Origin of the sequence: Mariniflexile sp. AS56, from assembly GCF_030552475.1 — a bacterium.
GTDB lineage: Bacteria > Bacteroidota > Bacteroidia > Flavobacteriales > Flavobacteriaceae > Mariniflexile.
In genome coordinates, this window is record NZ_JAUPED010000006.1 from 173,014 (window position 1) to 230,684 (window position 57,671).

The window sequence follows — 57,671 nt, forward strand, 5'->3', positions numbered from 1 at the left end:
TACTAATCAAGTGAAAAGAAATGATTTTAAGAAAGGGTATGAGTAATAATAATCGTGAGTTGTATACATGTATGATGTCTTGTTGTTAAGAGCCTAGTGGTCATTTAGAGCATGTTTTTGATGAAATAGAGGAAGTCAATATTATTATTTGAAGTTAATTTTATCAAAAAAATAACAAAGCATAATTTGCATGTATAATTTAAAACATTTTGTAACTGGTTTATTGTTCGCTTCAACTCTAATTACTTTAGGTCAAAATGAACAAAAATTTAAAGAAGTGAAAAAGATAGCGCCCAATTGGGAATCAATGGCTGCAAATTATGAAGTGCCTGAGTGGTTTGAAGATGGTAAAATCGGGATTTGGGTGCACTGGGGCGTGTCGTCTGCAATTGATGAAAATAGGCCGCATGATGGTTCGCATTATGGAAGACGCATGTATGGCGAAGCAGGCTATTTAGGGGCTAGTGAAGGTGATTTTAGGACGACTAAAGAGTTAACGGAATGGCATACAGAACGCTATGGCAATCCATCACAATTTGGGTACGAAAAATTTATTCCAACTTTTAAAGCAGCGCATTTTAAACCAGAAGAACTCGTTGCTTTTTTCAAAGAATGTGGCGCTCGTTTTATTATGCCAGTAGCAACACATCATGATAACTTCGATTTGTACGACTCTTTCTTTTCTTATAATTCGGTTAAAATGGGGCCTAAAAGAGACCTTATTCAAGATTGGAAAGACGCTGCATATAATAACGGTATAAAATTTGGAGTCTCAACACATCTATACTGGTCGCCACGTTTTTTTAATACGGCGCGTCAATATCAAAAACCAGGCACGCCAGAGTGGGAATTATTTAATATGGATTATGATCCTAAAGGATTTGCATCGCAAGATAGCTGGAACGAGCATTGGTACAAACGTTGTTGGGATTTAATTGAAAAATACAATCCAGACATGTTTAATAACGATTCTCCTTATCCAGATGAAAAAAAAGGGAAGGGCTTAGGTGTTAAACTTTTTTCTGATTTCTTAAATCATGATTTAAAGCAAAACAATGGAAAACAAACCACCGTATTGTCATTTAAAAATCAAAAAGAGAATAAAGCGGCTTTTACCTATAATTTAGAACGGGGCATGTTTGCAGAAAAGCAAGAATACCCTTGGATGTGGGCTACAGATCTTTCTGGAAACTGGTTTTACAGAAAAGGAGCCAAAACTAAAATGAGTGTTCCAGTATTAATAGGTAATGCTGTTGATGCCATAAGTAAAAATGGTGTGGTAATGATGAATGTAGGGCTTAAAGGGGATGGTACATTACCAGAAGCTCAAGCGATTATCTTACGCGCTTTTAGAGATTGGATTAGCATTAATGGAGATGGCGTTTATGGCACAAGACCTTGGAAAGTGTATGGCGAAGGCCCTTTAGAGATTGTAACCAAAAGAACAGGTGAGAATTTAAAAGAATATTCGGATAAAGATATACGCTTTACAACTAAAAACGGAGATTTGTATGTTTTTGTATTGGCAGCTCCTACGGAAGGCGTTTTAATTAAAACATTAAAAAGTAAAGGTGTCTTAAACAAGGAAATAAAAGATATTAGCTTATTAGGAAGCAACGAGAAAATAAATTGGTCACAAAACATAGGTGGTTTATCAATCAATCAACCAAAGGGATTACCAAAACAACCAGCAGTATGTTTTAAAATAACATTGAAATAGAGTGCTAATATTTAAAATAACCATAACCAATAATGAATTATAACAACGTTTATTTAGTACTACTAGCCATACTATCTGTGGGCTGCAGTGCTGCTCAAATTCAAGACACTGGAAAACTTCCAGAATTTTCTTGGGACACGATGCCCTTATACATGCATGTGCGTAAAGACGATGCTTTTACTAAGGATGAAATTAAATATATATCAAAATACCCTTTAGTAACTTTTGAGAAAACAACGGGTAGCAAAACATTTGGCTCTACCGAAAAAGGAACTATCGAAGCAGCAAAAGAGGTTAAGAAATTGAATCCTAAGACTAAAATTATTTATTACAAAAATGTAGTAATCAATTGGAGTACTTATGCAGAAGATGAAGCATTTTTGAAAAAGAATCCTGATGCCTTATTAGTAAATGATAAAGGGCAAAAAGTTTTTATGTCAAATGGAAAGACAGGTTATTTTGACCTTAGCAAAGATTACGTTCGTTCGTACTGGTTGAATCATGTGAAAAAAGAAACCGACAGTCCTTATATTGACGGAGTCTTTCTAGATGCCAATATCAAAGTATTAGTTCCTGGTTTTTTTAATAGTAAAGTAGGGGCTAAAAAACAAAAGGAATTAGAAGCGGGTTACTTTAAGATGATGGCAGATTTAAAAGCGGGTGTAGGTAAGGATAATATACTTTTGGCTAATATATTACGTGTTCGTCCAGAGTTTAAAGACGTAGGAAGAGAATACTTGAAATATTTTGATGGTACGTACCTTGAAGGATTTGAGCACGAAAGTTTTGGTATGACGTATGCAGAGTACGTTTCTAAGGGAATTGAAGCTTTTCAAAAATCAGCTAAAGAAGGGAATATAGTAGCTATGTCTATAGGACTTGGTGAGGGAGAAGATGGAGAAGTAAAAGGAATAGATGACAAAAGAAAAGCAGTTAAGTCAAACGAAAACTTTAAGGAGCGTTTGGATTACGTGTTAGCTATCTTTCTAGTTTGTGCCGAAAAACACAGTTATGTCTATCCTCACGACGGTTATAATAGTAAAACATCATCTGTTTGGTTAAAGTCATTTCCGCAGTATGAAAATAAATTAGGAGCACCTAAAGGCCCTGCAGTACGCACCGGCTATGTCTATAAAAGGTCATTTGAACATTTAGATGTCACCCTAGATATTGAAAATAAAACAGCAAAACTAAACTGGAAATAATTTAAATAACAATAAACATAATGAAAAACAGAACACTTTTTATTAATAAAATACTGGTAGTATCTAGCGTATTGCTATATTCTTATACAGCCACCGCGCAAAAAGCAAAAGCAGATATTAAACCCAATATCATTATTTTTTATGCAGATGATTTAGGGTGGCAGGATACTGAATTAAATAATTTGGATGAACCAAGTCCTTGGGAAACCCCGAATCTTACAAAATTGGCAAAAGAGGGTTTAAATTTTACTAACGCGTATTCTCCAGCACCTACTTGTGCACCATCTAGAAGTGCTTTATTAAGTGGGTTACATCCCGTTAAAACAGGAATAACACATGTAAGTGGTGGTGGTATGCCAGAATCTTCTGGAGGTTCAAGTTACGTGACTCCATTTTTTCCATCAGGATTAATGCCTGAAAACTTTACTATAGCAGAAGCTTTAAAAGCCAACGGCTATACAACAGGGCATGTTGGTAAATGGCATGCTGGAAATCTTAAAATTCAAAGTTCATCAAATCAAGGTTTCGATTTTTCTTTTGAATCTAGAGGCGCGCACCAGGGTCCGAAAAAACCAGACAACCGTTTAACTAATTTCGCAACACACGACAAAAATGATGCCTATCGTTTGAGTGATGAAAAATACCCGCCTTTTACGAAAGCATCTCCAAACGGCATTTCGTATCCAACAGATGAGGTTACTGAAAAAGCACTGGAGTTTATAACCAAAAGTAAAAACAAACCTTTCTTTTTATATCTAGCACAGTGGTTAGTGCATGCACCAATTCACACAAAAAACAAAGAATTATTACAATATTATAGCGATAAATTGGGCATAGACTTTCCAACCAAAGATATTCCTATTACGACAGAAGGGCAAACCAATCCATTTTATGGTTCTATGGTAACCTCTTTAGATTGGAGTTTAGGGCGCGTGGTAGATTTGTTAAAGGAAACAGACGACCCTAGAAACCCTGGTAAAAAATTATATGAGACTACTTATATTATATTTACTTCAGATAACGGTGGTACAGAAAGAGCCAATGGAGATTTAGTAACAGATAATTACCCTTTAGATGAAGGTAAAAAACACGCTCAAGAAGGAGGTATTAGAGTGCCTATGGTGGTTGTTGGACCCAATATTCCAAAAGGTAAAACATATGATGGTTTGGTAAATCAGTTAGATTACTTTCCAACACTTTTAAGCCTTACACACAGTAAAATACCAACGCAATACGGGACTAATTTGGACGGATTAGATATTACAGGTGTTTTGTTAGATAATGAAAAGACTATCAAAAATAACGATGGTACACCAAGAGAAGATTTATGGTGGCATTTTCCTCATAATCAAGATGAGACTATGCAGTCGGCTATTAGAAGTGGCGATTATAAACTGTATAAGAATCTTATCAAAGGTGATTATGAGTTATATCGTTTGTATAAAGATGGAAAAAGAGCCGATTTAGAAGAAAAGTTCGATATTGCTAAAAAAGAGCCGGAAGTAGTTCAAGATTTGGCAGCAAGATTGGAAAAACATTTAAAAGACTACGATGCTAAATATCCTTATAAAAATCCTGTAAAATTCAAAAAAGAAGGCGATGTAGTTTCTATACCTGTTGTTGTTGGTGATACTTTTGATGCAAAATCTGGTAAAGTGTCTATTACATTGGAAAAAGGGAAATCTAAAATTATCGAAACCTATGCACTTGTAAAAATTACTGATGTTGTTGAAGTAAAAAATAATGGGAAGAAAACAAAGCTAGGAAAGCATTCATCAACTTATATAAAAGTACCAGTTAATACGGTTAAAGACAATTTAGAGTACACGTTTAATGTGCCTAAAGATGCAGCTGAATATGGTGTCATTTTAATTGACGAAAATAGATTTATGGTAAAAAGTGAATTTCATAAAGTAAAATAAAATAAAACTTTGAATGTGATACTGTTTATGAAGCTATAACAGTATCATATTTGTTTAAAAAACAGAGATAATGAAAAACAACAATTTATTTTTAGGTTTAGTCTTAATGGCATTTTTTTTCTCTAACGATGGGAATAGTCAGAAGAAAGATCATTTAATAAAACCGAATATCATCATTTTTTATGCGGATGATTTGGGTTGGCAAGACGTACAATTAAATGATCTTGACGCCCCATGCGTTTGGGAAACTCCCAATATTGTAAAATTGGCAAAAGAGTCTTTAAATTTTAGTAATGCTTATTCTGCAGCACCTACTTGTGCTCCGTCAAGATGTTCCATCTTAACGGGGTTACATCCTGCAAAAACAGGGGTTACAAATGTTGCTGGAGGAGATATTCCTAAACCTAGTAGAGGTTCAGCAAGTATTAGTCCATTTTTCCCAGAAGGATTAACTCCTGAGCATTTTACTATCGCAGAAGCGTTGAAAATGAATGGATATAGAACGGGACATATAGGAAAATGGCATGCAGGGGCTCTTGAAATTCAGAGTTCAACGAATCAAGGTTTTGATTTTGCACACGAATCTAGAGGAGCGCATCAAGGACCTAAAGGAGATAAGAATCGTGTGAATGATTTTGCAACGCATGATAAAAAAGATCCATACCGTTTAAGTGATGAAAAATACTATCCGTTCACAAAGGAATCTCCAAATGGGATTTCCTACCCAAAGGACGAGGTAACTGAAAACGCACTTGAATTTATAACTAATAATAAAAAGGAACCGTTCTTTTTGTACTTAGCACATTGGATGGTGCATTACCCAATTCATACTAAAAACAAAGAATTATTACAATATTACTGTGATAAATTAGGATTGGATTTTCCTGAAAAAGATATTCCAATGACGGCAGGGGGCCAAAACAACCCTTATTTTGGCGCCATGGTTACTACTTTAGATTGGAGTTTAGGACGTGTAGTAGATTTGTTAAAGAAAACAGACGATCCTAGAAATCCAGGCAAAAAATTATACGAGACTACCTATGTCATATTTTCTTCAGACAATGGAGGTGCTGAAAGTCGTAGAGATGAGATAATGTCTGATAATGCACCTTTAGATAAAGGTAAAAAATATACGGAAGAAGGTGGTATTAGAGTGCCAATGCTTTTTTCGGGGCCAAATATTCCAAAGGAAAAAACACGAGATCTTTTGATTAATCAGTTAGATTTATATCCAACTATTTTAAATCTTACTAATAGTAAAATTCCAACGAATTACACCGCGGATTTGGATGGTTTAGATATTTCTAAAGTCTTATTCAACAATGAAAATGTTGTAAAAAATAAGGATGGAAAATCAAGAGAAGATTTATGGTGGCACTATCCTTATGGTAACGATTCTAAAAATCAGTCTGCTATAAGAGCAGGAGACTATAAATTGTATAAAAACTTTGATACGGGTGATTATGTGTTGCATCGTTTGTATAAAGATGGTAAACGATTTGATCTAGAAGAAAAGCATGATATAGCAAAACAAGAGCCAAAAGTCGTTAAAGATTTATCTGACAGATTAGAAAAATATTTAAAAGACTATAATGCACCATTACCTTATAAAAGTATAGAGAATACAAAAGATGCTTCAGAAAAAGAAAATATAGCAGCTGTTCCAACTATTATAACGGATTCATTCGATGCGAAATCTCGAAAAGTTTCTGTTGAATTGGAAAAAGGAAAATCTAAAGTGGTTGAAAGCTATGCGCTTGTAAAAGTAGGAGATCCAGCAGTGGATAAGAATGGGAAGAAAACTAGAGGAAAACTGTCTACAACTTATATTAAAGTGCCTGTAGTTGCTGCTAATAACGAATTAGACTTCACCTTCAATGTCCCTAAAGAAGCACAAGAATATATTTTTATTTTAATTGATGAAAACAGATTTATGGTTAAAGGAAAACTTCATAAAATCAATTAAAAATTAGTCATGAAAAAAATCTTTCATACCAGTTTTAGTTTTATGTCTATTTTGTTTTTTACACAAATAGCAGATGCACAATTAAGTTCAGGAAAACTAAAAAACAGCCGTCCAAACATTATTTTTGTCATGACGGACGATCAAGGTATGGGCGATTTGTCTTGCATGGGAAATCAAGTGGTGAAAACACCCCATATGGATGCTTTTTATGAAAAATCTACGCGTTTTACAGAATATCATGTAAGTCCCACTTGTGCTCCTACACGAGCATCTTTAATGAGTGGTCGTCATGAATTTAGAGTAGGGGTAACACACACCATTTTGGAACGTGAGCGTATGGCGTTGGATGTCTATACATTCCCGCAAGCTTTACAATCTGCGGGCTATCAAACAGGGTTGTTTGGAAAATGGCATTTGGGAGATGGAGACGAATACCTGCCTCAAAACAGAGGTTTTAACGAAGTGTTAATGCATGGTTCAGGTGGTATTGGACAAGTGAAGTTAGGCGATTTTCCAGCAAATGAAGAAAACGTATATTTTGACAATGTGCTGTTACATAATGATACTATTGTGAAAACTAAAGGTTTTTGTACAGATGTTTTTTTTAATGCCGCATTGGCTTGGACAAAAGAACAAATTGAGGCTAAAAATTCGTATTTCACTTACATCTCATTAAACGCACCTCATGCGCCCTTAGTGGCTCCAGAAGCCTATAAAAAACGTTTTTTAGATTTAGGGTATGATGAAGGTACTGCCGGAAGATATGGCATGATAGAAAATATTGACGATAACTTTGGGGTTTTGATGCGTAAACTTACCGAATGGCATGCTTTAGAAAATACGCTTGTTATTTTCACGACAGATAATGGGGCAACTCATTTAAGAGGAACTTTAAATGGGGAAAGCGTTAAACATTTTAATGCCAATCTTAAAGGAGGGAAAAACTCGCCAAATGAAGGCGGAAACCATGTGCCCTTTTTCTGGCATTGGAAAGGTGTTCTTTCCGAAGGACGAGATATTAATGAACTTACAGCACATGTAGATATGTATAAAACATTTGTTGAATTAGCAGGCGCTGAACTTCCCAATGAAATACAAAATTTAGAAGGTCGTTCCTTATTGCCATTATTAGAAGGTACCACGAGAGAGTGGACTGATAGAATGCTGTTTACACATTGTGGAAGATGGGCGACAGGTAAAGTAGATGACGCGAAATTTGAAAAAATGGCTATTAGAAGTCAAAAATGGCGTTTTGTAAATAATACAGAGTTATATGATATAACGAAAGATCCTGGGGAAACAACCAATGTTATAGAAGCCCATCCTGATGTTGCAGCAAGCTTTAAAGTGCCTTATAGCAAGTGGTGGGAAACATCCATTCCGTTGATGATAAATGAAAACCGACAAAAAGTAAAAGAGCAACCCTTACATGCACGCTATTACAAACAATTAAAAGAAGTGGGAATCCCTAATTGGAGTCCGCCAACTTTTTAAATTTAAAAAAAACAGACTATACAGTTCATAACAATCTTGCCAATTAATTTAATTATGATAAAAACTAAAACACATGCCTTTTATGTTTGCTTTTGTTTTTTAGTGGGCTTAAGCGCCTGTAAAAATAATTCTGAAACCATACAAGCTGAACCTGTTAAAAAAGCATTTGACCAAACAAGTACTTGGGTGTTGCTAAATAAAACAGACGCTATAAAAGATGGTAATACATATTCTTGGGATTTTGAAGTTGAGCATCCCATAATTTATAATATTCAAGCGCTTTTTGAAAACGAATTTCCAGAAAGCACAACTTCAGCAAAAGTACATGTCGATGATCAAGAGATAGAAGAACCTTTTCAAGAAAGTTATGTAACCTATAATGATCAAATGGTTTCAGAATTTAATGAAACAATTAAATTCAGCAAAACAGGAAAGCATGTTTTAACCATTGAAACCGATGCAGATTTTAAACAAATTAGAATCATTCCCAATTTTAGAAATCCACTAGGTTCAGGAGAACACCAAGAAGCATGGTTAAAAATGCACGAATCACCAGAAAAACAAGCGGCTTTAGATTGGTTTAAAGAAGCAAAGTTCGGCATGTTTATTCACTGGGGATTATATTCTCAAGCTGGGGGTATGTGGAAAGGAACCAAAATAAATAATTCGCCAATTGCCGGTCCTAAAGTTGCAGAATGGTTGATGCATGCTTTTCAAATTCCTAGAGAAGATTATGCTGAATTAGCAAAAACCTTCAATCCAGATAAGTCGTTTGCTCAAAATATAGCAAAACTAGCTAAAGAGGCAGGTATGAAATATGTGGTAATTACCTCAAAACATCATGATGGTTTCGCATTGTTCGATTCTAAAAGTTCGGAGTATGATATGGTGGATGCAACACCTTATAAAGCGGATGCCGTAAAAGAATTATATGAGGCTTGTTTAAATGAAGGTCTTGATTTTGGAGTGTATTATTCACATGGGAATGATTGGAATGAGGGCGGTGATGGTAATTACGGCAACGTTAAAAAAGTAAATGATTCTTTAGGCATTTTTACGCATCCATCAGGTAAAAACTTGTGGGATCCTAGTGAAAATACGCATGCAGCATATTATGAAACCAAGGCGTATCCACAAATTAAAGAACTACTGGCCTTATTGCCGAAATTGCGTTTAATTTGGTTTGATGGTGAAGGTTTTACAACGGAAGAACAAGCGTTTCGATTTTATAAAATGGTTTATGAAACCAATCCAAACGTGTTGGTAAATAGAAGAGTAGGTTGGGATTTTGGAGATTATTTAGATGCTGGAGATAATAAGATTCCTTCTGCTAATGAAACTATTGATAAATATTGGGAAACTTGTGGTACGACTAATAATTCTTGGGGGTATAAAGTGTATGATGAAGATTGGAAAAGCACAGAGGAACTGCTGTATTACTTCGTAGATATCATGTCTAAAGGCGGTAACTACCTTTTAAATATTGGTCCAGATGGGGTAGGGCATGTGCCAGAAGCAAGTGCCAAAGGGCTTCGTGACATGGGAGCTTGGATAAAAATTAATAGAGAGGCTGTGTATGGTACTTCCCGTTGGAAAATTCCAAATGAGGGACAAGAAGAAACCCTTTTAGATGGTACAGGACATAGAGCCTCTAAAGGTTTTAAAAAAACGTTTACCTCTAAAGATTTTTGGTTTACGGCTAAAGAAAATAATGTATATGCTATATCGCTTGTACCGGCATCAAATAAAATTTTAATTCGTTCTTTAAACAAAACACACGGCGAGGTTAAAAAAGTTAGAGTTCTTGGAAGTGATAAAGATGTAGAATGGAACCAAACAGATTTAGGACTTGAAGTTAATTTAAACGGCATAGAAAGTAGTGAAAATGGGTTTGTAATTGAAACAAGTTTATAACATTAAAAACAATGAATAATAGGTATCTAAAAATAATAGTATTTCTTTTAGTTTGTAACGTGTTTCATGCCCAAGAGCGTGTAAAGCCAAATATTATTTATATTCTAGCCGATGACTTAGGTATTGGTGATTTAAGTATTTATAACGAAAACAGTAAAATACAGACACCTCATTTAGATCAAATGGGTAAAGAAGGTATGATGTTTTCAGATGCGCACACTTCTTCTGCGGTTTGTACACCAACCCGATACGGCATCTTAACAGGAAGATACAATTGGCGTACTCCACTAAAGGAATTTGTGACTTGGGGAAACTCACCAAGCTTAATTCAGAAAGATAGATTAACGGTTGCGCAAATGCTAAAAGATAATGGCTATAAAACGGCAAATATTGGAAAATGGCATTTAGGTTTAAATTGGACCATGAAAAATAATAGCCCCGAGTTTGATCATTTTTCAAACAAATCAGATCGTTTAAATTTCAAGGATATGGATTATAGCCAACCTTTAAAGTTTGGACCTAATGATATGGGCTTTGATTATTCCTATATGATTGCAGCATCCTTAAATATGCCGCCTTATGTGTATTTGGAAAATGATAAAGCGACTATGATTCCAACGGCAATAACATCTCAAACAAAAAACAAAGAACCATATGCAACTTGGATAAGAGGTGACATTGCAGATGATTTTAAACACGAAGAAGTATTACCAAACATTGTAAATAAAACCATTTCATTTATAAATGAAAACGCCAACAAGGCAGAACCTTTTTTTATATACGTGCCCTTACCGTCGCCGCACAATCCGGTGTTACCAATTGCACCATGGAAAGGTCAAAGTGAGATTAAAAGTCCTTATGCCGATTTTGTAATTATGATTGATGATTTAATGGGTACCATTTTTGAAACCTTAAAATCACAAGGGATCGACGAAAATACTTTGGTTATTTTTGCGAGCGATAATGGTTTTGCTACCACTAATGATTTAGCTACTTTAAGAAAGAAAAAACACAGCCCAAGTTATATTTATAGTGGTTATAAAGGAAGCTATTTAGAAGGTGGCCATAGAGTTCCTTTTCTAGTGAAATGGCCAGAAAAAATAAAACCAAATTCGGTTTCAAATGCTACCATATGTACTACAGATTTTATGGCAACTTGTGCAGAAATCATCAATTATGATTTTAAGGATAATGAGGCAGAAGATAGTTTTAGCATGATGCCTTTGTTAACCCATATAGGAGATTATGTAAGAGAGTCAACTATTCATCATGATAAGTATGGTGTTTTTGCTATTAGAAAAGGAGACTGGAAGTTAATTGTGTCTCCTAACTCTGGCATAATGGCATCTGGCGAAACAAAGAAACATAAGGATATTTCAACAGAAGAGATTCTATACAATTTAAAAGAGGACATCGAGGAGAAAAATAATATAGCAGATAAATTTCCTGAAAAGGTTAAAGAGCTAAAAAACGTGTTAATCAAACAAATAAGAGAAGGTAGAAGTACACTAGGCAAAATTCAAGAAAACGATGCGATAACTGGAGAATGGCCACAAGCAGAATTTGCATTTAAAGAATAATTTCACCTACAACTATTAAATAAAATCATCAATGAACGCATTAGGATTTCTTTTCATATTAGTTTCAATAACCTCTTGTAAATCCAATATGGAATACAAACGCCACACATGGATAACATTCTAAAAGAAGGCGATCATTTTACAGAAGCACACACCAATTCTTCGGTATGTACACCTACTAGATATGGTATCATTACAGGGAGTTATGCTTGGAGAAGTCCATTAAAAAAAGGCGTGCTAAATGGTTGCAAACCAGCTTTAATAGAAGAAAGCAGACCAACCGTTGCTTCGTATCTTAAAAGCAATGGCTACACAACAGCCTGTATTGGAAAATGGCACATTGGTTTAGATATGCAACCAAAAGATGGAGACAAAGTTGTAATAGCAAAAGACGGCGTTAGTAATGTCGATTTTAGTAAACCAATAAAAGACCCAAGTGATTTAGGTTTTGACTATTCATACATCCTGCCAGCCTCTTTAGACATCCCTCCTTATGTGTATATAGAAAACGGAAAAACAGTAGAATTACCAACCGAATTTACAAAAGGAAAAAACGCAGGTCGAGGTGTTATGTGGAGACCAGGAGAAAAAGCACCTAATTTTGTATTTGAACAGGTATTAGATCATTTCACTAAAGAATCGGTTGCTTTCATCCATGATCAACAAGAAGTGGCTTCCCCTTTCTTTTTGTATTTCCCTTTAACGGCTCCTCATAAACCATGGCTGCCAGTTGGTGAATCCATAGGGAAATCTGAAGCAGGACTTTATGGGGATTACGTAACTATGGTAGATGATGCGGTAGGAGCTGTGGTTACTGCTTTAGAAAAATCAGGTCAGCTAAAAAACACCTTAATTATAGTTACTTCAGATAATGGGGCAAATTGGACAGAAAGAGATCAAGAATTATATCCACACCGTGCAAATTACATCTTCAAAGGTAGAAAAGCAGATATTTATGAAGGAGGTCATAGAGTGCCCTATATTGCACAATGGCCAGGTGTAATTCCTGCAGGACTACAATCGAATCAATTAATGTGTACCACAGATTTGTTTGCCACTTTATCTGGTATATTAAATCAATCAACTATAGAAAATGGCGCTGAAGACAGTTACAACATGTGGCCTGCTTATATAGCTAATATAAAGACGCCTATTAGAGAAGCTGTTGTGCATCATTCTCTTTACGGGATGTTTTCCATTAGAAAAGGCAAGTGGAAATTCACTCCAGAATTAGGTTCCGGTGGTTTTACAAAGCCAAAAAATATAGAACCAAAACCTAACGAAGCTCCAGGAACTTTATATGATATGATTAATGATCCTACGGAAAAAAACAATCTGTATAACGAACATCCAGAAATCGTTGAAGAATTAAATAACCTTTTAGATACCTATAAAAGTCAGAGCTTTAGTAATAAATAGGAGTACAGTAGAATTATGACAAGAAATAGAAAACTTAAGGTAAATACCTTATTAGTAATACTATGTATCACATTGCCATTTTTTAGAGGACTTGCGCAAGCAGAGGATCAATCCAACGGAGTGTATCGTGACATATACCTCCAAAAATCTTGGCAGAAATTAGATGAAAATAAGGATGGTCTATTTATTGAAAAAGAAAACAGTGGAAGTTGGAAACATTTAAATTACCTCGATGTTAATAAAGATAATGGGATTAGTAAAGAAGAGTTCTCTGAAACTAAAATCCCTTACTTAAATACCGAAGGAGAAAGAAAATTAAATGTACTGTATAAAGAAACGAAAGAAGAAAATCTATACCTCGATATTTATTATCCTAAAAACAGGACTGCAGGAGAGAAACTACCAGTTGTTATTTACACACATGGAGGTGGTTGGGCCGCAGGTAGTAGGCATGGAGCTTCCAATGCGTCTTTTAAAACCGTGCATACTGCACTTTTAGAACAGGGGTTTTGTGTCGTGTCTGTAAGTTATAGGCTTTGGAAAAAAAAGGGAACTACGGCAATGCGCGATTGTGTTATCGATAGTAAAGACGGGCTTCGCTATTTATCTAAAAACAGTGAGGAATTGGGAATAGATAAAAACCGTTTCTATTCTTTCGGAGATTCTGCGGGAGGTCAAATAGCTCAAATGTTATTATTGAGTTCGACAGACAGCCTAAAAGGAGATCCATCATTAGCAGCATACACCTATAACATGGTGGCTGGTGTGTCCTGGTATGGCCCATGTGATTTTGAGAAAACAAGTTTGTTTAATGATGATGATAGAGCTGGTTTTGGAGATCGATTTGGACCTCGAATTTTATTGCCTGATACCAAACCAAAAGATAAGTTAGTGTTGTATAGAGAAATGAGCCCTATTAATTATTTGACCAACAATAGTGCGCCATTGTTAATGATTCAAGGGGATAGAGACACAACAATTCCTGTAAAACACGCTTATTACATGGAAGAAAAAGCAAAAAAAATAAAAGCCCCCGTCACGATTATAATTGTTGAAAATGCAGGTCATAATTGGAGAAAAGTTGGGGAGGATATCAATCCAACCAGAACAGAGATTGAGAAAATTACAGTTGATTATTTTGTTTCACATAAAAATTTTTAAAGTAGCATGATTAAAAAAATAATACAAACAGGAATAGCATTCGTTTTAGGTTTTCTAAGTTTTTGCACAACAGCTCAAACAAAACAAGAACAACCCAATATAGTATTTATATTGTGTGATGATTTAGGGTATGGAGACGTACAAAGTTTAGCGCCAGAAACTAGCAAAATTAAAACACCACATATAGACCAATTAACCAGAGAGGGCATGGTATTTACAGATGCGCATTCTGGGTCTTCAGTATGTACACCAACACGTTATGGTATTATGACGGGGCGTTACAGTTGGAGAACTGAGTTACAGCGAGGTGTTGTTCAAGGGTTTGCTCCAGATTTAATTAAAGAAGATAGACCTACCATTGCTAATTTTCTTAAAAATCAAGAATATCATACCGCTATTATAGGGAAATGGCATTTAAATTTCCAGTATTTAGATCCCATTACAAAAACGGCCATTGAAAAAAAATCAAGAAAAAGTTTACCACCAATAGGTTCTCGTATTCCAGATGGGCCCGTAGATCGCGGGTTTGATTATTATCACGGGTTTCATCATGCTGGAGATATGAAAGCTGTTATTGAAAATGATGCCGTAATTCTTCATGAAGATGAAATTAATATGTTACCTAGATTGACTCAAAAATCTGTGGAATACATCAATAATCAAGCAAAAGCAAAGGAAGGAAAACCCTTTTTTCTATATGTTCCTTTAGGGTCGCCACACACGCCAATAGTACCATCAAAAGAATGGCAGGGTAAAAGCGGACTTGGAGATTATGCCGATTTTGTTATGCAAACAGATGCTACTGTTGGAGCTATTTCAAAAGCGATAGAAGCCAATGGTTTATCTAAAAATACCATAGTTATTTTTAGTAGTGACAATGGCTGTTCTAAAGCGGCTAATATTCCTAACTTAGAGAGACAAGGTCATATAGTTAGCGCTGGATATCGTGGTTCTAAAGCCGATTTGTGGGATGGTGGACATCGGGTGCCTTTTATTGTGAAATGGCCAAATAAAATAGCATCTGGTTCTACGAGTAAAGAACTTATTTGCTTAACAGATATTTTTGCATCTCTTTCAGATATTACGGGAGCGCCTATGCCTGCTAAAAGTGGTGAGGATAGCGTGAGTTTTCTACCAGCATTGTTCGGTAATCCCATTCATTCTACAAGAATGGGGGTAATACACCATTCAATCAGTGGGCATTTTGCATACAGAAAAGGTCCATGGAAATTGTTGTTAGCTCAAGGTTCAGGAGGTTGGTCATCACCTAGTGAAAAAGAATCAAAAGATATGCCTCATGTTCAATTATATGATATTGAAAATGACCCAGCAGAAACTACAAATTTATATGAAAAACATCCTGAAATTGTAAAAGAGCTTCTGTTGCAGTTAGAATCGGATGTGTTTAATGGACGTGCTACAAAAGGACAAGCGTCTAAAAATGACATAAATAAAATTGTTTTGTGGAAAAGCGGAAAAAAAAATAAATAAGTAAAACGTAAGAAAACAGTCTGATACTGTGATTGTTAATGTTTTATTTTATTATCTTCGTAACGAAGGTATACTAATCAAGCAGTCTAATTATTTCCCTCCTTATTATAGAATTAGACGCTTAGTACTGGTTTTTTGGTTGATTACAGTAAGTAATAGACTGATTAGAGAAAATCCAATAACAATAGAGCAAGTACCTTTGTTTAAAATTATTTAGTATAACACAACTAATAAAATCCTACTTACTTTGAAAATACTATTTGTTTTTTTAAAGAAATTTTAAACCTAGAATCATATAAACTAAGCCCCAATGAAAAAATTAAACTACTTAATAATCTTATTTTTATTTATCGGAATAGATGCAATGGAAGCACAATCTATTTGGTACGAAAATTCAAGTAACACCGCTAAAATTGTTTTTAATACCGCTGCAAAGGGAACTTTTTCAACGGATGAAACAAACCCTGTAACTAGCGGTTTAAATACAAATGCCACGGTTGCTAAATTTGTACGAGATGGACTAACAAGTCCAACAATCCTTTTTAATTTAACCAATCCAATAACCGATTTATCCACCTATACAATCTCATTAAAAGCCTATACATCAATAAAAACCGCTGAATTAAATAATCAAAGTAAAAGAGTTAGGCTTTATTTGAGAAATTCATCAATTGGGAATTCAAGTAATATGTTTGAAGGATTATCATTTTCTGAAGGGGAAACTTGGGAATCTTTTAATTTCATTTTTGATGGAATCGCGATTCCTGATGATGTTGCAGCAGAAGGTGGTTACGATCAAATAATGATTGGGTTAGCATCTGGAGATGACGGTATGTTAACATCAACGTATTATATCGATACTATTTCAGGGAGTTCAGATCAAACAGCTCCAACGCCAACCCTGGCAAATGCAGCATTTTTATCAGGTTCTTGGGGGGTAAGGTTTAATTTGCCAGGAGGTTATAATTTAGACGATGAAAGTAATTTTGATTGGGTTGCTGGCGCACAAGAAATCGCAGATAATTTACCAGCAGTCGGGCATGTTATTACAAATTTCACACATCCCGCACATGGCTATTACTATAGTTTAAGAGGGAATCCTTATGTAGATGTTGCCACTGAAATTCATCCAGCCATGGTGCCGTCCTTAGAAAATGAACAAATTATACTTGATATTATTAATGTTTTTAAATCTTCAGGGAAAAAAGTAATTCTGTACGTTAATGGAGGTGGCCCATCTAATATTCAAGGAGCTTCTGATGCCATAGAAACTGAAATTTCAGCAGCATGGGAAAGTTATTGCAACACAAAATTTGGTGGAGATCAAGCTTTGGGCTGGAGAACGTTAGCTAGAGGGTATTTTGAACGTTTTAAAGGCTTGGTAGATGGGTATTGGGTTGATAATTTATCTAGTTTAAGGGCTGTAGAGGTAGGTCCGTTTTTAAATATGATTAGAGACGTAGATCCAAATATTGCCATTGCTTCTAACCTAGATAAATCGTACATAGAAGATGAAAATGGCAACCGAATATTGGTAGATTCTGATGGAACAAACGATCAAGACCCTACAGATTATAAAGTATTCTTTTTAGAAGCCAATGACCCCTATATGGATTTTACAGCAGGCCATCCTACACCTTTAGGACAAGGAGCGCCACCAAACTCGTGGGCATATGAAGAGTATTCATTTCCTTTAATAACTGAAAACCCATGGTCTACTTATGATAATAGTAAGCTAACATTAAAACATTATTTTGCACCTATCAGGCAGCAATGGAGTGTTGCTAGAGCCGATTTAATATTTGAAGTGGAACAAGCATACCGTTTTGTTAGAACATTTACTGATGCAGGTGCAGCAATTACTTGGAGTACCACAATAAGCGATGGTTTTATTACTGATGATGAAATGGCTATCATGCAGACTATAAATGATAGAATGGTACAATCTCCAAAACCAGATTTTATTCCGTATGCAAGACCAGAAGGTGCTTTTCTAAATGGCGAAACATTAAGTGTTGATGCTAATAAGTTAGATACTAATAATCTTGTTTTATTTCCAAACCCTGTAAAGCAAAGTTTTAAATTATCAAAAGAAATTGATTCTGCAATTATTTATAACCTTAGTGGTCAGAAAATTTTAGAATTTAAAAGCAACCAACCTGCTTTCGATGTGTCAATATTAAACAGTGGGATGTATGTTTTCAAAACCATATCTAAAAATGGTGAAAGTGAATTTCTTCAGTTTATCAAACAATAAAAAGCTTTAATTTTAGTACGATGTCATGCCTTTATGCTTGTATAAAGCAAGTTTTTGAGCGATAAGAGAAAGTATCACCTATGTAAGTTATATAATTTAGCATTTATATTATGTTAATTGTTAACTATGGAAATTAAAATATCTAAAGTATCTTATTGTTATTTATTCTTCGTGCTATTTTATAATTTTAGCCTAAATGCTCAAAAGGTCGATTTTAAAGTAGGTTACGAATCTTTTTTATCAAAGCACGATATGCTTTGGGATATTGTTCCAGACAAATGGCAAACCGCTCCGTATTCAGGAAATGGTAATGTTGGGTTTTTATTATATCAAGGAACCGAAGAAAAAGACAATGTGATCTCCCTGCATATTGGACGTCATGATTATTACGACCATAGAGAAGCAGAAACAAAAGCAGATGAAATGCTTTGGATCAAACGAAGCAGATTACCATTGGGTCATTTTAAGCTAAGCTCTAAAGGGAAAATTACCGGAGTTGACATGCGTTTAGATTTATGGAATGCCGAATTAACAGGTACTATAAAAACGTCTCAAGGAAGTTATAAAATTAAAGGATTTACGCATAGTACGAATGATATTATCTATTTGGAAACCGATACCAAAGATGAAAACATAGAAATTACTTGGCATGCCGAAGATCCTATTCCTCCAGTTTATGAAGTTTTAAAAAGCGGTGGTGGTCCAGAAGGTGGTACTTGGGATAATATGAGAGAAGTAACTCTAGAAATGGCACCCAAACCAACTTTTACTGAGAAAAACGGTTTCAATTTCTGTTACCAACCATTATTCGATAACAGAGGAGAAACCACTACAGGTTATAAAATAACGGGTAATCCTTCCGAAAAACAACAATTAATTGCGAGTGTGCATCATTGTTTTCCAGACCATAATTCACTAGAAATTGTTACTGGAAATTTAGAAACTGCCGAAGCTCTTATCCAAGAAAACAACTTTGTATCTACCCATAAAAAATGGTGGCATGACTATTATCCTTTAAGTTTTTTAACTATTAATGATGCTGAAAAAGAATCTTTCTATTGGATTCAAATGTATAAATTAGGATCTGCTTCTAGAGGAAACGGACCTATTTTAGATTTAATGGGACCTTGGTATAACAGAACCTTTTGGCCAATGGTTTGGGGTGATTTAAATGTGCAATTAATTTATTGGACACATTTAACAGCGAATAGAATGTCTATTGGAGAATCTCTACCAAACAACATTGATAGATACGCCAAAAACCTAGAAGACAACGTGCCTCCGCAATGGAAAAACAGTGCTGCCGTTGCTGCTTTAATGCCGCAAGACCTCATCGCTTTTAATGGTGCAAAAGTGCCAGATATGTTAGCGTGGATTTTAAACGATTATTGGTTGCATTGCCAATTTGCAGGAGATGATATTCGAATGCGAGATAAACTATTTCCTATCTTAAAAAAGACGGTGAATAGTTATTTGAATTATATAAAAGACAATCCTGTAGATGCCGAAGATGGCAAAATTCATATTAAATATAGTTGGTCCCCAGAATACAAACCAGGTCGTGGTCAAGACATTAACTTCACATTGGCGCTGATTCGTTGGAGTTGCCAAGCGCTAATCGACATTGATGAAAAGCACCAAATAAATGACCCACTTAAAAAAGAATGGAGACACTTATTAGACAATTTAGTAGATTTTCAAATTGATGAAAACGGACTGATGGTAGGAAAAGATAGACCTTTTGCGAATCCGCACAGACATTATTCCCATCTATTGGCTTTTTATCCTTTAATGGTGATTACTCCTGAAAAAGAAGAAGACAAAACATTATTACGTACATCTTTAGATCATTGGTTAGATGTTACTTTTAATAGCGGAAAGAAAATTAAAGCCATGCCAGTAACGGGTTATACCGCAACTGGAGCTTCTTCTATGTATGCCAATTTAGGCGATGCCGAAAAAGCGTATTATTATTTAGATTTTCTAATCAAGCATAAAAATATTTCGTCTACCACGATGTATTCCGAAGGGAAAATCAATCCGGTGATTGAAAGTCCGTTGTCTTTTGCAACCAGTGTACACGATATGATGTTGCAAAGTTGGGGAGGAAAAATACGTGTATTTCCTGCAAGTCCAAAAAAATGGAAAGACGTTGCTTTTCATGATTTAAGAACCCAAGGTGCTTTTCTAGTAAGCGCTAAAAAAGTAGAAGGAGTTACCGAATTTGTTTCCGTAAAAAGTTTAAAAGGAAATGCTTGTATCGTTCAAGTCGATTTTGAGAATCCGGAATTTTATATCGACGGAAAATCGGTTTCTATACCTGAAACATCCGATGGTTTTTATACTATTGATTTAAAGCAAAATGAATCTGTTATTATTACTTCCAAAGAAATAAACAAAACAGATTTAAGTATTCAAGAATTACCAAAATCGGAAGCAGAGCAAAATCTATTCGGTTATGGCAAGAAAACAAAACGACTACCAGGTCATGACTATTACAGTTCTTATTAAAAAATATATGAAAACATTTTTATACAGCATCTTTATATGCGCTTCTTTTATATCCTGCAAAGCACAAGAACAACAAAAAAAACCGAATGTCATTTTTATTTTTTCGGATGACCAAAGGTTCAATTCTTTGAGCATGACCGGAGATCCTATAGCAGAAACTCCAAATATCGATCAACTAGCAAAAGAAGGTGTCTTTTTTAATAACGCATATATTACTAGTCCTATTTGCGGACCAAGCAGAGCAAATATCTTTACGGCACAATGGGAACGAAAAAACAAAATTGGGTTTACCAATATTTCAAAACATGTGATTTCTAAAAAGACCTATCAAGACAGTTGGCAAGCACAATTAAAGAATGCTGGATATTCCACTGCTTTTATTGGAAAACACCACACTAAAATTGGAGATAGAAAAGATACACCTTTAGTCGAAAACACCGATTTTAGTTATTATGGAAATGGCCATTTAGGATTCTATCCAGAAAAAAAACACAAACAATTCAGCAATCTAAAAAACAAAACCCAAGTGGAAGGTTTATTAGAAGCTACGAAAGCCTACTTAACACAAGGTGATGATTATAAGTATTTTTACGAAAATGCAGACCCTTCCATTAAAAATCAACTTCAAAAAAGAGATCCTAACAAACCCTTTTCGGCATGGATTAATTTAAATCTTCCGCATGCCTCTAGTATTGGAGGTATGGGTTCCCACGATACAGATCCTGAATATTACAAAACAAAGTATGACGATGTAAAGCATAAAATGGAATTTCCGGATAACTATCCTCAAGATATTAGCTTACCTGAAAATGTGTATGCGACATCCGATTTAATGAAATATTATGTCACTGCTAATAAAGGCAAATTATTAAATGAAAAGCTAAAAATGGATCGCGCTAATTACGCTATCGATTTGATGGTAGGTAATTTACGTGCCTTTTTAAAGGAAATTGGCGAAGCGGATAATACCATTATTGTATTTTGTTCCGACAATGGTTTGTTTTTAGGCGAACACGGATTAGGTGGAAAAACCATTTTATATGATGAATCGGTGCATGTTCCTATGATTGTGTATTCGCCATTTTTCAAGGATAAAACAAAAGGAAAAGTGATTGAGGAATTGGTAGTCGGACAAGATATTCCTGCAACGATACTAGAAATGTGTGGTGTACAAACGCCGCAATCCTATCAAGGAAAAAGTATGCTTCCATTAATAGATGGTAAAAATGATAACTGGAGAGAAGATATCTTTTTAGAAAACTTATTTACCGATCAAGGCTACCCAAGACAAGAAGGTGTAAGAAGTAAACAGTATAAATACATTCGCTCTTTCAGTAAAGAAAACGATCGAAATAAATACGTTCCAGAACAAACAATAGATACAGATGAACAACCAATCTATGAGGAATTATTCGATATCATAAAAGATCCTAAAGAGCAGAATAACTTAGTTGGAAACAAAGATTACATCGACGTTTTAAATGCATACAGAGAAAGATGTAAAATCCTTGTTTCCGAATTAAACTAATTGACCTTCAAATAGTATCCCATGAAAAAGCTACTACTAACCTTTCCTATTGTCATCGGAATCTTCATTTTTGGAATGCTACTTCCGAAAAGCAATATAAATGAAACTTCTAACAATACCGAAGTAATTCAGAAGAAAGACTCCACAAAATCGAAGCTTCGAATTTACTATATAAGACATGCAGAAGGTGGACATAATGTTAAAAAAGAATGGGGAATATACCCAGAAAGCGAATGGCCTTCTTATGTTGGTGATCATAGTACATTTACGCCTAAAGGAATTATGCAACTGTCCAGAGTGACTAATAAGTTAAACCGGTTTAATTTCGACTTTGTAGCCGTAAGTCCTGCATGGCGTTGTAAAAAAACCGTATTACTATATCTAGAAGCTTCCAAAATGAAAGCAGAGATTTGGCCAGAACTTGCTGAAATTTATGCAACCAATCTTATGGTTTCGCCAGATTTACCAGAACATACAGCAACCGATAAAATACTAGGTGCTGGAGATGCTATCACTTTACTTCCAGAAGAAGCTCCTTATTTTACGTTGCGTAAAGATGGTTTGCATGAATTTAAGAAAATGCGATTTCCTAGAGATCATTCCGAGAGTGCAAAAGAAAATGCGATGGCGAAGGTAATTATCGATCGTGTTCTAGAATTAATTGATGAACGCAGTGCTTCTCATAAAACGATACTTTTATCCGGACATGGAAGCAGCGGAAAAGCAGTTTTAAGAATGCTTACAAAAAATCCTTTAAATGGTTTTCCTCAAATAACAAATACCGGTATTTGGATGGTAGAACAACAAGAGGATGGTTCGTTTAAATTAATGATGTTTAATGATGTCCCTTTATCGGAGTAAGAAATTATAATTATGAAGTAATAATTTAGCTGATAATAAAAAACATTGAAGTATTAAATGTTTACTATTTTTGTGCTTTTATTTTTTTTATTAAAAACTCGAATAGCCCAAAATTAAACTTTCAAGATATTGGACCAACTGAAGATTATAACCTTATTTTAATGCGCTATTTAACGCCAAAACCTTAGCAATGCAAAAAAAGAGCAAGCATTTGACCGAATAAAGAAATGTCTTTTCCTATAATTACAAGATATTTGATAAAATATTAATACTAATTTAAACTTTATGAAAGCAACCAAGTATATTTCAGCTATTCTATTACTACTATTAAGCATATCCTGTTCAACAGATTTAGATAATAAATATGAGTCTCCTGAAATTCCTAATCAATTCATGGATTTTACTATTGACAATGATACTCAATCTATTGATAATGAAATTACAGTAACCATTCAATCCGGAGATTACCAATCTACATCCGTTCGTTTTGTAGATGAAATTGGAGTTCCGTATACACCTCCTAAAACAGAACCTAGTGAAGGAGAAAATGCAAGTGATTTAGACAATGTTTTTATACCTACTATTACAGTAACTGAGAACAATAATTTAGAATATAAAATTTCAGCGACAAAACTTAGATTAGATGAGAAAGCACTATTAGAGGTTGAAAGTTTTTTAGTAGAAGTTAAGGTCGTTAATAATAGTGGAGTTGAATTAACAGGATACGATAGAATTTATTTCAGTGATGTTGAATACATATTTAACACAAAAATATCATTTAATGAAACAGGAGGCGATAGCCAAACATTTAATGTAGGAATAGAAGACACAGATGATCTTGATGCTAATATTATAGCCGTGGGAGGTACAGGTATAGTTTCAGAAAACATTAGTTTTATAGGTGTTGCTACTGAAGATCCTAGTGATGATGGTGCCACTGCAACTTTTACTTTTGAATTAACTACAGATGCAGCTACTGCAATTGATGCTACTTTAAATTTAGAATTAGCAAAAAGAGAAAAAGGTAGCGTTACAGGTACCGTTTCTGTAACGGGGTATCCAGATACACCTTTTTCTTATGAAGTGACATCAACTGTTGATGGTGGTAGTGCTCCAGCTATCGATTTTGAATTTGCATCAACTATTTCACTTGTTTCAGGCACAACGCTTACGGTTACTATTACACTGGATGAGATGTTAACTGAAGGAAATACAACAGCTCCTATTTTTAAGTTATCAAAAGTAATTATAAATAAAGGTGGTAATGAACCTGAACCGGCACAAGATACTTGGCTAGATGTAGATAATTCAATTGAAAAATTAACAGTATCAACCGTTTGTACAGACTGTTCTGTAGAAACAGTGGCAAACCCTGATGCTGCAGATGCAGAAGCTACGAATGTAACAAAATGGACTATAGGTTCTACTTCTGGCAGTGGAAACAAAAGTCTTGATTTTGATTTCAAAGACGGAGAGGGTATTACACTTGCTGATTATGCTAACTTAATAGTAACCGTACGTATGTACTGGCCTAGTTTCAATGACATTAGTAATTATGATAGTAATGAGCGTATTAGATTCTATTTAAGTGATGGAGTTAATGAACAACAAGTACAAGGTAAATTTGTTGAATCTAACGAAGCTGGATGGCATACTATGGAATTTGATTTTACAGGAACACCATCAGGTCCTGCCCTAACATCAGATATAATTAGTGGAGAAATTAGATTAATAGGTAATAAATTTACAAATATAGATAATGGTCTTGAATTTTATATTGACACGATCACTACAAATTTATAGATTAAAAGTCATTAGAAAGTAATGCTTTAAAATTATTATCTAACAATATAGATAATATTTTAGAAGTTGTCCAGACCAATTAATTCAGCTACTATTTATAACAATTAGAGTATAGCTGTAAAAAAAAATAAAGCATATAGGCTGTTTAATGTTTTAAGTTCATTAACAAGTTTATATATGTTTTATGCAAAATTAGAGGGGGAACAAAAAAGACTTTGCGTTTTCTTAAAAAACAATAGGTTATTCGTCTAATTAGATTACATATAAAAAAGTTTTTAGTTAAATATTTAACTAAAAACTTTTTTATATGTTTAAAACAAACATCCCCAAACGTTACAATTACACACTTTATATAATTGATGATTAAAGACACTTTTAAGAATTAAATGATTTCAGATTAGTTAATTACCAATGATGTTTTAGAGCAAGTATTTGACTATTTAAAGAAACACGATTCCCCATTAACTATATATCTTTGGTTTAAAAATTAGAAGCTAACTTATTAATAATGACTAAATCTTTACCTATTTTCTTTTTTTTACTTTGTTTCGTTCAATTATCCCATGCTCAATTTTTATGGTATGAAAATGAAACAAACACCTATCAAATTGAATTAGAAAGCACAACGTCAGGGAATTTTTATACAAAAATTACCAATCCAAATAATACAGGAATTAATACAAATGCTGTGGTTTCTAAATTTAATAGAGACGAAGGCACAAGTGCTTTTTTAAAATTTGATTTGTACCAGCCAGTAATGGATTTCACGGGGTATACGATTACCATTAAAGCCTATTTAGATATTCCTACCGCAGCATTGACGAATAGTAATTCGAAATTAAGAATGTATTTCTTAAATGCTTCCGGAGGACCACAAACCTATAAACAATTAAATTTTTCTGTGGGACAAACATGGGAATCTTTCACCTTCGATTTTAATGGCGTTGCCATTCCTGAGGAAATATTAAATGCCAACGGTTTTAATCAAATTAGAATAGGTTTTGCAAATAATTCTACATCTGTAGCAGCAGCCACATATTACATAGATACTATAAGTGGTACCACAGAACAAGTAGCAAATACCACAACACATTCAGCGGCTTGGTTATCAGGTTCGTGGGGCGTTACCTTTCCTGTTTTTGGAGGAGAACGTTTAGATGCTGAAGTTGCTGGAGGTTACAATCTTCCCGCGGGTGCTCAGGAAGTGGTGGATGAGCTTCCTGCTGCAGGACATGTTATTACAAATCTTTCCTATTTTGCGCATTCACATTATTTTACGTTAAGACAGAATAGCAATGTGGATGTAGCAACAGAAATACATGAAAGCTTGGTGCCAAGTTTAGCGAATGAAGCTATAATTTTTGAGGTTATGCAAAAGTTTAAAGATTCAGGAAAGAAAGTTATTTTGTATATCTCTACCAATTATTTGGATAGAGCAGATGTGGAAACTCAAGCTGCTTGGGTAGACTATTATACAAACCATATTGATTTTGCAGGAGATGAGTATTTGGCTTATAAAGACCTAGTTGAAGGGTTTATAGAACGTGTAAAGGATTATGCAGATGCCTATTGGTTGGATACAACTGGAGAACTTTACGATGATGGACATCTAGAAGATTTTGTTGAAATGATTAAAGTAACTGATCCTGGGGCTGCTGTCTCAGTCACTGGAGTTGGTGCAGCTTATTTCCAAAAAAACGGTGAAAATATTTTAGTAGATTCTGATGGTCTTGATGATGAAGATGCAAGGGATTACAAAATAATAAAATTTGAAGGCGTTAATAGGTACCAAGATTTTACAAGAGGACATGTGACACCACTAGGACAAGGAGCGCCTCCTAATTCTTGGGCTTATGAAGAATTTACGATACCTCACATGGTTGAAAATCCATGGTCCATGTATGAAGGGAATACCGTATTAAAACACGCTTGGTTTCCAGTAAGAGCAAGGTGGCATGTTTCGTCACAGCCATTAGTTTTTGGAACGGAAGATGCTTATAGGTTTGCAAAGCGTATTGTAAACGCCAATGCTGGCGTAACTTTTGCTACCACTATAAATGATATTGGTAGTGGCAAAGGTTATATGATGGATGATGAAATGCTAATTATGAAAGCAATTAATGATAGACTTCTATCTAACCCTGTGCCTGATTATGAGCCTTATGCAAGACCAGAAGGGGCTTTTCTAGTAGGGGAGTCAACTTTATCAACTAGTGCGCATAATAATACATCACAAGTTAAGTTTTATCCCAACCCTGCAGTAAATAAGTTAACTATTACTAGAACATCAACGGGTATAGATTATATAACAGTTATATCTATTTTAGGTACTACAGCTCTAGAAAAGGTATGGAGTAATGGATCTATGACGACACAATTAGATGTATCTACTTTAAATTCAGGAATTTATTTTATAAAACTGTCTAATGGTAATAATCATACCATCACTCAAAAAATAATAATATCTAAATAAAAAATAATATCTAAACAACATAAAAATAACGGAATAAATTCATGAAAAAAGTAGTTCTATCAATCGTTATCTGCATCATTACAACAAGTAGTTTTGCACAAGAAAGACCTAACATTATCTTTCTTTTATCTGATGATCAAACAAGCATTGCCACAGGTTGTTATGGTAACGACCAAGTAGTAACACCCAATATGGATATGCTTGCGCAGGAAGGTGTTTTATTTGAAAATCACTATAACACAACCGCTATTTGTATGGCAAGTAGAGCCATTATTTTAACGGGCATGTACGAATACAAAGCGGGTTGTAATTTTGATCACGGTCCTTTAAGAAAAGAGAAGTTTGCCAAATCGTATCCTGTTCTTTTAAGAGAACAAGGGTATTACACGGGGTTTGCAGGTAAATTTGGGTTGGCTGTTTCTGATGATGGCAATAGTACAAGTCATAATACTTGGGATACACTTCCAATAGATGCCTTTGACAATTGGGCAGGAGGCTTAGGCCAAACTAGTTACCAAACAGAGAAAAACAAGTATATTTCAAAATACGCTGAAAAATATCCGCATAGTACAAGAGCATATGCTGCCTGGGCAGAAGATTTTATTATTGAAGCGAAACAAACAGGCAAGCCTTTCTCTATGTCCATTAGCTTTAAAGCGCCTCATATGCCCTTCTCTCCAGATCAATATTTCGATTATGTTTATAAAGGAAAAGAGTATAAAAAACCGGAGAACTATGGAGCCGAAAATGCAACACATCTAGCGCCTCAGGCAAAGACAGGAAGACAATATAAAGAGTATGGTTTTTGGCGTGATTCTGAAGAAAGCTACCAAGAAACTATTAAAAACTACAACCAATTAATCCATGGTGTAGATTACGCTTTAGGAATGATTCGAAAAACGTTAGAGGAACAAGGCGTTGCAGACAATACCATCATCATATTTACCAGTGATAACGGTTACAGTTGTGGTGCTCATAATTTTGGAGGAAAAGTGTTGCCTTATGAAGAAGCTTCAAAATCGCCTTTAATTATTTACGATCCAAGAACGCCTATTAAAGAAAGAGGTGTTAGGCGTGAAGAAGTAACTGCAAATATTGATATGGCTCCAACTATTTTAAACTATGCAGGCATCGAGCCTCCTGCCAATATGGATGGTGAAGATTTACGTGTATTGATAGAAAAGCCAAAGAAATTTAAACGGGAAACCGTTGCGCTTACAAATATGTGGGGTAATGACGAAATACAAGCTATGGGCGTTGTTTCTAAAGATTGGAAATATATTTTCTGGAATTATGAAGATGATAAAATGAATACTACCGAGGAACTTTTTCATATTGGAAAAGATCGTTTGGAAATGACAAACAAAGCCACCGATCCTTCTGCAGAAAAACAGCTTGAAAAAATGCGTTCCCTATACGATGCACATCTTAATACCTTAAAAAAAGAAGCGACTAAGGATAATTTATACCAAAAATATGCTGTTTTATTTGACAGAAATGCAACCGCTGAAGACAAGAAGCCTTATTTAATTGGAACTAAGGATATATCTCAAAATAAAGGCGAAGACAATAAAAAAACAACTAAAAAAAATAAGAAAAACAAAAAAAATAAGAAGAATAAGTAGAAAAGAGACTAATGTGCTATGCGCAGAATCATTTTCATTCTTGTTTATAATAAAATCACCTAAAGACCATGTATAAAACACTCCTTTTTTCACTAATTTGTTATCTAAATGCAACTGTTTTATTTGCTAATGATTTGCCATTGGATAACAGTAAGGAAAGACCCAAAAAACCAAATGTATTACTAATACTAACAGACGATTTAGGTTGGCAAGACGTAAAATGTTACGACATAGATCAACCTTCTCCATTCGAAACACCAAATATTGATAAATTAGCCAAAGAAGGCGTGATTTTTTGGCAAGGGTATTCTCCTGCAACGGTTTGTTCACCTTCTAGAGGATCTATTTTATCGGGGAAACATCCGGTTCGCTTAGAAAGAACCAGTGTAAGAGGCGGGCATCCTCCATTACCTTTTAATTATGGGTCTTCATTAATAAGTCCTTGGATGCGAGGTGCTTTAGATACTTCGGAAATTACCATTGCGGAGTCTCTTAAAACAAACGGTTACAAAACGGGACATTCAGGTAAATGGCATGTAGGTATTGCAGTAACAGACTATCCAGAACCTAAAGATCAAGGATTCGATTTTTCAAAACACGGTTTTGGTTCTCATAAAAGAATGACCGATCGTACCAAAGGATTCGCTACTACAGATAAGTCAGATCCTTTTTATTTAGACGAAGAGGGTTTCCCGTTTGATGACATTACCCAAGATGGAATTGATTTTATGGCTGAAAATAAAGAGGATCCGTTTTTTCTTTTTTATGCCTCTCGTTTAGTACATACCCCAATTCACACAAGAAGTGAAGCCTTGTTAAAAAAATACTATCAAAAATTAGGAATAGCATATCCTAGAGAAAGTGATGTTTGGGATGAAGAAGGACAAAGAAACGCCTATTATGCGGCCATGATTGAAACCATAGATCATTACACCGGTTTATTAATTAAATACCTCGAGCAAACAGAAGACCCTAGATGGCCTGGACATATGTTAATTGAAAATACCTATGTAGTTTTTACGTCTGATAATGGAGGTATGGAACAACATACTAAAGAAATTATTACAGACAACTACCCTTTAGATAAAGGAAAGATAAATGCAAAAGAAGGAGGCACTAGAGTTCCTTTTATTGTAACAGGTCCTACAATTTCTTCAAATATAGAATCTAATGTGATGGTGAATGGTCTGGATCTTTATCCTACCATATTGAGTTGGACAGGTACCAAAAAACAAGACAATCAAATATTAGATGGTGCCGATTTATCAATATTACTAGATAAAGATCCAACGGATTCCAAATTAGTTTTAGACCCTGAAACAGGTAAGTCTAGAAATACGATGATGTGGCATTTCCCTAACAGTTCTATGCAATCTACGTTGCGAATTGATGATTATAAATTGGTGCGTGAATATATTGCTACCGAAGAAAAAACTAGTTTAGCATTGTATCAATTGTATGAAAACGGTACTAAACGAGTAGATATTGAAGAGGCTAAAAATCTTGCAGGTAAAATGCCGGAGAAAGCAAAAGAAATGAATCGTCTTTTGGAAGAAAAATTGGAAAAATTACATGCCAGATATCCTTATTTAAATCCAACTAGTAAAGCAGAAGTACCTAATAAAGCAGAAGTACCTACAGTTGTGAAACATGGAGTAGATGGTGATAAAGTTTGGTTAGAATACAAGAATAATGGAGCTAAAGTTGTTAAAGCAGAGCTTATATATACTAAAAATGGCGGTATCGCTGGTGAAATTTGGTTTCCTGTTACTATGACTCTTACTGGTGATAAAGTTTCTGTAACCTTACCAAAAGGAACTACCCATTATGTCTTTAATCTAGTTGATGAAAACAATTTTCTAATAAGTTACCCAGATGCGGGTTACCAAAAAACAACTCAAGTATTTGCAACTAAAGCAATTCCTGTTAAATAATTAAAAATTATTATAATCAAAAGAAGCACTGTAGATTTAATTCTATGGTGCTTCTCTTGTTATTAGCCAATAAATTTTGACATTCTTAATGTATCAATTATTCATAAGTAACAAGGGCATCGTGTTGCAGTTCTTTATTTTTTATAATACTGGGTTTGTATACATCTTAAGCCTATTCACCTAGTTCTGGTAAGTACTATTTAATAAACTCATTTTATTAATTGTAATGATTGATATAAGTAAGTTTTTGGTTGATTTTAGCAATTTACACCTCCTAATAAAATTTATTTTTACATCAAATAATTTCATGATGAGAAACAGAACACTACTTTATTTTTTTAGTATATTTTTTTTAGTTCAGGTATATGGTCAAGATATAGTTAAGCCAAATGTTATTATTTTTTATGCAGATGATTTAGGTTGGCAGGATACTAATTTGAACAACTTAGGAGAACCCGCTCCTTGGGAAACACCCAATATGGACAAATTAGCTAAACTAGGAGCTAAATTTTCACAAGCATATTCTCCAATGCCTACTTGTGCTCCATCAAGAGCAGCAATGTTAAGTGGTAGAAATGCGCTTAAAACAAAATTAACCCAAGTTTCTGGCGGAGAAGTACCTGGTTTATCAAGAAATAAACTTGGCAATAAATTGATTAGTCCTTTTACTCCTTTAAGAATGCAAGATGAGGAATACACCATTGCAGAAGCTCTAAAAGACGCTGGTTATAATACAGGACATGTAGGTAAATGGCATATAGCTGGAGCTAATGGATTTCCAGAAGCAAAGGATCAAGGTTTTAAAACTCAGTTTACTGATAGAGGTGTACACAGAGGTATGAACGATAGGTATACACTTTCTGAATTTGGAGTAAATAACAGTAATTATCCATTAGATGAGGATGGTGTTCCTTTTGACGGTGTAACCGATGCTGCTGAAAAATTCTTGCAAAATAGTGTTGCAGAAGGCGCTAATGGAGATCCATTTTTCTTATACATGGCAACATGGTTGGTTCATACACCAATTCAAACCAGAGATTTAGCATTGTTACAAAAAATATCTGAAAGATTAGTTGGTCGTGGAGAATTGTCTGCTGAAGATCTTGAAAATGGGATACCTACTATTAAAACACCTTTAACTGCAGCAGGAGATCATAACCCTTTTTATGGTGCCATGGTTGAAACTGTAGATTGGAGTTTGGGTAAAATAATTAATTATTTAGAAGCCACTGATGACCCAAGAAATCCAGGGAAAAAATTATTTGAAACCACCTATGTTATTTTTTCATCAGATAATGGAGCTTCCGAACAAAATAATGTTGATTTTGAAGATGCGTCAGGTAATGTTTCTAGACAAGAAGAAGTTGTAGCTGATAATTTTCCTTTAGATCAAGGAAAAACAAGTTCAAAAGAAGGTGGTGTGCGTGTTCCTTTAATTATAACAGGGCCAACCGTTACTCCAAATAAAGAATATAGTAATGTAGTTAATGGATTAGATTTTTATCCTACAATAGTATCAGTAACAGGAATTACAGTGGCAGATGCCATATTAAACGATTTAGACGGTGTGGATTTAAATCCTTTATTGAGTGGGCAATCTACAACAGTAAATAAAGCTAATGGTTCTGAAAGAACAGATATGTTTTTCCACTACGCCGTTGCAGATGATCTTAAATCGAAATCAACAATTAGAAGAGGTGATTATAAATTGTATAAATTATACCTTGACAATTCTTATGAAGCATATAGATTATATGACGGAGACGTTCTTGTTGATATTGAGGAGGCAAATAATGTTATAGAAACAATGCCTACAGACATAAAAGAAAGTATGATAGCTTCATTAGACGCACATCTAAATGAGAATAATGCTAAATTCCCTATGTGGAATCCTGATGACCAAGCAGGTTTACCAAATAGAGTATTTGTACCTTCAGTAGCTTCTACAAGTTATAATCAAGAAACTCAAATTGTAACCGCTACTATTTCTACAGAATCAAATCAAGTTGGTATTGTTAAAGCTTATTTACTTTATGTAGAAGATGGAGTAAATGAAGAGTGGCATGAATCAACTACACCAACAACTATATTAGGTAATGTAGTAACTTCTAGTGTTCCAGAAACAGCTACTAAAGTTGTTTTTTATATGGTTGATGAAAATGGTTTTTTCGTTTTATCTCAAGAAGTTGCAGTAGCTTCTGTTACAAGAATTACACTTAATGAATCAGATACTGTACAAAATTTTAATCCATCAGATGTTTTTTATGAAACTGTAGGAGATATTTCTGTAAGAGATGCTTATTTACAAGCCTTAGCGGCAGAAGGAGGACAAGGTGCTAACTTTTACGTAAAAAGTGCTAATAACAAAACTATTATATGCAGTAAAGTTACATTTGGTGTTAGATCAAAAGCAAATGATACGTCTAAATTTGATGTGACTATTGGTGATGTGACACAAAGTTTTACTTATACAAGTTCTGTTGATAGCGAAGATGTTGAATTTGATTTTTCGGGACCAATATCATTTACAGGCGAATCTCAAGAAATTAAATTTTTAACAACAGCATTAAAGAATTCTGAAGATGGTATAACACCAAGGTTTAGGTTGTATGATGTTACATTTCATGTTTCTGAAGTATTAAGTATTGATGAGGTTACAAATAATAATGTTAAACTTAATCTATATCCCAATCCAGTAAAAAACACTTTTAGTCTTTCAAAAGAAGTAGAATCTGGTGTTTTGTATAATTTATATGGAGCAAAAGCGCACGAATTTAATAATCAGAATAAAGACATAAACATATCAAACTTAAAAACAGGTTTATACTTATTACAAGTAAATTTTAGGGATGGCAGTAAAAAAACTTTAAAATTATTAAAAGAATAATGGTTACTTTCTGTAATTAAAAGCAGTGCATTTTAAAGGTGAAATAGCCCTGGCTTGATACCAAGACTGCGTTATATTAGATTGTTTTGAAAGCTATAGATTGTCTATAATAGAACAGCCAGAATAAAACTATATATAAGGGGAAGATAGATATGTTTTATAGCCTATTGTTGGATTAGTTTATAACTCCCAGGAATGCTAATGAAGCAAGACAGGGCGCTATTCATGCTTCATGGTATCGCGATTAACTACACCAATTAATTTTAAAAGACTGTTGTAGTGTGGTAGTAAAGCAAAAAAGTCCCTTAGTTTAAATAAACTAAGGGACTTTTTTAGTGTGTAATTAATATTTTACTTTTTAACAATTCTTAAAGTTTTAGAACCCGATTGGGTTTTGATATTTGCAATGTACATACCTGTTGCTAAATCACTAATATCATAATCAGCTTCTGCTTTAAATGTTTTTAATAAACGTCCCGTAATATTATATAAACTTACACGCTCAATGTTTTCTTTAGAATTTAATTGAAAACTGTTAGTTGCAGGATTAGGGTAAGCACTAATAGAAGCGTTATTTAATTCAACGTCATTTACACCTAAAGTTTGTTGTGTAAAAGTAACACTATAGTATCTAAATACAACGTCAGAAGCAGAACCTTTTGTAATATCAACATCCAATGTTATAGTTTTAGGAACCGATGTAATAGTTACATTTTGAGAATATGCTAAATTATTAAATGTTTCAAAATCATCAACGGTGGCAGGAGTATTATCTTCATTTAACGCAAACGACGGATCAGTTGTGCCATCAAAAGTAAAATCTACACTACCAGAATTACCATGTCTTTTTCTTACGTGGAATACAATGGATGCCAAGAAATCTGCTCCAGAGGAAACCACATCAAAACTAATAGTTCCATTAACATCAGTTGCATGACTCCAATTAACATGAGCGCCATTCCCTGCCGTTCCAAAAGTTCCACTTGTAAAATTTTTAGTTTGAGTTGTTTCTGCTATTCTAACTTGTTGTGAATTAGTTTCCAATGGATCAAGTGCCGTTGCTTGCCCAAATGTTAGAAATGAAGCAAAAAGTAATGTTGCTGTAAAAAGTAATTGTTTTTTCATGATTTAAAATTGTTGGATTAATTAATAATTCAAATATAGATAGATGCTGTTTTTTTGGTTTGTTTAAATCAATCAAATACTTGCTCTTTTCTTGTAACATAATTATAAATAATGTTTTTTAAATTATATTATTTCTTCTTAATGGTTTCGTAATCAGTATGTTATTGTGAGTTTTTTTGTTTTTTTTAATTTTGATGAAATACTGCTGATTACGGTTTGTTAAAAACTAAAATTCTTATCTGCAGGAATATTTTTACCTAAAAAGAAAGTGATAGGAAATGTTTTTAGCTTTTTTTGAAGCATCAATATCATTAGCGGTGATACTGTTATAATTATACATTTAGCTTATAGTTTTAGGTCTATAAGCTAAATGTATTTTTATTCTAACAAATCTATAGGTTTGATAAAGCAAACTTAGAGAACGTTTCTTTTGTTTTTTTAATGGATTTTGAGGTAGGCATTTCAGGGTAACTCACTAAGAAGTTATGTTCATCAATTAAGTTGATGATGTAATGGGTTGTTCCCTTTGGTAAAGTGGCCGTTACCGTGTTATTTGCATTAATTTGAGCTTCCGCTTTAAACCATTCTTCATATCTGTGACCTCCATTGGTGGAGTAAATTAAATTAGCTTGTATCACTTTAGCACCATTTTCTTTGTATTTAAAAGAGACTTGGTTGTTCTTTTTTAATGCAGATATTACCGTAGGAACCGTTTCTTTATGTTCAATATCTCCTTTGTAGTTCGGGTTGTATGAAGGATAGCTGGCTTTCATTTCTGTTAAGATACTGCTAAGTTGAGTATTCATTTCGGTAACACGTTTAGGGTCCGATGTTGCTAAATTGTTCGCTTCTTCTATATCCACACGTTTTTCAGTTCCATTAGTCGAATCATAAAGTCTATAAAGCTCGAATTCTGGTGTTCTCGGGTTGTTTTTGTAATCGTAGTTTCTTATGAATTTATAATCGCCAACACGTAAAGTACTTTGGTATGATGCATGCGGAAAGTGCCACATCATCGTGGTTCTTTCTTTTCCGTCTTTACCTATTACCAATTTAGGGTTTGTTGGGTCTTTTAATAACAAGGTTGATAAATCGGCACCATCTAAATGTTTACCGTTTGGTTTGTCAATATTTAATAAAGATAAAATAGTTGGGTAAAAATCAAGACCGTTTACAACAACATCAGTCTGTATTCCTTTTTTAATTCCAGGGCCTGCAATCATTAAAGGTACTCTGGTTCCGCCTTCTTTAGCATTAATTTTCCCTTTGTCTAGCGGGTAATTATCGGTTACGATATCACCGTGCGCATTTTCCATACCTCCGTTATCTGATGTGAAAATAATATAAGTGTTTTCACTTAATTTATGTCCTGGCCAACGTGGGTCATCGGTGGTTTCTAAATAATTAAAAACTTGTCCTACATAGTAGTCTAACATTTCTACCATGGCGCAGTAAAACGGGTTGTTTTGGCCTTCTACGTCCCAATGGTTAGGGTCTGTTGGATATGCTACGCCTAATTTTTCACAGTATTTCTCTAAAAGGGCTTTACTTCTAGTGTGGATAGGTGCGTGCACCAAAAAAGTAGCGTAATATAGGAAAAATGGATCCTGTTTGTTTTCCTTTAAGAAGTTTAAAGCATCTTGACTGTTTTGATGATAAGGAAAACCGTTTTCATCCAATCGAAAAGGGTCGGATGCTTCATTGGTAGCAAAATCTGTTAATCTATGTGGTGTTTGAGGTGTTGTTGCACCTCTGTCTGCAGTAGATACATCAAAACCTTGATCGGTAGGTTGTGGATATGCAAAGTGGTTGATGGCCATGTGCCATTTTCCGGTATGTCCTGTTTTGTATCCCTTTTGTTGTAATGCTCTGGCTAAGGTCATTTCGTTTTCGGGCATGCGGCCACTATACCAAGGGTCCATAATACGCTGTATATCTTTATTCGCATACACGGTTGGGGGCGCACCACCAACCACATGTGTTTTTTGTGCACGTGCTGGGTGTGTGCCACTCATAATGGCACACCTACTTGGTGCACAGGTTGGAGCGGGTGAGTAGGCTTGCCAGAATTGAACACCTTTTTTAGCAAAAGCATCCATATTTGGAGTCTCGTACGGGGAAGGTTCGTCTATATCATAACATTTAACATCTTGCCAACCTAGGTCGTCTGTGAGTAAAAGAACGACGTTGGGTTCTGGTCGTTTATTATTAGAAGTTTCAGTTTGCTTTTGGGCATTACAACTAAAAAACAAACAAATTGTTAAAACTAATAGTTGATTTTGTATATGTTTCATTTAATTTTTTTTTTATTTTTTACAAACCCAACCGTTTGTATTTTGTTGTATGCACACCTTATGTTGCAAATTCGAATAGCTCAAATAACTTACTTTATGTTTACAATCGTTTTCTCTAATCTGTTATTTTTTTTCTTTTTACTATCATTTTAGCTTTGGTTAAAAAAAGTACGCCTTAACATTAAGATGTTAAGGCGTACTGTAAAGTATTAATATGATAAAAGTCTTAGTGCGTAAAGAGCACTATTTCTTTTTCTTCTTTTTGGTAGCATTCAAAATGGCTTTACCACGTTTGTCTCCAAAAGTTTCCAATAGGTTTTTTTCAAATTGCTTACGGTTTTCTCTTGTTTTTTCTTTAAAAGTATCTGGGTCACTTTCTTTTAAACCTTTAGGCAACTCAGCTCGGTTTAAAAATTGAGTTTTTTGTAATTCAAAATATTTTGCTTTCTCTTCTTCTGTCAACTCAATAGCAGTCTGTACTTTTTCAACAGCCTTTTGAGCTTTTTTTTCTGCGTTTTTTTCTGATTTTGATTGTGCCATGGCAGATAGACTAATTAATAAACCTACAATTACTGTTAATACAATTCTTTTCATTTTCGTTTTTTTAAATTAAACATTCTATTTTTTTGCTTGAAGGGTAAAGAGGATTGGTATTTATTAAAACCTAAACCTCTGTACAAATTAAACTTATTTTATAAAAAAAAGCTTTCTTGTTTTCGTCTTTATTTTGCTCTAATTGGGCTATGTGTTGTCGGTTTTTGTGTTATTGTGCTGTTTATTAGGTTTTTATGTATTGATGCCGATTCCTGGTTATAAAAAATAAGAGTTATAGATATATCTGAAATATGTTTTTAAATGATAAAAAAATATGCACAAGATTATTAAAATCATGTGCATATTTAGTAGTGTGTAATTGATTTTGATTCTTAACGAAACGTATCATTATCAACTTTATTTACTCCATTAAAAGGAGTTGAAAGATGAAAAATAAATTAAAGCAGCTCTTTTTTATTATCTCGAAGTTTCTTAACCCCAAAGGCTGCCGCTCCAATTAATAAGATTGCAAGGCCTCCATCTAGTGGAATGGAGTCTGGCTTGTTGCTGTCAGAGACTTCCGAGGCACCTTCAGGTGGCCCTGATGGAATTTGTGCTTGTATAGTTTCAGTGCTTGCCATTACCATTATTATTGAGAAAATACTGATTATTTTAATCATTTGGTTTCTTTTATTTTTCATGATGCTTAGTTTTAGTTTATGATTAATTTTTTAGTTGTTGTAACCCCTTTTGATGTTAGATTAACAAAATACACACCTTTGTTTTGAGTAAAGTGAGTACTGATAGCTTTCTCTTTTCCAGGAGTGAAGTTGTTTTTGTAAAACAATTTAGCCCCTAATGCATTGTAGATTGTTACTTCCAAATCGTCTATGTTTTGGGGTGTGTTTAAGTAAAATAGTCCCGTGTTTGATGGATTTGGATACAATTGAATTTGGTCAATTGCCTCTGTTGAAACCGATAAGGTTTTTGTAGCAAAGCCAATACTAAATCGACTAGGATCTTTAGAAGCAGGGATGTTTGTGTCTACGTTATAAGGGTAGTTCACTGTTCCGTTTTGTGGAATTTCAGTTTGTTGGTTGGTATACGAATCAATCAAATATGGCGTCGCACCTTGCATTGCTTTACCTTCAGCAACTATGGTATAGTTATTATTACGGTAGGTGTTAATTTCTAGAGGCACAGACTCTGCGTCTACAGGAGTTGCTCTGTTTTCTATACCTAATAAAGTACCATTGTTGGAGGTCGCAAAGTTTTCATCTAAGTTGGTGAATTTTGGAGCATCCTCATCATTAATACCGTTGTTTCCATTGTCTTCAAAAAGTATAAGTAACCCATCTGCAGCCGACTGATTCGCTGCTAAAGCACTACTTTCATATAAAGATAGTTTCAACTGGCCAGTATTTGCAGTTTTAGTAGCACTTTTAAATACGGCCGTTTCTGATGTTAACACGTTTTTACTTGCTTGTGTGAAATTGATGGATGCTATTCCAGGCGCTTCTGAGGCTGTATATACCCAACATGCTTGTCCTGCTTGTAAATATTGGTTTGCATCTCCAGCCGATGAAGCTCCAGCGCTTACTGCTATCGTAGCATAGGCACCTCTTGAGCCTAAATTTGGATCCCAAACCCAATAATACGTTTTGTTGATGTTAGTAGTGCCTTCATTTAAAACGGTACGCATGTTTACAGGCGCTTGGTAAGGGTTTCCAATGAAAATGAATCGCTTATTAGGAACATTTACTTCCACTTTATTAGAAGCGTTATTTTCAGCAGTTAAATTACCTGTAGAGGTTAATACCGTTTCTGTAGGACTTGGATTGTTGGATGTTAAATCGATAGATCGATCACCTCTTACTAAAATATGATATCCTTGACCTACAGTTAAATTAGTGGCATCTGTACTCGGTATTGCAACATAATTATAATCATTATTATTAAAAGTATACATAGAAGCATTCCCAGTGGTGGTGGTGTCAAAACCATTATTACCATTAGTAGTGCCTGTAATATGTGTTCCCAATTGCCAGTTATTTTGAATAAAGGTACTTGTTGTTACAGGGCTACTTATTTGACGAAATGCTCTTCTTGCTGGGATGTAGCGTTCTATGGTTGCATCACCAACAAAGGAACCTGTTCCTTGACCAATATAAGCCGATCCTGAAGTATTGGATTTTAAAGTCATACTTCCATCAATGGTTATGGTGCCGTTATTAGTTAGAACAACAGTTGGGTTGATGGTTAATGAAGCAGCATTTTGAATAGTTAAATTTAGACCATTTTCTAAACTTAGGTTTTGGCCTGTTGTTAAAATAGGGTAGTTTGATAGGTTACTCGGAATTATTACATCAACACTAGGCGTTAAACCAGGGCCATTGTTATGAGCCCAGTTGCTCGAGTTTGTCCAATCTGAATTTAGTGCGCCGGTCCATGTAGTAGTTAAACCTTCATCAATACTTCCGTTACAATTATTATCAATACCATCTTCAACTTCTATCGCATTCGAGTTGATAGCAGGATTGGTATCATCACAATCACCTTCATTTTCAGTTTGACCATCACCATCATTATCCATATCAGCAGAATTATCTGGTGTTGAAGGATTACAATCATCATCAATACCATTATCTAGAATCTCCGTGTTTCCAGGGAATCTAGCCGCATCGTTATCATCACAGTCCGTATCGGAGTTTACACCATCACCATCCGCATCTAGGGTATCTGGTGTTTCTGGGTTACAGTCGTTATCGATGCCATCATATAAAATTTCTGTAGCATTCGAGTTGATAGCAGGATTGGTATCATCACAATCACCTTCATTTTCAGTTTGACCATCACCATCATTATCAATATCAGCAGAATTATCTGGTGTTGAAGGATTACAATCATCATCAATACCATTATCTAGAATCTCCGTGTTTCCAGGGAATCTGGCAGCATCGTTATCATCACAGTCCGTATCGGAGTTTACACCATCACCATCCGCATCTAGGGTGTCTGGTGTTTCAGGGTTACAGTCGTTATCGATACCATCGTATAGAATCTCTGTAGCATTCGAGTTGATAGCAGGATTGGTATCATCACAATCACCTTCATTTTCAGTTTGACCATCACCATCATTATCAATATCCACAGAGCTGTCTGGTGTTGAAGGATCACAATCATCATCAATACCATTATCTAGAATCTCTGTGTTACCCGGATATCTGGCAGCATCGTTATCATCACAGTCCGTATCGGAGTTTACACCATCACCATCCGCATCTAGGGTGTCTGGTGTTTCTGGATTACAGTCGTTATCGATGCCATCGTATAGAGTCTCTGTGTTTCCAGGGAATCTAGCCGCATCGTTATCATCACAGTCCGTGTCGGAGTTTACACCATCACCATCCGCATCTAGGGTGTCTGGTGTTTCTGGGTTACAGTCGTTATCGATACCATCATATAAAATTTCTGTAGCATTCGTGTTGATAGCAGGGTTGGTATCATCACAATCACCTGCATTTTCTGTTTGACCATCACCATCATCATCAATATCATCTGGAGATATATTAGGGTTAGTACTTAAGGCCGACGTAGCTGTAATAGTATCAACATAAATTTTTAAACCGTTATTTAAGTCCGTAAACCTATTTCCAATCAGTCTGATTTCAGCTGAATCTATAAATCCAGCATCTGTGACATTGTAAGTAAATGTGTGTTCTATCCAAACGCCTTCATCTGATTCAGAAAAATTGACTTGTTTCTGTGTAACATTACTGGCCTCAGTAGATGCCAAATAAAATCGAACGCGTTTATTTGAATCATAGTTGCTGAAATTGGAGAAGCTCGTGAGGTAAAAGCGTACAGTGACAGTGAGTCCATTGACATCTGTTTCTTTAACTCCTAAATTAGTAGGGAAATTAACAATAAACCCTCTGTTTCCTGATGAACTACCTTCAGCTATTTCAAGTAGAGTTACACTTGAAGCTGAGTCAGAATTGTCAGGGTTGGGTACAATGGAGACGGAACAGTCATCACAAGAAGTTGCAGGTGTAATGGACACGTCGGTCACACCACCGTCATGGTCGTACCAGGTATTTTGTGCATAAGTTGCAAATGAAGCAAGAAGCAACACTGTTATAAAAAGGAATTTTTTTTTCATCGTTTAAAGGGTTTTAGATTAATTAGTTACAACAAACTTACCTGCAATCTGTTGTTTTTAATTGCTCAAATAGCCCAATTATTTGCTTAAACTTACTTTGAGAGGTGAATAAAGTGCTCTTTTTGAGCATAATAAGCAAAGGTTGTGTGGTGTTTATTACAAAAAAACCAGAGACGCTAATGTCTCTGGTTTTTTGTTCTATTATAAAATTTGTTTTCCTTAATTAAGTTGTCTTAAATGTTGTAATAAATTTATAAAGTGCTTAAGACGAGTATTTATAAGAACATCAATAAAGATTCTAATACAAAAACGGTCTAGCTTCTATTCATAAATTGAGACGGTGAAACGCCATGTAATTTTTTAAAGGAGGTAGAAAAATAGGAGTTAGATTCTATACCAATTTGGTACATGACTTCGGTAACATTCGTACCGTCGTTTTTACTTAATAATTCAGCAGCTCTTTGCAGCCTGAAATTTCTCAAATAAGCATTAGGAATTTGCCCAGTAAGTTGTTTTAAACGTCTGTAAAAATGGGAAGCACTTAAATTCATTTTTGCTGAAAGTTCTTCAACACCAAAGTTAGAATTGGAAATATTCTCTTCCATAATTTGGATGATATCGTTTAAAAACGCTTCATCTCTGGTAGATAATTCAATATCCTTTTTAGGGATGGTGCTGTTTTTTGTGAAGTACTCCTTTATTTTTATATTGTTATCAATAAGTTTTTTGATACGTAATTCTAAAAGTTTTATCGAGAATGGCTTGCTTACATATTCATCTGCACCAAATTCTAAACCTTTAATGGTATCTTCATTAGTACCTAAAGCTGTTAATAGTAAAACAGGAATATGGCATGTTTCAGGGGCTGATTTTATTTTTTCACAGAAGGCAAATCCGTCCATTTCTGGCATCATTACATCACTAATTACTAGAGTAGGTTCTTGCAGTTTTATTTTCTCTAAGCCTTCAATACCATTGCTTGCAATGGTGATGTTGTATTTTTCTGAAAGGGTGCTTATTAAAAAGTTTTGAACATCTTCTTCATCTTCGACAATTAATAAATGATGTTCCTTTAATTCATCACTAGTAGTTTCATTTAAAGTTTCATTTTTGTATTCGGTAGATAGTGGTACCCAATCTTTAATAAACGATTTTATATTGCTGTTAACTTCAATATCTTCATAATCTTCAATGTTTCCTGTGGGTATTAAAACAGAAAATCTAGTTTCTACAAATGGTTCACTTTTTACTGAAATTTCACCTTCAAGTAAATTTATAAGCGATTTACAAAAAGCCAGTCCAATACCGCCACCACTTACGTTTTCGTCCTTATTTCCTAATTGATAAAACCGTTCAAAAATATTATCTAAATCTTTTGCTGGAATGCCTTTTCCATTATCAATAACATCTATACGTATCATTTTGGTTTCAGAAACATATACGATATCAGATTCTATACTGATACTTCCGTTTGCGGGTGTGTTTTTAAAAGCATTGGAAAGTAGGTTGAAAAGGATACGCTCAACCTTTTCCGTATCAATTACAATATCTTCATTAGGAGAATTAACTTTGTAAAAGAAATTTATGTTTTTTTCTGTGGCATAATTTTCAAAAGCCTCGGTTGTTGGGTAAATAAAGCCGCCTAAAGTATTTTGATTAAAATTTAAATCGATATAGCCCTGTTCAGCTTTTCTAAAGGTTATTAATTGATCGACCAAACTAAGTAGACGCTTCGTGTTTTTTTCAATGATTGCTAGATACTTTGTGTTTCCAGCATCTTTGTTTACAGAGATGATATGCTCTAAAGGTCCAGCTATTAAAGTTAAAGGTGTTCTAAATTCGTGTGAAATATTAGTGAAATATCTAAACTTTCCTTGATTGATGGTGTCTAAGCGTTCCTTGTCAAGTTGTTCATATTTAAGGCGTTGTTTTAATTTTTCATGTTGAACAAAATAGACTATAATCCCAACGCATATTAAAACGGTTACTATAAAAAAGAGTAAATAACTCCACCAAGTTTGATACCAAGGCGGTAGTATAACCACCTTTAAGCTTCTAATTTCTGGACTCCAAACACCATCAGCATTTGCCGCTTTTACTTTAAAAACATAATTGCCAGCAGATAGGTTGGTGTATGTTACAGTCTTTTTTCCTACTTGTTCTTCAATCCATGTTTCATTAAAGCCTTCCAGTTTATATGCTAATTTGTTTTTGGAAGGGGTAGAGGTATGTTCTACAACTAATTGAAAAGCGATGGTTTGCTCATTTTGGCTTATAGAAATTCGTTCTGTTTCTGAAATGGATTTTTCAAGAATAACGCTGTTGTCTAATTTCTCTCCAATTTTTATCACCTTATTATTTACTAAAAGCGATGTGATCAAAATTTTTGGAGGTGTACTATTTAATTGAATGTTTTTGGGTTTAAAAACAGTTAAACCGTTTAAGCCTCCAAAATAAAAATAACCAGATTTTCCTTTAAAATAAGAGGCTTGACGGAAATTGTTTTGTGCCAAACCATCTCTTACATCAAAAACGTCAACATTGTGGGTGTTCGTGTTGAATTTCACCAACCCCATATCTGTACTAATCCATAAGTTCGTATCGTTTTCTTGTAAAATACCATAAATGGCATCGTCTGGTAAAATATCGTTTTTTCTGAAACATTCTATTTTGGAAGGTAAGCCTTTAGTATCTAAGCTTATTTTGTTTAAGCCACCACCAAATGTTCCCACCCAAATATTTCCTTCATGGTCTTCATGAAGCGAAAAAACACTGGAATAACTTAGTTTTAATTTGCTGGTTCCTTCATCTGAAATATGATTTTCTATCTTGATTTTTTCTCCATCAAAATGCCCATAAAACAAACCATTACTCGTCCCAAACCAAAGCTTTTTGTTTTTATCTTTTAATACAGATTGGTATACAATTCTAGAATCTAAATCTAAAATTGTTTTTGCTTCTATTTCAGGATTGTTTTTGCTTTGTATTTCGGTCCATGGATTTTTTATAATCGTAATTTGGTTTCCTAAAAACAGTAAACTCGTATCGTCTATTTGGTAAATACTGCGGTATAATTGTTTCGGAACAATTTTTCCGTTATTCTTTAAAATAACATTTTTGAAACGTTGTGTTGTTGGGTTGTACACCATGACGTTTAAATCGGTGCCAATCCAGATAAAGCCCTTGTTATCTTCGTAAATACATCTTATTATGTTTTTAGAACCTATGGCGTCTAGCTGGTTCGATAAGTTGTCGAATTTAATATTAAGAACAGATTTGTCGTTAATAGCTTTAGTACTTCTAAATAAATCCTTGTTATACGTAGATATCCATAGTTTACCTGTGTTATCTTCTAAAATGGAGGTCGTTAAATTATCGGTTATTGATTGTTTATCGTACGGGTTTTTTGAATAAGTAATAAATTGCTTTTGGGTAATATCTAACTTATTAATACCTCCTTGCGCTGTACCAATCCATAAAACATCATAATTATCTTGAAAAATGGAGTTAATAAGGTTGCTACTCAAGCCCAGGTTGTCTTTGGGGTTGTAGGTGTAGCTTTTAAATTTATCTTCGGCTTCTAAATATTTTAAAAGACCAGATTCTCTGGTTCCAATCCAAATGGCTCCATTGTTATCTTCAAAAATGGTGTTTATTTTTAAAGGTAATTTGGTATCTGTATTGGTTGTATTGTATTTGCGGATTATATGTATTCGACTGTTCTCAAAACTTGTTTTAAATAAGCCATCATAGGTACCTATCCAAAGAATGTTTTTTATGGTTTTAATTGAAGTAACATTATTATCATCAAAATTTTCAAAATTAACAATCCTTTCAATTATTGAATTAATACCAATGGTACCTTTATTAAAATAAACTTCATTAAGGCTCCTGGAAGTTCCTAAAATTATGGAGTTGTTATTGGTGAAACTAAATTGATTAATGTCTGATATGTTGGTGTAAGAGTCTAAAAAATCATCTGAAACTTGAAAACGACCGTTCGTAACATCTGTAATAGTACAGGCATATAATTTATTTTCTCCTGAAAACCAAATAGTACCATTGGGTCCAGCACAAATATGACTTATAGCTAATTTTGAAGTAAGCGGAATGGTGTAAAACTTCTCAAGCCATGGCACATAAACATTAATGCCAATATTAGTTCCAATCCATAATACCCCATTGGAATCATTGAACAAACTAGTTATATGGTTACTGGAAATGGCTCCATTCGTTTTAGTTTGGGTGGTGTAGGTTTCGAACTCATAACCATCATACTTTATTAAACCGTTAGGTGTGCCAAACCATAAAAACCCATAACGATCTTGTGAAATAGTATTTATTGTATTCTGGTTAAAGCCTTCTTTATTTGAAAATCTTTCAAAGTTTTGTGCTTCTAAAAAAGAGCATGATAGGCTAAGACATATCAAAAATGCTGATAAAATAAGTTTGAAATGTTTTAGTTTTTTAATCATAAAACTTAGTTATTTTGAATGAAACAACTGTAATAAGTGACAGTGAGCGACGAAGATAAAAAAAATCAGCTTAATTAAATTTTTTAAAATGCTAGTGTCCTATACCAAAAATGGCATGAAGCTATGTAATTGCTTGGTAACGAACATAGTTGAAATTAGTTAAAGCTTGTTAAAAAGCGTATTGTGTTTTAATGGTTCTATTTATGATTACTTGAGTAACTTATTTGGTCGTTTTTTTGTTTTTATTTCAGTAGAACGTTTCTAGCTTTCATTTAATGAGGTGTTTAGTAATTATTTGAATGTAAATTTAGGGCATTGCCTAAAATGGTTACATGTTTGAATGTAGCGTGTTTGTGTATAATTTAAACATTTTGTGCTTATTCGTTTTATATCAATAGCGTAATAACCAGTATTTTACCTGTGATGCGCAAGTTTATAATATGGTATGAAAACCATTTTAAGAACAAACTTCTCCTTCTTTTGTGCTTATTTATATATAATATATGTAATAATTTAGGCTTTGAGCCTCTGCTAATCTTAGTTTAAGGACATGTGATGCATTCATTTTATTCCATTTTTAAGTGGATGTTTAAATTATACATAAAGTAGATTGTTATGGATAAATAGAAGGTTTGTCTTGTAGTGTAGTTTTGTCTCACTCGTATTTTGTTTTCAATCACCCACTTATATGTTGAAGTTGAAGTGGTGTTTTTCAAAAGAGGAGTTAAAGACCTAATTGATAGCCAATTTAAAACTAAATTAAAAATTAACGAACACTAATTATGAAAGAATTTAATCAATACATTAATGGAAAGTTTGTAAAATCTACATCTACTGAAACTACTGAAGTTTTAAATCCTTGTACCGAGGAAGTTTTATCACTTATACCAAAAGGATCTGTAATCGATGCGAATGCCGCTTTAGAAGCAGCTCAAGCATCGCAACATGCATGGAAATCGCTTACCGCCATTGAAAGAGCAAGTTATTTACATAAAATGGCTGATGTAATTCGTGAAAACAGAGTGTTTTTAGCAGAAACATTGGCAAAGGAACAAGCTAAAGTTATAGGCTTAGCCCAAGTTGAAATAGACGTCACTGCAGATTATTATGATTATAATGCAGGTTGGGCAAGACGCATTGAAGGAGAAATTATTCAAAGTGATCGAAAAAAGGAACATATCTTTTTACATAAAGGGCCTATAGGTGTTGCCGTTGGTATTTGTCCTTGGAATTTTCCGTTTTTTGTGGCAGCTCGTAAAATTGCACCTTCTTTAGTAACGGGTAATACGTGTGTTATTAAACCAAGTTGTATTGCACCTAACACTATATTGGAGTTTATCACCTTAATTGATAAAATAGGTCTTCCTGCAGGCGTGCTAAACGTAGTTTGTGGTACGGGACCAGTGGTAGGAAATGCGCTTACTAAAAGCCCTATTACCGGTATTGTGAGTTTAACAGGTAGTGTTCTTGCAGGCCAGAAAATAATGGAAGCTGCAGCAGCAAATATCACTAAAGTCTCTTTAGAATTAGGAGGTAAAGCCCCAGCTATTGTGTGTGCAGATGCTAATTTAGATTTGGCAGTAAACGCCATAGTATCATCTAAAGTTATTTTTAGTGGTCAAGTTTGTAACTGTGCTGAACGTGTGTATGTTGAAGATTCAATTTACGATGAGTTTATGGATAAGGTAGCTAAGAAAATAGCCGATGTAAAAGTTGAAGACGCATTTTCTAAAAACAATCCAGACATGAGTAGTATGGTGTCTAAAGACCAACTAGATAAAGTTTCAGAAATGGTTGAATTTGCTAAAAAAGAAGGTGCTGAAGTTGTGGTAGGTGGTAATCGCTCATCGCATTTTGATCGTGGTTATTTTTATCAACCAACATTACTAACAAACGTGACTCAAAATATGCAAATCATCCAAGAAGAAGTTTTCGGACCGGTTTTACCAGTAATGAAGTTTGGAACTTTAGACGAAGCTATTGCTTTGGCAAATGATAATGAATATGGTTTAACATCTTCTATTTTTTCAGAGAATTTTAATAAAGTAATGCATGCTTGCGACCAATTGGAGTTTGGTGAAACTTATGTGAATAGAGAGCATTTTGAAGCCATTCAAGGGTTTCATGCAGGTTGGAAAAAATCTGGTTTAGGTGGTGCAGATGGTAAACATGGTATGGAAGAATATTTGCAAACTAAAGTAATTTATGCTCAATACAGATAATGTTTTTCAAACATCCATAAAATAATTCAATTCATGAAACAAGTCGAAAAAATTCCAGTAGTACAAAAAGAGGTTTTAATTCCTTTTATATTAATTACTTCATTATTTGCATTATGGGGTTTCGCAAATGATATTACCAACCCTATGGTTGCTGCGTTTGGTACCGTCATGGAAATATCTACAGCAAAAGCAGCATTGGTTCAATTTGCTTTTTATGGTGGCTACGCTACTATGGCCATACCAGCAGCACTTTTTGTTAGAAAATATAGTTATAAAAAAGGCATTCTTTTAGGTTTAGCTTTATATGCTTTTGGTGCTTTATTGTTTTTTCCTGCGGCTGAATATGAGGTTTTTGGGTTCTTTTTGGGCTCGCTTTACATTTTAACTTTTGGGTTAGCGTTTTTAGAAACTACCGCAAACCCTTATATTCTATCAATGGGAGATGCACGTACGGCAACACAACGTTTAAATTTAGCACAGGCTTTTAACCCGATAGGTTCTCTTTTTGGCATGTTTGTCGCTTCAAAATTCATTCTAACGGCTTTAGATTCTGATAAAAGAAACGAAATGGGTGAATTGATTTTCACCACCTTAGATGAAGCTCAAAAAGCAGTTATAAGAACACACGATTTAGGTATTATTAGAAACCCTTATGTTATTCTTGGTACCGTAGTTATTGTCATGTTTGGTATTATTTCAATATCAAAAATGCCTAAACGTGATACAACCAATGCACAAGGTTCTGCCGCCGATTCTTTTAAAAGATTATTTAAAAACGGCAAGTATCGTGAAGGGGTGTTGGCGCAATTATTTTATGTCGCTGCCCAAATTATGTGTTGGACATTTATAATTCAATATGCAGACCATTTGGGTATTTCCAAAGCAACGGCGCAAAATTACAATATTGTTGCTATGGCCATCTTTTTATCAAGTAGGTTTATAAGTACTTTATTGATGAAGTATGTTAACTCAAAAAAGCTACTAACCATATTCGCCATTGGTGCCATGGCTACCACATCTGGTGTTATTTTAATTGAAGGTATGATGGGACTGTATTTACTTGTTGCAACGTCAGCATTTATGTCATTAATGTTTCCAACCATTTATGGTATAGCGCTTAATGGTTTAACCGAAGAAGATTCTACACTAGGTGCTGCCGGTTTGGTTATGGCCATTGTAGGCGGGGCATTAATGCCAATTTTGCAAGGTTTAATTATCGATCAAGGAACTATAGGCAGTTTTGCAGCGGTTAACGTGTCTTTTTTATTACCGTTTTTATGTTTTTGTTTTATAACTATTTACGGGTATAGAACACTTAAAGTACATAGTAATTAACTTTTTAAATTAATAATAAATGGAAATTATTGGAAAAAGTATTGAAGAATTAGGATTTAAAGCTTCAAAAAAAGGATTTTTCATGGAATGGAAATCTTTAACTGACGAGTTTAAAATAGGTGATAAAATCTCCTTAAATGAAGCTTCCGAGTTAGCTTTTAATAAGTTGTTATCTGAAATACGTTAAAATATTCAAAATGAAAGTAGGGTTATTTATTCCTTGTTATATCAATCAATTATATCCGCAAGTAGGCAAAGCAACGATTGAGCTTTTGGAAAGGCTTCAGGTAGAAGTTATATATCCTTCAGGGCAAACATGCTGTGGTCAGCCAATGGCTAATTCTGGTTATGAATATGAGTCGGTTGGTACTTGCAATAATTTTGTAGAAAACTTCAAAGGGTTTGATTATATCGTTACGCCATCAGGAAGTTGTGCATATCATGTAAAAAAGCACTATGATATTATTCCACAGACAGATGCAGTAACCAAGGTTCGAAATACTATTTATGAGTTATGCGATTTTTTAGTAAATGTGCTCGAAGTTAAAAACGTGGGAGCTCGTTTTCCGTATAAAGTGGGTATTCATAAAAGTTGCCATGGCTTACGTGGTTTGAGATTAGGGTCTTGCTCCGAAAAGGTAACTGAACCATATTCTCATATAGGTACGTTGTTAAAAGAAGTTTTGGGAACAGAAATTATTGAATTATCAAGAAAAGATGAATGTTGTGGTTTTGGAGGCACTTTTGCTGTAACAGAAGAAGCCATTTCAGTTAAAATGGGAAAGGATAGAATTCAAGACCACTTAAATAATGGAGCTGAAGTAATAACAGCCACTGATACTTCGTGCTTAATGCATTTAGAGGGACTAGTAACAAGAAATAAACAACCTTTGAAAATAAGACATATCGCTGAAATTTTAAACAGTGTTGTTGATTAATAAATAGGAAAAATGAGTCATTCAAAAGCTGCAACTATATTTAATAAGGATGAGAATAAAGTTAATTGGCATGACAAAGCGCTTTGGTTTGTTCGCCATAAACGCGATAAATCTGTACATACCGTAAAAGGGTGGGAGGAGCTTCGAAATTTGGGTCATGGTATCAAGGCTCATACCTTATCAAACCTCGATAACTATTTAATTCAGTTTGAAGAAAACGCGAAAAAAAATGGAGTTCAAGTACATTGGGCTGTAGATGGTGAGGAGCATAATAAAATTGTACATCAAATTTTAAAAGCACATCAGGCTAAAAAAGTAGTAAAAAGTAAATCGATGTTAACTGAGGAATGCCACTTAAACCCGTATTTAGAGGCCGATGGTATTGAAGTTATCGATTCAGATTTAGGTGAGCGTATTGTTCAGTTAGCAAAAGAACCACCAAGTCATATTGTTCTGCCTGCAATTCATAAAACTAAAGAAGAGGTTGATGCCTTATTTCAAGAACATTTAGGAACAAAACCTTGTAATGGTGACCCACAGTATTTAACTGGTGAAGCTCGAAAACATTTAAGAGAGAAGTTCATTCAGGCAGATGCAGCCATAACAGGAGTGAATTTTGCAATAGCAGATACGGGTGGCATTGTTGTTTGTACCAATGAAGGGAATGCAGATATGGGTGCGCATTTAGCTCCCGTACATATTGCTTGTATGGGTGTTGAAAAACTGATTCCAAAACAAACACATTTAGGTGTTTTTTTAAGGTTATTAGCTAGAAGTGCTACAGGTCAACATATAACTACCTATTCATCACATTTTAAAAAACCTTTAAAAGGTTCTGAAATGCATATCGTTATTGTTGATAACGGGAGAACCGAACAACTTAGCAGACCTGACTTTAGAGCATCATTACACTGTATTCGCTGTGGTGCTTGTATGAATACATGCCCTATATATAGACGAAGTGGAGGGCATAGTTATGATGCGACCATTCCTGGTCCCATCGGTTCTATTCTTTCACCAGGAAAAGATTTAAAAAAGCACAGTAGTTTACCATTTGCATCTACCTTATGTGGTTCTTGTTCCGATGTGTGTCCTGTAAAAATTGATATTCATTCTCAATTATATAAGTGGCGTCAATTAATTACTAAAGAAACACCACAACCTATTATTAAAAAGACGTCTATGAAAATGATGGGGAATTTGTTCTCAAAACCATTACAATTTGAAAAGGTTGGGAAGGTAGCACGTTGGTCTTTAAGAAATTTACCTAAAGGTGTTATAAACTCCAAACCAAATGTTTGGGGGAAAGAACGAGATTTACCTTTAGGACCTACAGAAAGTTTTGATGAATGGTATAAAAAACGAAAAAAAAATGAGTAGTAGAGATCATATTTTATCAAGAATAAAAGCGCATAAACCAGAGTTTATAGAAGAACCGGTTATCACACTTGAATTATTCATGGATTGGAAACACGTTAAAACTGAATTTACGATGAAAGTAGAGATAGCAGGTGGCCAAGTGTTTGAAGCAACTTCAAACCAAAATGTGACAGAACAAGTTAGCGCTATGTTTCCAGAATCTAAAGTCAATTTTTCGACATTAAAAGGAACCGACGGTTTTAATACCATCAACCTTGATGCCATTAATAAACCACATGATTTGGAAGATTTAGATATACTAATCTTGGAAAGTGGTTTAGGAGTTGCCGAAAATGGAGCCGTTTGGATTAAGGATAGTCAATTGCCTATGCGGGTGTTACCATTTATAACCAAGCACTTGGTAGTTGTTCTAAGAAAGGACGCTATTGTTACTTTTATGCATCAGGCATATAGGAAATTATCGTGTGATCAAACAGATTTTGGGGTCTTTATATCAGGGCCTTCCAAAACTGCAGATATCGAACAATCTTTGGTTATAGGAGCTCATGGAGCGCTTAGTATGTCTGTGTTTTTGGTGTAATTAGGAGGTTGTATTTGTTAAAGGAAATCATTTTATGGAGTTTGATGTGATTTGTATGTGGTTGGATGGGACGGATGATGATAACCATTAAAAGTGAATAATTTGAACCAGATCATTTACGGCTTTAAATACATGAAATACAATGAGTTTTGATAATTTAATTATGCTCACTTTAATCCGCTGTGAGTGGTATTGTCTAGCCGTTTTTTGTACTAGGGTGTAAAAAACTAAATAATAAATAATTCGGAAACTCTATTATTGAAAAAATTGTTTCTTAAATTTAACCTCTATAATCTTAAAGGTTTCAAGTTGGTGCTGTTAAATTGCACCAATCATTTTAAAAAAAAAGTAACGTGTTTATTAAGCTGGTACCCCTTATTTAATTAAAGTATTTTGCTTAGAATTTACGAAAACTAGACGCTATTTTTTTATTTAAAAGTTATTTTTAAATACTTATGAAAGTATATATAATTCATCTGTTAATATTTTTTTGCGTTAGCTTTATTTATGCTCAACCAGAAAATGTTAAACCAAGTAATCAACGTATAGAGAGCTTTAAAAATGAGCAGGGATTTTACCAAAATACAGTCAATGCAATTGTTTCAGATTCTAATGGATATTTGTGGATTGCCACCCCAAATGGCTTGGTAAAGTACGATGGATACTCATTTGATTACCATTACTACAATCAAGAGAATAATGAATCTCTCCCTAACAACTTTGTTTCAAATCTTTTAAGTGATTCTAATGGACGGCTTTGGGTTGGCACAAGAGGTGGATTGTGTGTTTATTTAACTGATAAGGAGAAATTTATACCCATTCAAAATTCCATCGAAAGAGTAGTTTTTATAAAAGAGGATTCTAAAAAACGGATTTGGGTCGGAAATCATCATAAACTCGATATATATTATTCGGCTAATAATAAATTAGATAAGATTGATAAAATAGCAGAAATAAATTTTAAAAAGGCATTGGAAGGTCAGTTAATAACTGATATCGCATTTCTTTCAGATTCGGAGTTGCTAGTCTCTACATACCACAAATTGTATAAAGTAGATTTTAATGAAAAATCAAATTTTTCAATTGGCATCATGGAGCTAAAGTTAGACTCTGGTATTGATTATATTAAAAATATATTAAAGATTGATAATTCATTATGGATAGGAACCAATTCTGGACTCTATCATACTTTTTACGAAAATAGCAGGTTAATTACACTCGGAGGATATTTTAATTCGGAAAATGGTCATTTCAACCAACCTTGTGAGATTTTATCGCTTTATCTGGATAAAGAAAAGAAATTATGGATTGGAACGAAGAAGAATGGTGTGATTAAATATGATTTAGATAATTCTGAGTTTACGTCTTTTACGCACGATTCAAAATATAATAATGGATTAACGAGTAATCGAATTAATTGTTTTTATGAAGATGATTTTGGGGTATTATGGATAGGAACGGCGCACGGAGGCATGTGTAAATTTGATAAAAACCAAAAACCCTTTCAAAATTATGCTCATAATGCGTATGACGATACTTCCTTATCAAGTAATCTAATTACTGATTTAACAGAAGATAATAATGGACGAATTTGGATTTCTTTTTTTGAAAGTTCGATAAGTAGAACAAAAGAAAAATTAAAACTCAATTCTGGTAATTTAGTAGTTATTGAAAGGCTCGAAGAACAATTAAAGAAATTAGATAATCAATGGGTTTTAAGGCTTTATCAAGATTTTAAGGGGTATTGGTGGATCGGTACCGATGAAGGTGTTTATTTGTATGATGAGCAAAAGGATAAACTTAAACAGGTTCGTTTTAAAGTTAAAGACGATTTAGTTGATCATATATTTAATCGTGTCATAGCGCAAATAAACACTGATCAAATCATATTGGGTGGGTCTCATATTTCCATAATAAACGATCCTTGGAATGATATTTTAAACGACAAACCGGTAGGAATCAACCAAGAATTACATGATTTGATAAAAGACGCCCAGATCATTGATTATGTAAAAGATAGTTTTGGGAACTATTGGTTTGCCTCTTCGAATGGGGTCTATAGAATTGTTTATAAGAATGGTAGATGGCTGATAAAAAACCACTTAACAACAAGTTCAGAATTTAAGGAATTAAAACTTAGCCATAACCGTGTTTTTTCTATACACGCAAGTTCAAATAAAGATATTTGGTTGGGAACATTTGGTGGCGGTTTAATGAAAGTTCAATTAAATAACTTAGGAGAACCGGTACAAATAAAAAGTTATCACAGAGTAGATGGGCTTCGTGACGAGGCTATTTATGGTATATTAGAAGATGATAAAGAACAATTGTGGTTGAGTACCGATATGGGGATTTGTTGTTTTGACACCAAGGCAGAAACATTTGATTTTTATGATGTTAACAATGGGCTTTTAAGCAATAATTTTCGACAATCTGCTTTTTTAAAAACTAAAGGAGGAATCATGTTAATGGGGGGAGTTGGTGGTTTAACAATTTTTGATCCAAAAGAAATTAAAAAAAATGAGATTACCCCAAAGATATTAATCTCTCGATTAAAAATAAATAATCAGCCTATTGTAGCCGGTAAAAAAATTAATGATAAAGTTATTCTTGAGCGTTCTATTTCCGATACAAAATCAATAGTGTTAGACCATAAAAACAGAAATATATCACTTGATATCATTGTGCAACATAGTGCAACTCCTAACAAAAACAAGTTGGCCTATAAGCTGGAAGGGGTAAATAAAGAATGGATTGAAATTGACGGAGGAAAAACAACCGCTACATATACAAATTTAAGTTCGGGTACTTATAATTTTGTCTATAAAGGAGCTAACGGTGATGATATTTGGACAACAGAAACAGAGAATTTCACCATACGGGTTTTAGCCCCGTGGTATTTACGGTGGTGGAGTATAGCACTATGGGTGGTTTTAGTTGCATTTATCACTTACGGGATATTTAAATATTTGGTTAGGTTAGAAAAATTAAATCAAAAACTGAAGTTCGAGCAATTGGATAAAGAAAGAGTTCAGGGTATGAACCAAGCAAAATTGCGATTTTTCACCAATATATCCCATGACTTTAAAACACCACTTTCATTAATTATTGGGCCTTTGGAAAAAATTGCTGAACAAAATAAAGACACAGGAAATCAAAAGTACTTTTCGATTATTCAAAATAACATTTCAAGGCTACATCGCCTAATCGATCAACTGGTTTCCTATAGAAAAGTTGAAACCGGTCATCTTGAATTAAACTATTCAAAAATCACTTTAGGAAATTTTATTTATCCTTTGATAGAGGCTTTTGAAGAATATTCCGAAAAAGGACTTCTAAATTTTTATTATAAAGTTGATGAACCTAATAAGCTCATTTCATTGGATATAGATAAAACGGAACGCATCCTTTTAAATTTGTTTTCCAATGCTGTTAAATATTCCAATTTAAATAAAGAAGTAAGCATTGAAGCTGGGTTTACCAATAATAATGAAAATGAATCCCTTTTTATTCAAGTAACAAATACCAGCGATGGTATCCCTCAAGAAAAAATTGATAGAGTATTCGATCGTTATTATAGGGGCGTTGATGAAAGAAATGACTGGAGTGGCACAGGGATTGGTTTAGCACTCTGTAAATCATTGATAGAATTAATGGAGGGTACAATTACAGTTGAAAGTGAACTTGACAAGAAAACTGTTTTTAGAATTACTCTTCCTATTGTTGATAAAGGAGATTATTTTGAAGAAGTGACGTTGAACACCTATCAAAAGTTGGTAACAGATTGGTTACCTGTCGAATTAGAGAGTGTTATAGATGATGCTTTGGATAAAGTGCGTCCAACCATTTTGGTAGTTGATGATGAACAAGATGTGCGCTCTTTTCTCTACGAAGCTTTTAAAAGCAAGTATAATGTCATACTTGCGGTAGACGGGGAGGAAGGATTAAGAAAGTTAAATGAAAATATACCTCAACTAGTCATCAGTGATGTTATGATGCCAAAAATTAATGGCTATGAGCTATGTGAAAAAATAAAGACCAGCACGGAATTTTGTCATATCCCTGTCATACTATTAACAGCAAAAAATGATGATATTAAGAAAATTGAAGGTTTGGAATTAGGAGCTGATGATTATATAACCAAACCTTTTTCAATAAAGTATTTAGAAGTTAGGGTGAAAACACTCATTGAAAACAAACAACGTATTTTTGAGCATTATACCATGTATAGCTCTTTGCCTAAAGATGCTTTAATAACTTCTGCCAGGGATAAGGGATTTTTAGAGCAAATAAATAGCTCGATTGATAAAAATATGTCAAACTCTAAGTTTGGGGTTGAGGAGTTAGCTTCTGAAATCAATATGAGTACCTCTCATTTTTACAGAAGGCTTAAAGAACTTACTGGACAAGCTCCAAATGCATACCTTAGGAATTTCCGTTTGCAAAAAGCTGCGGAATTATTAACTGCCAATAAAAACCTATCTGCTTCTGATGTTATGTATGAAATTGGCATAGAGTCTAAGTCTTATTATTCTTCTATATTCAAAAAAATTCATGGCGTATCCCCATCAGAATTCATAAAAAAACAATGATCGATTTGAGCAACAAGCATCTGTTAACTCTTTAAAATAAAGGTTTAATGTTGCTCAAATCCACTTGCGTGAATCGCCCAAACAAAAAGCGTGATACGAGTAAATGGGTCTGTTATTGTCTTTGCATATTTGTTAAACTATAACTGAACTAAATCATACACCACTTTAAACCTGTTCCTTTTGCTTATTTTATACTGAACATTAGAGAATTAATCCTAAAATTGAAAATAGGTGTATCGGTTTATAATCCTGATTAAAGATTAATCTTTAACTGGATATTTTA

The 57,671-nt window shown here is 34.1% G+C and carries 32 protein-coding genes; 26 read left to right on the forward strand and 6 right to left on the reverse strand.

From position 1 onward, the window contains the following. The first annotated feature begins 190 nt into the window (after positions 1-190). The 19 genes from Q5N74_RS09430 to Q5N74_RS09520 all read left to right on the forward strand — a co-directional run bounded on the left by Q5N74_RS09430 (position 191) and on the right by Q5N74_RS09520 (position 33,751). A complete protein-coding gene (locus tag Q5N74_RS09430) occupies positions 191-1,720 on the forward strand; it encodes an alpha-L-fucosidase (RefSeq protein WP_304388537.1) in 1,530 nt (509 codons plus the stop codon). 32 nt (positions 1,721-1,752) lie between these two features. Next, complete coding sequence (locus Q5N74_RS09435; protein WP_304388538.1) at positions 1,753-2,925, forward strand: putative glycoside hydrolase; 1,173 nt, start codon at positions 1,753-1,755, stop codon at positions 2,923-2,925. A gap of 20 nt (positions 2,926-2,945) precedes the next feature. Then, positions 2,946-4,847, forward strand: a complete 1,902-nt coding sequence (locus tag Q5N74_RS09440; protein WP_304388539.1) for a sulfatase — start codon at positions 2,946-2,948, stop codon at positions 4,845-4,847. Positions 4,848-4,917: 70 nt separating this feature from the next. Next, positions 4,918-6,813, forward strand: coding sequence for a sulfatase (locus Q5N74_RS09445; RefSeq protein WP_304388540.1), 1,896 nt, complete (start codon positions 4,918-4,920; stop codon positions 6,811-6,813). A gap of 9 nt (positions 6,814-6,822) precedes the next feature. Continuing rightward, positions 6,823-8,307 (forward strand): arylsulfatase, encoded by a 1,485-nt coding sequence (locus Q5N74_RS09450; RefSeq protein WP_304388541.1) that lies wholly within the window; start codon positions 6,823-6,825, stop codon positions 8,305-8,307. 54 nt (positions 8,308-8,361) lie between these two features. Further along, the gene (locus tag Q5N74_RS09455; protein WP_304388542.1) at positions 8,362-10,221 is read left to right on the forward strand and encodes an alpha-L-fucosidase; all 1,860 of its coding nucleotides are present in this window, start codon (positions 8,362-8,364) and stop codon (positions 10,219-10,221) included. An 11-nt stretch (positions 10,222-10,232) separates the two neighbouring features. Further along, a complete protein-coding gene (locus Q5N74_RS09460; RefSeq protein ID WP_304388543.1) occupies positions 10,233-11,801 on the forward strand; it encodes an arylsulfatase in 1,569 nt (522 codons plus the stop codon). Between the two features lie 93 nt (positions 11,802-11,894). Beyond that, on the forward strand, positions 11,895-13,220 hold the full coding sequence (locus tag Q5N74_RS09465) for an arylsulfatase (RefSeq protein ID WP_304388602.1): 1,326 nt from the start codon (positions 11,895-11,897) through the stop codon (positions 13,218-13,220). Positions 13,221-13,235: 15 nt separating this feature from the next. Then, positions 13,236-14,381, forward strand: a complete 1,146-nt coding sequence (locus tag Q5N74_RS09470) for an alpha/beta hydrolase (protein WP_304388544.1) — start codon at positions 13,236-13,238, stop codon at positions 14,379-14,381. A 6-nt stretch (positions 14,382-14,387) separates the two neighbouring features. Continuing rightward, positions 14,388-15,872 (forward strand): arylsulfatase, encoded by a 1,485-nt coding sequence (locus Q5N74_RS09475; protein ID WP_304388545.1) that lies wholly within the window; start codon positions 14,388-14,390, stop codon positions 15,870-15,872. 310 nt (positions 15,873-16,182) lie between these two features. Further along, the gene (locus Q5N74_RS09480) at positions 16,183-18,129 is read left to right on the forward strand and encodes a T9SS type A sorting domain-containing protein (protein ID WP_304388546.1); all 1,947 of its coding nucleotides are present in this window, start codon (positions 16,183-16,185) and stop codon (positions 18,127-18,129) included. Between the two features lie 126 nt (positions 18,130-18,255). Next, positions 18,256-20,640: a glycoside hydrolase family 95-like protein gene (locus Q5N74_RS09485; protein WP_304388547.1), complete on the forward strand. Its 2,385-nt coding sequence runs from the start codon at positions 18,256-18,258 to the stop codon at positions 20,638-20,640. Between the two features lie 7 nt (positions 20,641-20,647). Next, complete coding sequence (locus Q5N74_RS09490; RefSeq protein WP_304388603.1) at positions 20,648-22,168, forward strand: sulfatase-like hydrolase/transferase; 1,521 nt, start codon at positions 20,648-20,650, stop codon at positions 22,166-22,168. 21 nt (positions 22,169-22,189) lie between these two features. Continuing rightward, positions 22,190-23,029, forward strand: coding sequence for a histidine phosphatase family protein (locus Q5N74_RS09495; protein ID WP_304388548.1), 840 nt, complete (start codon positions 22,190-22,192; stop codon positions 23,027-23,029). Positions 23,030-23,314: 285 nt separating this feature from the next. After that, the gene (locus Q5N74_RS09500; RefSeq protein ID WP_304388549.1) at positions 23,315-24,832 is read left to right on the forward strand and encodes a hypothetical protein; all 1,518 of its coding nucleotides are present in this window, start codon (positions 23,315-23,317) and stop codon (positions 24,830-24,832) included. Between the two features lie 508 nt (positions 24,833-25,340). Further along, positions 25,341-27,305 carry a T9SS type A sorting domain-containing protein gene (locus tag Q5N74_RS09505; RefSeq protein ID WP_304388550.1) on the forward strand — a complete coding sequence of 655 codons (1,965 nt, stop codon included), beginning with the start codon at positions 25,341-25,343 and terminating at the stop codon, positions 27,303-27,305. Positions 27,306-27,346: 41 nt separating this feature from the next. After that, the gene (locus tag Q5N74_RS09510; RefSeq protein WP_304388551.1) at positions 27,347-28,930 is read left to right on the forward strand and encodes a sulfatase; all 1,584 of its coding nucleotides are present in this window, start codon (positions 27,347-27,349) and stop codon (positions 28,928-28,930) included. A gap of 68 nt (positions 28,931-28,998) precedes the next feature. Beyond that, entirely contained in the window at positions 28,999-30,864 is a 1,866-nt protein-coding gene (locus Q5N74_RS09515) for a sulfatase (protein WP_304388552.1), read from the forward strand. Between the two features lie 307 nt (positions 30,865-31,171). After that, positions 31,172-33,751 (forward strand): sulfatase-like hydrolase/transferase, encoded by a 2,580-nt coding sequence (locus Q5N74_RS09520; RefSeq protein ID WP_304388553.1) that lies wholly within the window; start codon positions 31,172-31,174, stop codon positions 33,749-33,751. A gap of 351 nt (positions 33,752-34,102) precedes the next feature. Here Q5N74_RS09520 and Q5N74_RS09525 read toward each other — a convergent pair whose 3' ends face one another. From Q5N74_RS09525 to Q5N74_RS09550, 6 genes are all read right to left on the reverse strand, one after another. Beyond that, a complete protein-coding gene (locus Q5N74_RS09525) occupies positions 34,103-34,876 on the reverse strand; it encodes a T9SS type A sorting domain-containing protein (RefSeq protein ID WP_304388554.1) in 774 nt (257 codons plus the stop codon). A gap of 392 nt (positions 34,877-35,268) precedes the next feature. Beyond that, a complete protein-coding gene (locus Q5N74_RS09530) occupies positions 35,269-37,170 on the reverse strand; it encodes a sulfatase (RefSeq protein WP_304388555.1) in 1,902 nt (633 codons plus the stop codon). Between the two features lie 243 nt (positions 37,171-37,413). Further along, positions 37,414-37,764: a hypothetical protein gene (locus Q5N74_RS09535; protein ID WP_304388556.1), complete on the reverse strand. Its 351-nt coding sequence runs from the start codon at positions 37,762-37,764 to the stop codon at positions 37,414-37,416. Between the two features lie 398 nt (positions 37,765-38,162). Then, positions 38,163-38,345 carry a PID-CTERM protein-sorting domain-containing protein gene (locus Q5N74_RS09540; protein ID WP_304388557.1) on the reverse strand — a complete coding sequence of 61 codons (183 nt, stop codon included), beginning with the start codon at positions 38,343-38,345 and terminating at the stop codon, positions 38,163-38,165. 71 nt (positions 38,346-38,416) lie between these two features. After that, positions 38,417-41,866, reverse strand: a complete 3,450-nt coding sequence (locus tag Q5N74_RS09545) for a MopE-related protein (protein WP_304388558.1) — start codon at positions 41,864-41,866, stop codon at positions 38,417-38,419. Positions 41,867-42,180: 314 nt separating this feature from the next. After that, entirely contained in the window at positions 42,181-46,341 is a 4,161-nt protein-coding gene (locus Q5N74_RS09550; RefSeq protein ID WP_304388559.1) for a hybrid sensor histidine kinase/response regulator transcription factor, read from the reverse strand. Between the two features lie 782 nt (positions 46,342-47,123). Here Q5N74_RS09550 and aldA point away from each other — a divergent pair. The 7 genes from aldA to Q5N74_RS09585 all read left to right on the forward strand — a co-directional run bounded on the left by aldA (position 47,124) and on the right by Q5N74_RS09585 (position 57,388). After that, positions 47,124-48,563 (forward strand): aldehyde dehydrogenase, encoded by a 1,440-nt coding sequence (aldA, locus tag Q5N74_RS09555; RefSeq protein WP_304388560.1) that lies wholly within the window; start codon positions 47,124-47,126, stop codon positions 48,561-48,563. Positions 48,564-48,596: 33 nt separating this feature from the next. Then, the gene (fucP, locus tag Q5N74_RS09560) at positions 48,597-49,898 is read left to right on the forward strand and encodes an L-fucose:H+ symporter permease (protein ID WP_304388561.1); all 1,302 of its coding nucleotides are present in this window, start codon (positions 48,597-48,599) and stop codon (positions 49,896-49,898) included. A gap of 19 nt (positions 49,899-49,917) precedes the next feature. Next, complete coding sequence (locus Q5N74_RS09565) at positions 49,918-50,085, forward strand: hypothetical protein (RefSeq protein WP_304388562.1); 168 nt, start codon at positions 49,918-49,920, stop codon at positions 50,083-50,085. 10 nt (positions 50,086-50,095) lie between these two features. Then, complete coding sequence (locus Q5N74_RS09570) at positions 50,096-50,836, forward strand: (Fe-S)-binding protein (RefSeq protein WP_304388563.1); 741 nt, start codon at positions 50,096-50,098, stop codon at positions 50,834-50,836. 12 nt (positions 50,837-50,848) lie between these two features. After that, positions 50,849-52,216, forward strand: coding sequence for a lactate utilization protein B (locus Q5N74_RS09575; protein WP_304388564.1), 1,368 nt, complete (start codon positions 50,849-50,851; stop codon positions 52,214-52,216). Beyond that, positions 52,209-52,796: an LUD domain-containing protein gene (locus Q5N74_RS09580; protein WP_304388565.1), complete on the forward strand. Its 588-nt coding sequence runs from the start codon at positions 52,209-52,211 to the stop codon at positions 52,794-52,796. The genes Q5N74_RS09575 and Q5N74_RS09580 overlap by 8 nt, the downstream gene beginning before the upstream one ends. Positions 52,797-53,251: 455 nt before the next feature. Then, a complete protein-coding gene (locus tag Q5N74_RS09585; protein ID WP_304388566.1) occupies positions 53,252-57,388 on the forward strand; it encodes a two-component regulator propeller domain-containing protein in 4,137 nt (1,378 codons plus the stop codon). The last annotated feature ends 283 nt before the right edge of the window (positions 57,389-57,671 follow it).

What these genes read in the sequence shown, in the direction of transcription:
- Q5N74_RS09485 (WP_304388547.1), top strand. Translation starts at nt 18,256, where the DNA reads ATGGAAATTAAAATATCTAAAGTATCTTATTGTTATTTATTCTTCGTG.
- Q5N74_RS09535 (WP_304388556.1), bottom strand. Translation starts at nt 37,764, where the DNA reads ATGAAAAGAATTGTATTAACAGTAATTGTAGGTTTATTAATTAGTCTA.
- Q5N74_RS09550 (WP_304388559.1), bottom strand. Translation starts at nt 46,341, where the DNA reads ATGATTAAAAAACTAAAACATTTCAAACTTATTTTATCAGCATTTTTG.
- Q5N74_RS09530 (WP_304388555.1), bottom strand. Translation starts at nt 37,170, where the DNA reads ATGAAACATATACAAAATCAACTATTAGTTTTAACAATTTGTTTGTTT.
- Q5N74_RS09570 (WP_304388563.1), top strand. Translation starts at nt 50,096, where the DNA reads ATGAAAGTAGGGTTATTTATTCCTTGTTATATCAATCAATTATATCCG.
- Q5N74_RS09545 (WP_304388558.1), bottom strand. Translation starts at nt 41,866, where the DNA reads ATGAAAAAAAAATTCCTTTTTATAACAGTGTTGCTTCTTGCTTCATTT.
- Q5N74_RS09455 (WP_304388542.1), top strand. Translation starts at nt 8,362, where the DNA reads ATGATAAAAACTAAAACACATGCCTTTTATGTTTGCTTTTGTTTTTTA.
- Q5N74_RS09490 (WP_304388603.1), top strand. Translation starts at nt 20,648, where the DNA reads ATGAAAACATTTTTATACAGCATCTTTATATGCGCTTCTTTTATATCC.
- Q5N74_RS09460 (WP_304388543.1), top strand. Translation starts at nt 10,233, where the DNA reads ATGAATAATAGGTATCTAAAAATAATAGTATTTCTTTTAGTTTGTAAC.
- fucP (WP_304388561.1), top strand. Translation starts at nt 48,597, where the DNA reads ATGAAACAAGTCGAAAAAATTCCAGTAGTACAAAAAGAGGTTTTAATT.
- Q5N74_RS09470 (WP_304388544.1), top strand. Translation starts at nt 13,236, where the DNA reads ATGACAAGAAATAGAAAACTTAAGGTAAATACCTTATTAGTAATACTA.
- Q5N74_RS09435 (WP_304388538.1), top strand. Translation starts at nt 1,753, where the DNA reads ATGAATTATAACAACGTTTATTTAGTACTACTAGCCATACTATCTGTG.
- Q5N74_RS09540 (WP_304388557.1), bottom strand. Translation starts at nt 38,345, where the DNA reads ATGGCAAGCACTGAAACTATACAAGCACAAATTCCATCAGGGCCACCT.
- Q5N74_RS09575 (WP_304388564.1), top strand. Translation starts at nt 50,849, where the DNA reads ATGAGTCATTCAAAAGCTGCAACTATATTTAATAAGGATGAGAATAAA.
- Q5N74_RS09500 (WP_304388549.1), top strand. Translation starts at nt 23,315, where the DNA reads ATGAAAGCAACCAAGTATATTTCAGCTATTCTATTACTACTATTAAGC.
- Q5N74_RS09440 (WP_304388539.1), top strand. Translation starts at nt 2,946, where the DNA reads ATGAAAAACAGAACACTTTTTATTAATAAAATACTGGTAGTATCTAGC.
- Q5N74_RS09430 (WP_304388537.1), top strand. Translation starts at nt 191, where the DNA reads ATGTATAATTTAAAACATTTTGTAACTGGTTTATTGTTCGCTTCAACT.
- Q5N74_RS09475 (WP_304388545.1), top strand. Translation starts at nt 14,388, where the DNA reads ATGATTAAAAAAATAATACAAACAGGAATAGCATTCGTTTTAGGTTTT.
- Q5N74_RS09520 (WP_304388553.1), top strand. Translation starts at nt 31,172, where the DNA reads ATGATGAGAAACAGAACACTACTTTATTTTTTTAGTATATTTTTTTTA.
- Q5N74_RS09450 (WP_304388541.1), top strand. Translation starts at nt 6,823, where the DNA reads ATGAAAAAAATCTTTCATACCAGTTTTAGTTTTATGTCTATTTTGTTT.
- Q5N74_RS09580 (WP_304388565.1), top strand. Translation starts at nt 52,209, where the DNA reads ATGAGTAGTAGAGATCATATTTTATCAAGAATAAAAGCGCATAAACCA.
- aldA (WP_304388560.1), top strand. Translation starts at nt 47,124, where the DNA reads ATGAAAGAATTTAATCAATACATTAATGGAAAGTTTGTAAAATCTACA.
- Q5N74_RS09480 (WP_304388546.1), top strand. Translation starts at nt 16,183, where the DNA reads ATGAAAAAATTAAACTACTTAATAATCTTATTTTTATTTATCGGAATA.
- Q5N74_RS09510 (WP_304388551.1), top strand. Translation starts at nt 27,347, where the DNA reads ATGAAAAAAGTAGTTCTATCAATCGTTATCTGCATCATTACAACAAGT.
- Q5N74_RS09505 (WP_304388550.1), top strand. Translation starts at nt 25,341, where the DNA reads ATGACTAAATCTTTACCTATTTTCTTTTTTTTACTTTGTTTCGTTCAA.
- Q5N74_RS09525 (WP_304388554.1), bottom strand. Translation starts at nt 34,876, where the DNA reads ATGAAAAAACAATTACTTTTTACAGCAACATTACTTTTTGCTTCATTT.
- Q5N74_RS09565 (WP_304388562.1), top strand. Translation starts at nt 49,918, where the DNA reads ATGGAAATTATTGGAAAAAGTATTGAAGAATTAGGATTTAAAGCTTCA.
- Q5N74_RS09495 (WP_304388548.1), top strand. Translation starts at nt 22,190, where the DNA reads ATGAAAAAGCTACTACTAACCTTTCCTATTGTCATCGGAATCTTCATT.
- Q5N74_RS09515 (WP_304388552.1), top strand. Translation starts at nt 28,999, where the DNA reads ATGTATAAAACACTCCTTTTTTCACTAATTTGTTATCTAAATGCAACT.
- Q5N74_RS09445 (WP_304388540.1), top strand. Translation starts at nt 4,918, where the DNA reads ATGAAAAACAACAATTTATTTTTAGGTTTAGTCTTAATGGCATTTTTT.
- Q5N74_RS09585 (WP_304388566.1), top strand. Translation starts at nt 53,252, where the DNA reads ATGAAAGTATATATAATTCATCTGTTAATATTTTTTTGCGTTAGCTTT.